Origin of the sequence: uncultured Corynebacterium sp., assembly GCF_902489365.1 — a bacterium.
Lineage (GTDB): Bacteria > Actinomycetota > Actinomycetes > Mycobacteriales > Mycobacteriaceae > Corynebacterium.
This window is the reverse complement of sequence record NZ_CABTZR010000001.1, coordinates 1-57671: the sequence shown is the minus strand read 5'-3', so window position 1 is coordinate 57671 and position 57671 is coordinate 1. Positions and strand designations below refer to the sequence as shown.

The following is a 57671-nucleotide window of genomic DNA, read 5'->3' as shown; positions in this document are numbered from 1 at the left end:
CGATGGCGAAGGCAGTGAGACCAGGTACCAGCGCGCCGAGGATGGCCAGGCCCATCCCGATTATCGCCAGGGCGGCCAGCGGACGCAGCTCGCGCCGGGGAAGCCGGGTGGCGCCCAGGACGGCGAGGGCGGCGACGGCCAGGCCTGCTAGGGCGAAGCCGTGCTCGCGGGAGGTCGGCACCGCTGCGGCATTCCAGATGCCGCCGAAGCCGAGGAGAGAGCCAACCGTGCCCACGTAGGCCTCCGCGCGCGGGGCGAAGGCCGCGGCCTGGGCGGCGGGGTCACCGGGGGTGCCGGGGGCGGTGAGTACACCGCCCATGAAACTGGGAACCAACCACGGCAACCACAGCAAGACTGAGCCGCACGCGAAGAGCCACCTTTTTCGCCCTTCGCGCTCACAGACAACCGCGATGAGGCCCCCGAAGAGCCCGCCGGTAGGCGTCAAGGACGCGGCCCACAGCGCCAGCCACGCCACGCGCGGGCGCGCAGTGAGGCATCCCCATGCGATCACGGGTGCTAACCAGGCGGCTAACGCCAATGACCACTGGCCCTGTAAGAGCCGCTCGATGACGAAAGGATTGGCCACCGCGCACGCCATTGCCGCGGCTGCCGCCCATGGGCTGAATTGTGTGCGCTGGCATGCCCAACGGCCCGCCACCCATGCCGAGGCGCTCGCAGCGGCAAGGATGAAGAACCTGGCCAACCACGCCCCGCCGAGAAGAGCGAGCACGCCGTCTTGCGGAGCATTGCGTGCAGGAAGATCACCGGCGCCGAAGGCGGCGGCGCTGAGGGCCGGGCGGTCAAGCAGCACCATGTCGCGCCACAGGAACTCGCCGGGCAGCACGAAGGGCCAGCACACCGCGAGAACGAGCACCACGCCCCACGCACACAGGGCGGTGCGCACCGCAAGGGAGGCCCAGGACGTAGTCACGGGTGCCTATGCGCTCTGCGCCGCATGGCGGCGCATGAACATCGCGGCAGCCACCGCCAGCAACGCCACGCCGATGGCTTTGCCCAGCCAGCCGACGAGGCTCAGGATCTTGACCGTGTCGATGACCCGGCGGACAGAGTCGAGGCGTTCGGTGCGGGTGGAGTCGGACCAGGAGAGGGGGACGTCGAGAAGCGCACGCTCGTGTGTGTCATCGGCGTCGACCATGGCCTGGGCCTGGCGCGCATCCGTGGCCCAGAAGATGCGCGGGTGCTCCTCCTCGTTGACGATGGTGCCGGTCGTGGGCTCCACCCACACGGTGCGGCTCACGGCGTAGAAAGGCTCGAGGATGACGTGCGATTTCGGCTTGAGGTTGTAGCGCTCCAGGGACTCCGCGGAGTAAAAATCGCCCGCGGGGCCGGAGCGGTGGGCGTCGAAGGCGAAGACCTCCCCGAGCGAGACCGGCGCGACATCCTGGTGAAAGACGTAGGTGGGGATGCTGTCGAGTTTTTCATCGCGCAGAAAATCGATGGGCTCCGTGTCCTGGGTGAGCGGGTCGAAGAAAGGATAGGAACGTTGCTCCGCCCCGGCGGGGAAAAAGTAGCTGATGCCGTCGCGTTCGACCTGGTCCTCCACCTGCAGGTCAAGGGCGGGAAGCTCGATATTCTGCGTCGTGTTCGGGCCCGCCACCGGGTAGGTGGACTCGCGGTTGAGTAGGGATTCCTCGGTGATGTGCGTGACGGTGTCGCCATCCAAGGTGAGCGTGGTGGTGGATTGTGCGCGGGCCACCGAATCCTTCTCCGCAGAGGCAGTCGAGGTGTGGCGGGTGAACTCGACCCCATCCTGTTCCGCACGGACCGTGATGTCGAGGTCCCTGGGCAGCGGGCGGGACTGGTTGTTGTACAGCGGCGGAAGGATGGACCCGAGTAGGAGGAACACCGCTGCGGCAATCGTCACCTGCGCTAGGCGGGAGCGAAGGAACACGTCAGCTCCGATCGGTCGAGGGATTCACTGCAGAAATAGTATCGTAGTAGGCCATGCGCTTTCTCCCTGAGCTCGAAGGCGTGCGTGCGCTGGCAGCGTTGGCGGTCGTGATCACGCACGTGTCCTTCCAGACGGCCACCGGCTGGGCCTGGGCTGAGCGCTTGGATTATGGGGTGGCGGTCTTCTTCGTGCTCAGCGGTTTCTTGCTGTGGCGTCGGCGGCATGCGCACACGGCGGGGCAGTATCTTCTTTCCCGCGTGGCGCGTTTGGCACCGCTGTATGTGGTGTGCGTGGTGGCGGTACTCGCCTTGCTTCCCGACGCTTCCCCCTTAACCCTCCCGCAAGTCATCACCAACCTGACCGGCACGCAGCTCTATATTGCCGATGGTCTGGTTCCCGGGCTAACGCAATTGTGGTCGCTGTGCGTGGAGTTCGCCTTCTATGCGGTGTTGCCGCTGTTGGCGTGGTTGTTGGATAAGCTCTCGGCGCGCCCGCGTGTTGCGCTGATTGCTGGAGCTGGCGTGCTGAGTTTGTTCTGGGGCTTCCTGCCGTTTGTGGCCGGGTATGAATCCGGCGATATCAACACGCAGATTTGGCCGCCGGCGTATTTCTCCTGGTTCGCGGTGGGAATGTTAGCCGCGGAGGCGGAGGCCGCGCGGGTACGCCTGCGCGCCGGGCGCATCGTGCGGCCCGTTTGCTGGGCCGTGGCCGCGGGCTGCGTGTGGCTGGCTAGCCGCGAGTGGTTCGGCCCGCAGGGGCTGGTGCATCCAGAACCCGGCGAGTTCGCGCGGCGCATCGCGGCGGGGGCGGTGTGTGGGGCCTGCATCGTGGTGCCGGTAGCGCTGGCACCGCGGGAAAGCTGGCTGGCCTCCGAGTGGATGCGGGCGCTGGGCCGCTGGTCCTATGGAGTTTTCATGTGGCATGTGGCGGTGCTGGCCATTGCCTTCCCGCTGTTGGGTGTGTCTGCCTTCTCGGGCGCTGCCTGGGATTTCGCGGTGGTGCTGGCTTTTACTGTGGTGGTTAGCTGTGTGCTGTCCGCTGCGACCTACGTGCTTGTCGAGGTCCCCGGCCGTGACCTCATCCGCTCCCTCGCATTTACTCGCGGCCGCATCACGGTTCCACGGTCGCTGCCGCGCCGCGTTGCTGACTCTGCGAGCTCTTCCGCGCCAGGCAGATAGCTCTGCCGGCTCCGCTTCCCATTCCGCTACCGTGGGGTCCGGATCCCTTGCCAGCGCCGCTGGCTTGACTGATTCTGCTTCCTAACTAGCCTCTTTGGCTTCGCCTCCGATTTCGCAGCAGGCATCTGACAAAAGGCATCAGTCAAAAGGCGCCTTGTGCGGAGCACCATACGTAGCGGGTCCGCGTCGAAACCAGCGGTCCAGAAGGCTGCGGCAGTGGGCGGACAAGCTATGTGCAGCGCGGTCGCGGACCTATAAGGCGCGGCGGGGTGGGAGGCACGCGCACGTGATAGCCGCGACGCACAGCAGTTGAACGAGCAGCGAATCGCCGGCGTAGCCCTCCGCGGGCCAAGGTGCGCGGGCGAGCATCGCGCCCGCGGCCAAGGTGAGCGCGCCCGCCAGGTAGTCGGGGCGCAGCGTGGTCCAGCGGGTAATAGCCCACGCCGCGGCAGCGGCGGCCACACCGGGAAGACCCGCAACGAGCGCCATCGTTGCCGCGATGAGTAGTGCCAGAAGGACACGCGCCGAGAGAGACGAGTGGGCAAAACGGGCGGGGGAGGCGGAAGTAGGAGGCGAGGCAGCGGAGGCGGGATGGCGGCGGGGATTGCGGGCCATAACGAGCAGGCACAGCGCGGTGGTCAGCGCGGCGAGCGCGCCGCCGAGGCCCAGGCCCACGCGGTAGGCGCGGTCGGCAACAAAAGACATGTGGAAGATGCCGCTTGCGCCAGCAGGGATGAGGAAAGCTTGCGTGTCGGCATCAATGGAGCGCGGTTCGAGGGGCAGTGGTTCCGAGCTGGAGGCCGACGTCGAGCCCGGGGCTGAGTCTTGCGCCGAACCTGGCGTGGAGCGCAGCTCGCCGCGCAGCCCCTCATTGAAGGCGCGGCCGGTGATGAGAAGGCGGTCGTGGTCGGCGGGCTCGATGGTCTCGCCGGAAGCGAGCGGGGTATAGCCAGAGTCGGTGGAGGGCTCGGCTGCGGCGGCTTCCTGGTTAGAAGAAGTGGCTGAGTCCGCAGAAGATGCGTGTGAGGAGGCGGGGAGGGGATCAGGCAAGGCGGACGCGGTATCGGTCAGCGCTGCCCAGTCGCCGGTAGTGCGCACGAGGTGCTGACCGGCGGGCAGGTTGAGGGTGGAGTTGGGGGCGTAGGGGGAGCCGTCGATAAGCACTGTTTTTTCACCGGAGAGCCGCACGGTCATGTCGCGCGGGGAAGTAAAGGAACGGATGAGGATGTGCTCGTTGTCCTGCTGGAAGAGGAACTGCTCGGCATCGGGCGAGGTATCGGGCACGGTGACGAGGCGCCGCGGGGTGGGCTGGTCCACGATGGAGGCCTCGGCAATCCCGGTGCGGCGTTGCGGCTCGATGCGGATGGTGGAGGCTTTCGCGCCGGGCACGCGGATATCGCGGGCGCGGTAGGCCTCCATGGTGACCGTGACCTGAGAATCGCCGTTGTGGATGGTCACCTCCGTCGTGCCGGTGGTCATCAGCCGCAGCGTGGGCGAGGTCCACGAGGACGCGGCATGCAGCTCCAGCCAGCCGGAATCACCGGGCGCTGGCCACCAGGCGGTGGAGTTCTCGTCGTCAACGGCGGCGGTGAGAGAATGCGCCGGGTTCGCCCCGCCGAAGGCGGAGGCATCTGCGGCAGAGGACGATGCGGTGACGCGGCCATCGTGCTCCACTACCTGGGTCAGCGGGCCAGCGGAGGGATAGTCGCGCAGGCGGTTGCGCACGGTGGAGGGGTCATCAGAGGTCAGCGGCGCGGAAACCGGGCCGCTGAGTGTGCCGTAGTTGCGGTCGCGCAGCGCAGGCGTATCGGTGACGATGTCCGCGTCGGAGGAGACCAGCTCATGCGGGCCGGAAAGGAGCGCGAGCGATTCCCCACCGCCCGCCACCCGCGGCGGATTCGCAGGCGCCAGGTTCATGGAGAGGTCGGGGTCGAAGACGACGACATCGACCTCCCCGAAGGTGTGGACCTCGCCCGGGATATGGTCCGCAGAACCAGAAATCAGGTCGTGGCGCACCGCGACGGCCCCGATTCCAAGACGCTGCAAAACCACGGGTGCTGTGGCAGGGTCGCGCTCGATCTGCGCCATCGCACCGTCCAGGCCACGGATAGCCTCGGGCGGGATGAGAGGGACGGCGTCGCGGACGGCCCAGGGGACGTCGAGAAGCGGCTGCGCCGGCTCATCGCGCGTCCAGCCCCAGTCCTGCCGCGCAAAGGACGCCGGCGGGTAGATGAGTACGCGCGTATCCAGGTTGTTCATGAAAGCGGCGGCCTCATGCCAATAGTCGGGCACCTCCTCGTACGCGCCCTTCGGCAGCAGCCGGCCCGCCCACGCCGGGGCGGTCGCACCGGCAACCACCAGGCACACCAGAAGGCCCGCTGCTTCACGACGCCCCAAGTCCACCGAACGCGGCAGCCTCACCCTGGCAGCAATCGCGGCCACGCCGAGTACCAGTGGGATGCGCACCAGCGGGTCGAACTTATGCACGTTGCGCAGCGCGGCCAGAGGGCCGTCGAGCGCGTCGAGGTACCAGGTGGCATGCGTGCCGAGCACGGCCACCCCCACCAACAGCATGAAGGCCCACTCGCGCGGCAGCCGGGCCAGGCCCATTAGACCCAGGGCGGCCACGGCCACGGTGACAAGCACGAAGACCGGCTCGGTGGCCAGCTCGTTGCCGGCGACGCGTTCGGTATCCACAAACGGCGCCCAACTCGTGGTGCCGCGCAGGATTTCCGCCAGGTTGAGCCAGCGCGTGGTCACGCCGGCGGACTCGATGAATTCCGTAAAAGGCGGGGCATAGCGGCCCAGGATGAGCAGCGGGGTAATCCACCACGCGGATACCGCAGCGCATCCGGCCAACCACACCAGGCCGGCCTTGCCCGCGCGCCGCCACAGCAGAATCACACCCGCCGGCAGGCAAGCAGCGAGTGTGGCCGTGGCGTTGACCGCGCCCATGCACGCCACCGCCACCACCGAGGGCGCGGCATCCCGCCAGCACAGCCGGCCCGGCCGCAGGAAGGGAAGCAGCACCCAGGGCGCGAGCATAACCGGCCAGGTCTCCGAGGAAATCGCGCCCAGCGTGGTCAACGTGCGCGGGGAGAGCGCAAAGAGCACCCCGCCTGCCAGCGCAGCAAAGCTAGGGGCAGCGGGAAGCACCGTGCGGGCCACGCGGAAGAAGCCCACAAAGCCCACCGCCAGGACCAGGAACCACCAGGCACGTTGCGCTATCCAATCCGGAAGTGGGTCCGCCAGCAAGAAGAACAAGCCCTGCGGGAAGAGGTAGCCATAGGCCTGGTTCTGTAGCTGGCCCAGCGTGAAAGTATCGGTATAAGCATGCAGGGCGGCGCCTAAGAAATGAGCCGGGTTGGCCACCAGATCGTGCTTGGTATCAGCAGCGGTCAGCCCCCACGGCTGCACCAGAACCACGAGGGCTAAAAAGAAAAGCCCCCCGATGCGTGCGCGCACGCTTACTCGCGGGAGCCGTACTCCGGCCCGCCCATCACGGCGTCGGAGGCCTTGACGGAATTATCGTTCGGCACGGCATCGGCCTGCGAGAATTGGGCAATGCCCAGGATGGTCACGACTCCCAGCGCCACGCCGACGACCGCGCTGCCCAGGGCCGGGCCCAGGGTGCGCTTGTTGAGGGAATCGCTGTCGAATGCCATGGCGCCAGATTCTAGCAGCTAAAAGCTGCCTTTAGGAGTCGCTTTCTTCCGCGTCGTCCTCATCGTCGTTCTCCGGCGGCACGATGAAGACTGGGAGACCGGCGTTGCGCACGATGTACTCCGCCGTGGAATTCGTCCACAAGGAGCGGAAGCCGGTGAGCGCGCGGGTGCCGGTGACGATAACGTCGATGTCGAGTTCGTGGGCGGCGTCGACAATCGCGCTCTGAATCGTCGTCACTGATTCCACCAGGTGGGCATGGCCGCGCAGGCCGAGGGACTCGGCCTTGGCAATTCCGTGGTGGCAGATGGCGAGGGCCTCTTCATAGGCCGGGTCATCCTCCACGCTGTCCGGTGAGACCGTGGATTGGTGCAGCCCGGTGCGGCTGACCGCGCGGGCGGCCTGGCGTGCGGACGGCTCCCAGGCGGTGAGGATTTCGACGTCGGTGGGGCGCAGGAGCCGCGCGGCGTACTCGAGGGCGCGGTCGGCGCGGTCGGAGCCGTCATAGGCAATGAGCATGGTCTCTCCGTTATTCATGTGACCATCCTAACAACCGCTTGTTTCCCGCGCGGGTGCTTCAGGCACACTGGTGGGCATGAGAAAAGCAATGCCCGCCCTCCTGTTGAGTGCTACCTGTGCGCTGAGCGCGTGTAGTGAGGAGCCTGTGCTTTCCGACGCCCCGCCTAGCGAAACCAGCGCCGCGGCCTCGAGCGCCGCGTCGGGGGACGCGGCAGAACACGATGCCGCGCCCGAGGACGTCCGCGCCCGCGCTGCCGCCAAGCTCATGCCGCCGGCGCTGAACTACGAGGATGCCCGCGTGAAGCTGGAAGCCGGCGTGGGTGGGCTCTTTATCCCGAGCTGGGCCGACCCGGAGCTGCTCAGCGATGGCCCGCGGGGAGTGAACGCTTTGCGCGAGGAGATGGGCCGTGACTTTGAGGTGTCCATCGATTTCGAAGGCGGGCGCGTGCAGCGCTTCTCTGAAATCTTGGGCGACTACCCCTCCCCGCAGGCCATGGCGGAGGGGCATAGCCCGGACGAGGTTGAAGCCTTGGCCACAGAAATCGGGCAGAGCCTGCGCGCCCACGGCGTGACGGTGGACTTCGCCCCGGTGCTCGACGTGGATGGGGGAGACCTGGAAGTCGTCGGTGACCGCGCCTTCTCCACCGCCCCACAGGCCGCCGGCGAATATGGCGCGGCCTTTGCCCGCGGGTTGCAGGCCGCCGGCGTGAAGGCCGTGTTCAAGCACTTCCCGGGCCACGGGCGTGCCTCCGGGGACACACACCTGGGTGAGGCCGTCACCCCGCCGCTGGAAGAACTGTACGGACACGAGTTCGTGCCTTTCCACACGGCAATCCCGCAAGCCCCGGACGCGGCCCTCATGATGGGGCACCTCGTGGTGCCTGGGTTAGGGGACGAGCCCGCCTCCCTTAACCCGCAGGCCTATCAGCTGGCCCGCGAGGAACTGGGTTTCGAGGGCACGATTTACACCGATGACCTGGGGGGAATGGCTTCCATATCGGATAGTTTTAGCGTGCCGGAGGCCGTGGCCGCGGCGCTGGCAGCGGGCGCCGATATGCCGCTGTGGTCTACCGACGATGACATCAACGCGGTCATCGACGCAGCCGCCGACGTGGTGGACCAGCAAGAGGGCGACTAGTAAAAACCAGCTGGCAGCCGTTAATCTCGTACACGTGAAAAAGGCAATCGGACACAGCCAACAGCGACGCAAGGGGCTCCAGGTGGCCCTTGGCGTGCTCGTCGGCCTGATACTCATCGCCGGCATCGCCTATGCGTGGGACGTCATGGCCAACCAGCACAAGGTCCCGCGCGCGACGTCGGTCGGCGGCGTGGACATCTCCCGCATGGAGCGCACCGCCGCGGTGGAGAAGCTGGAGCAGGAACTCGGGGACGTCGCGGCCCAGCCCGTGGATATCCGTGCCGGGGAGAAAAGCTCGCAGCTTATCCCCCAAGACTCCGGCCTAAGCCTGAATTATCAGAAAGCCGTCGACGGCATTCCCGACGCTTCCCTGAACCCCTTCTCGCGCCTGTACAGCTTCATCAAGCCCACCCAGGAAATCCCTGTGGCCGTGGACATCGATGAGAACCAGCTCTCCGGTCAGCTCGAGCGCGTGGGCAACGAGCTGAAGGTCGAGCCGGAGGATGGAAACCTGGAGCTTATCGACGGCTCCCTCAAAGAGACCAAACCCAAGCTCGGCCAGGTGGTGGAAGAGGGAGAGTTGCACGAGGGCGTCGTGAAGCACTGGCTCGACCCCGAAGGCGTAGACGTCGAGCCGATGGTGGTGGAACCACAGATTAATGATGAGGCGATTGAGGCCATGCGCACCGGGGATGCCGCCCGCGCGCTGGATAACCCGCTGACCCTCAAGGGGGAGAACAACACCGCCGGCACCCTGCGCAAGCCGGAGATTTCCCAGTTCGTGTCCATCGCCGCCGAGGACGGCGAGCTGCGCCTCAAGGTGGATAAGAACCGTGCGCGCGAGCTCTTCCAGGAGCGCATGCAAGGCTCCGAGGTGCCCGGCACCAACGCCAAGATTTCCTTCAGCGGCAACGACAAGCAGATCACGCCCTCGGTGGATGGCTCCATCATCGACTGGGAGAAGACCCTCGAGGACTTCGAGGACCGTGTGAGCAGCGAGGACGACCGCGAATGGAATGCCGACTACAAGCCGGACCCCGCGGACTTCACCACGGAGATGGCGGAGAAGGCCACCTTCGATGACACCGTGTCCGAGTTTTCTACCGGCGGTTTCTCTGGGGCCTCCGGCACCAATATCCGGCTGGTAGCCCAGCAAGTCAATGGTGCCGTGGTTAACCCGGGTGAGACCTTCTCCCTCAACGGCTACACCGGCCCGCGCGGCACCGCGCAGGGCTACGTGGAATCCGGCATCATCATCGACGGCCATGCGGGCACGGCCGTGGGCGGTGGCATCTCTCAGTTCGCCACCACCCTGTACAACGCCGCCTACTTCGCCGGCATGGAGGATACCGCGCACACCCCGCACTCCTATTACATTTCGCGCTACCCGGCCGGCCGCGAGGCCACTGTCTATGAAGGCGCGATTGACCTGCAGTTCAAGAACACCTCCAACCATCCGGTGCGCATCGAAACCAGCTTTGGTGACGAGATCACCGTGCGCTTCAAGGGCGTCAAGACTGTCGAGGTTGAGTCCATCAACAACGGACGCTGGGCCAAGACCGAGCCGCAGCGCAAGTCCGTGAGCGAGGACTGCTCGCCGTCCTCCGGCGCGCCGGGTTTTACCACCTCGGATACCCGCGTGATTAAGGACTTGTCCGGCAAGGAAATCTCCCGGGAGACCACCACCACGGTCTACGACCCGCAGCCCATCGTTACCTGCGGTTAAGCCATGACCCGGCCGATGCACACCGCGGTGAAGGACCCGGCGGACGTCGATCAGCTGGCCCAGCACCCAGTGAAGTTTGGTCGCGTCGCCGGCCTTTTCGCAGCCCACCGCGGCACGCTGCTGCTGGTGGTTGCGCTCATCATCGCGACTTCTGGGCTGACCGTGGTGCAGCCTTTCTTGGTGCGCCGCACCGTGGACGAGGCGATTCCTGAGCACGACACCACGCTGCTTCTGTGGCTGGTGGGTGGCATGCTGGCCATCACCGTGGTCTCTCAGGCCATTGGCGTTATCCAGTCCTTTTTATCCGCGCGGGTGGGGCACACCATCATGCACGAGCTGCGCACGCAGGTCTTTGCCAACCTGCAGCGCCAATCGCTGCAGTTCTTTACCAATAACCGCGGCGGTGAGATTCAATCGCGCCTGACTAATGACATCGCAGCGATGCGCGGCATGGTCACCACCACCGCGACGTCCGTGGCCAGCAACCTCACCATGACGGTGGCCACCCTGGTGGCGATGGTGGCGCTTTCGCCCACCCTCTCGCTGTTGTCCCTGGTGGTGCTGCCACCCGCCGTGTGGCTCACCCGCCGCGCCGCCGTGCTGCGCCGCAGCCTCATGGAGAAAAACAGCCGCGCGCAGGCGACATTGCAGCAGACCATTTCGGAGAATCTGTCCGTTTCCGGTATGCGTCTGGCGGCCACGTTGGGTGCTCAGGAGCGCGTCTATGACACGTTTGAGAAAACCTCCCGCTCCCTCATCCGACTGGAGCTCGAATCACAGCTGGCCGGGCGCTGGCGCATGGCGCTGACGCAAATCATTTTCGGGGTCATGCCAGCCCTGATTTACCTGGTGGCCGGCCTGCGTCCGGGGATTACGATTGGCACGCTCATCGCCTTTTCCACCCTGCAGACCCAGATCTTCCGCCCCATCACTGGCCTGCTTAACGTGGGCGCGCAGTGGGTGGCGTCGATGGCGCTGTTCAGCCGCATCTTTGAGTACCTGGACCTGGAGCCCGATCTCACTGAGGCCACCGAGCCCGCCCAGCTTGCCGACGCCTCCCTCACCCTCCACAACGTCTCCTACCGCTACCCCGGCACCGACACCGACGCGCTTTCCGACGTCTCCCTTTCCATCCCCGCCCATACCACCACCGCCCTGGTGGGGCATACCGGTTCCGGCAAGTCCACCGTCGCTGCACTTATGGCGCGCTTGGCTGACCCGACCACCGGCTCCGTGCGCCTGGGCGGAGTCGACCTGCGTGACATTCCGCCGGAGCAGCGCGCGGAGGTTATTGGCGTGGTCTCCCAAGAGACCTACTTGATCCACTGCACGGTGCGGGAGAACCTCCTCTTCGCGCAGCCGGAGGCGAGTGAAGAACAGATGTGGGCGGCCCTGCACTCCGCCCGCGTGGACGAGGTCATCGCCGCGCTTCCCGAGGGACTCGATACTCTCGTAGGCTCGCGCGGCTACCGTTTCTCCGGCGGTGAGCAGCAGCGCCTCTCGCTTGCCCGCACGCTGCTGCGCCGACCGCAGGTGCTCATCCTGGATGAGGCCACCTCGGCCCTGGACAACGAAACGGAGCGCGCTATCCAGGAAGCAGTGCTTGGTGCGGACGCCACCCGCCTGGTCATCGCGCACCGCCTGTCCACCATCCGCGATGCCGACCAGATCGTCGTCCTCGACGCCGGCCGCGTGGCCGAGCGCGGCACCCACGCTGAGCTGCTGGCCCGCGACGGCGCTTATGCGGCGCTCCTTCGTGCCGCGAAAACTACTGGTGATCGTTCTTAGAGAGCCCCGCCAAGAAACCTAGGGATGTTAGCTTTCTATCTGGAGTTTGTTAAAGACCGAGAAAATATATGGCTTCGGGATTGTCCTGAGGTACCTTCTTGCCGCGCCCCAGTGGTTGCCCATGAAGATTCACGTCTACCTGGCGATATTGACAGTGTTAATGGTTGTGCTGGTGGTTGCATGGCGCTCTTGGTAAGCGTTTCGCAGTGAGATAGTTGCCACCAATGTGCCTGGGCAAGGCTGCTAGAGCCCCCGTAAGGGGGCGGTGAGGTCGATATCACTCAAAGTGGAATGGCAGCTACCAATACCGCAGTTTAACTGCGAATATAATTATTATCTGCGCGGGGGGGGGGGCGATTACTTGAGAGGGCTAGCTGGTTTTATGGGAAGCGGGCATTTGTTCGATATCGCATTTCTTCTTCTAGGTATAGGGTCTAGCTATGTAATCCACAGGCTACCGTTACTTAGGCTAGGGGCCCGGGTAGGTGCCTTACCTTCTTGGGGACGTCGCTCTATGTGGGTGAAAGACTCTTAGCGATGGGCCGGGCCATGGTGTGTAAACCGTGTGGAGTGGATTGCGTACAGCTGATGAGGCGCGGTGTCTCATTACACAACTCATGTAAAGGACCTGTTTCCGTGAACAAGATCTCTCGTACCGCTCGTTCGGTCACTTTCGCAGCAGTCGTAGGCCTCTCCCTGGGAATCTCCGCTCCGGGCGCCCTGGCCGAGGAAGCACCTGCCGTTGAGCAGGGTGCCGTGAACAAGGCAAACATCGATTTCAGCAAGAAGGGTTCGATTACCCTCTACAAGAAGAAGGGTGCTGAGTCCGACACCCCCGCGACCGGTGGGGAGATGGGGAACGTACCGGGTGACCCTCTTTCTGGTGTGACTTACAAGATCACCAAGCTTGACTACGACCTGCAGAATGGTGACTGGTCGACCTTCCCGAAGTCGGCTGCAGATGTCAAGGACGAAAACAAGACTAACACGACGTTCGAGCTGACCACCGATGCTGAGGGCAAGGTAGCCTTCACTGATCTTCCGTTGGGCATCTACCTCGTTGAGGAGACCGGCGCTCCGGCTGGCATCGTTTCTGGTGCTCCGTTCATCGTGTCGGTGCCGATGGTTAACGAGGCCTCCGACGCGTGGAACTACGATGTTGTGGCCTACCCGAAGAACACGGAAACCAAGACCGAGAAGACCGTTAAGGATGCGGATAAGAACATCCAGGACGCCTACTCCTACACCATCAATGCGGATGCCCCAACCTGGGGCGAAGGCAAGAAGCTGACTGCTTTCCGTTTCGAGGATCAGCTGGACAAGCGCCTGGACTTCCAGCAGGTTACCGAGGTCAAGGCCGGCGACACCGTTCTTGAGGCCGGCGACTATTCCGTGAACAACCCCGCTGAGAACGGCAACAAGCTTGTCGTGAAGCTGACCGATGCTGGTCTTGCCAAGGTCAAGTCCGGTGACAAAATGTCCCTGACTTTCGAGGTTAAGCGCAAGGAGGTTGGCGACACCACTGAGCTGAAGAACCAGGCTGACGTCATCTTCAACAACCCGAATACCGGTAACGAGGTCACGAACAAGACCAACGAGGTCGTGACCTACCACGGCAAGCTGAAGGTTGTGAAGAAGGATGGCAAGGAGACTGGCAAGGTCCTGGAAGGCGCTGAGTTTGAGCTCTACCAGTGCACCTCGGCAGCTAACTTGGGCGCGAAGCTGACTGTCAAGGAACAGGACAAATGGACCACGGGTACCGATGGCACCATCACCATCGACGGTCTGCACGTCACGGATTTCGAGGACAACAAGGAAGCACCGGCTACGAAGAAGTTCTGTCTGAAGGAGACCAAGGCTCCGGCTGGTTATGTACTGCCGGAGAAGAACGTTACCGAGATTGACTTCACCCGCGAGAATATCGCGAAGACCGGTGAGGGCGACGATGCCATCACCCTCGTATCAGAGATTGAGAACGTCAAGCGCGACACCCCGAACCTGCCGATGACTGGTGGCGCCGGTGTGGGCATCCTGGCAGCTATCGGTGCAGCGATTGTTGCGGCAGGTGCTTGGTTCGCTCGTCGTACCGCGCGTAACTAATAGCCGGGCGTAGTTCCGGTAGCGCAGACTGTCCATGGTGGTCTGCGCTGCGGGTCGGGTAGCCAAGGTAGGCCGCCCGACCCAATGAGGGGACTGGACTAGGCGTAGATTCCGGTCCCTATCTTTATCTTTCGTTGTAATCCCGGTCGCGCTGCGCTAGCGCGTGGGGCATTGTTTTGGGTGGTGCGGGTCGTTGACTTCGGTGGTAGGCCAAGAAACTGGCAGGCGGCACAGGCGCCGTGGAGGCTTAGCTCTTCCGGCGGTAATCGTTGTCGTCGGGTTGTTGGTGATGCTGTACCCAGTGGTCTCGACCGCCTGGAACAACTGGAATGCCTCACGGGTGGCGCAAGAGTATGCGCGACTGGACAAAGAGACACCGGCGCAGGTGCAGGACTCCGTATGGGATGCTGCGCATGCGTACAACGAGGAGCATACGTCGGGTCCGATCTTGGATCCGTGGCTGAACCGTATCGGTGTGGATAATCCCGATTATGAGGCTTACCTGGAACAGTTGGGTGAGACCGAAGCGATGGCCCGCCTCGTGTTCCCAGCAATAGACGTCGATCTGCCGGTGTTTCATGGCACTGCGGACAAAACACTGCAGCGTGGGTTAGGGCACTTGTATGGCTCTGATTTGCCGGTAGGAGGAGCAGGAACTCATTCCGTCATCACCGGGCACACGGGTCTATCAAATTCGACGATGTTTGATCACCTCAATTCGGCCGCTAAGGGCGATGCATTCTATATCCAGGTTGCTGGCCATAAAATGAAGTATGTTGTAGATGACATACAAGTGGTTCTGCCGAGTGAGGTAGATAGTCTGCGGCCAGTCGCCAATAAGGATTACGTCACGTTGATTACGTGCACCCCGTACGGGATCAATACGCATCGCTTGTTGGTGCGTGGCCATCAGGTGGCCTTAGAGCCGGGGGAAGAAACGTTGTTTGAAGGCTCCCATGGCCCGGGCTGGCAGTGGTGGATGTTTGTGCTGCTAGCTGCGGTGATTGTTATTGGTTGTTGGCTAGTTTGGTGGCTGCGGCGCCAGAAGGCGGCTACCGGGGTGCAAGAAGTAATTAATAAGGAAAGTAGCGTGCGGGAGTAAAGCGATGAAGAGGTTGACAAATGCATGGTCGGCCCGAGTGGTTGCCGTCGGAGTAGCGTGTGCGGTTGCGTTCGCAGGGCCGGGCACGGTTGCTGCGGAAGCGGTGCAGGTTGCCGGGCAGCAGTCCACTGGTTCGGAGCGCACTATGGCTACGGATACGGTGACAGTGCGGCTTACACAAGGTAATCCGAATGACGATGGTCATGCGCCTGCGGGAAAGATTCAGGGAGTTACGATTCGTCTGGCCCGGCTTGCCGGCTTGGACCCGACCAACGCTGACGACGCAGCCCGCGTACGGAACGCGAATCTCGACGAGGTTCGTGATTGGCGCACTGATATGCACGCGGAGAAAGTCACCGATGCCAATGGAGAGGTGACGTTTGGTGGTCTTGCCAATGGTTTCTATGTGGTGACGTCGACGGCCCCGGATGACTCCTACCGGGAGATTAGTCCGTTTGTGGTGGTGGTTCCGTTCCACACAGTGGTGGACAATCCGAACCCAGTGCCAGGAGTGATTGTGGCCAAGACCCACAAGCCGGGTGAAACGCCGACGCCGCCGACGACCCCCACGGCCCCGACAACCCCGAATACTCCATCGACAACCTCGAGTACTCCGCGGACAACGCCAAAGTTTCCGCCGGTGTTCCCTCCGTTGATTCCCCCGGTACCACCGACAAAGCCAGGAGAGACTCCGCACGAGCCTGGGACAACGCCACCTAACAACCCGGAATCTGGTACAAACACAACTTCAGATTCCCCGAACCGTTCGCAAGGGAATGGAGGCTCATTGGCAATGACCGGTGCAGAAGTACTCGGTGTGGTGGCCGGAGCGTTGGCATTGATTGCTACCGGTTTCGTGATGATTGCTTTTAGCCGCAGGAAGAATTCAGAAAGCGAGGGACGCTAATGTCCTGGACAGATACTCACTCGGCCGAGCCGGTAGTGTACCGCTGGCGCGTCTTAGCGGCGTTCATTGCTGCACTGGCTCTCATTGTTGGTGTTGCTGCACCGGCTGCTCTGCCCGGCATCATTGGTGCTGTCGCTGAAGCACAAACCACGGCCCTGCGCGCTGAGCTCGATTCTGCAGACCAGCTGAGCCTGACTGCTGGCGACTCCGCAACGTTTGAAGGCCACGTTATTGACGCCGGAACCGTGGAGGACTTGGAGTTCACTGTTGAGACTGCAGGACTAGAGTTCGACGGCTCGGCCTACACACTGACTATCGACGGCGAAGTGATCCCCGTCCGCGAAGGAGACAACCTCGTTGTAAAATCGACCAGCTCTTCAGTGACTTTCCGCATCACTGGCCTTTCTACTGACGTGCCAGCGGGAGCAGCTTTCTCATTGAAGACCCCGGCGGTCGCAGAGGATTCCGAACTGAGCGGGATATCCGTCGATGCGCGTGGAGTAGCCGAGGAGACTACCAGCACGTCATCACCTGAATCCAGCGAAGCCTTAGAAGCCCCTTCGGAGGTGACTGAGCCGCTTGATATTGCTGACGTTGACGCGGCCCCAGCCCGTCTGATGGCGGCGCCGAACATTACCCCGTACGCTGCAGGCGACCGCACCATCACGATGGTAAACGATGGATACGTGCTCAAGGGAAGCCGCTATATCCCGAACTTTAAGATTCCGGCCGGTGAGCTTTTTGGCGGCCAGCTGTCCATTCCGCAAGGCACGGTGGTTACCCTCAAATCCAGCGTTAACAGTTATTTATCGACTAACCCTGATGACCTGACGATCTATTACACCGGTGCCAACGGAGGTTGGTATGAGGCGAAGGTGACCTACAAAAGGATTAGCGCCAAGGAATACCAAGTCATCCTGCCGCAGATTACTATTGGTGGCACCGCACAGATTCAGTTTAAGGGTGTTCACCGCGGGCCAGCCGATACAGTGTTTACAGCTTCCTTCACCGTTCCTGCGAAAGAGGAGTGCCAAGATCCGGTTACAAGCAGACAGCCAAAGCGCGATCTCACCCCAGCTGAATTTGCCGACGGTAACCCTGTCTACGTTGTAACCAGTGAACCTAAGGATCTTCGCCGAGACACTTCCATTCTGAGCCGTCAAGTCAACCAAGGCCGAGACTTTCGCCAGGTGGGAGAGTCCACTCCCTGGGTGTACAATGCTCTAGCCTTTGATTCGAGTGATAACTGGCTCTATGCGGTGAGCCAGAGTCGCGGCCGAAATGGTGATCCTTGCTACCCGGCAGGAAATCTCCTTCAGATCAATCCGGCAACCGGTGAAGTATATAATCTTGGGCCTATTTTAAAGGCCGGAAGTACCGGTACCCCGTTTGAAACGAGCGGCGACCGGGATGTCCTCAACGCTGGCGTGTACACCAGCGAGGGATTCTTTGTGGCCAACACGTCCACTTCTGGTAGCCGTCACCTTTATAAGGTCGACGTCGACAAAGTCACGGCTCAACGCGTGCTAGGAAGCCAGAAGTCCTACTCGGAGGACTGGGCGGTGCTCCCGCAGGCCCAGAAGTATATGTGGGGTTTCCAGAGTAAGGCTCAGGCAGGCGACAAGCTTATCCTTGAACGCATTGACACACAGACCGGCGACATCAGGACCTGGGATCTCACCGGCATCAAGACCTTCGATGGGCGCACGATCTCGAACCCCTCTGCTTCTTGGGGCAAGGCGTGGACCTACTCCAATGGAAACCTGGGCTTTGGCTCGGGTAGTGCGAATGCGAATCAGCTGGGCTTTGAGCTAAAGATCACCAACCCAGATGATGATAGCCCGAAGTTCGAGCTGGTCAACATAATGAACAACCTGCCTGCTTCATTTAACACGGACGCGGCCTCCGACCTAGTTCCGCCACCGCCAGGGCTGCAATCAAACATTGCGGTGAAGAAGCAACGCTCGGAGACCAAGGTGGTAAACGGCGAGGTGCGTACTTTCTGGACCATCTCCGTGGAAAACACCACGGATAACACCAGTTCGGGCGGCACATTCTGGGAATACCTACCAACGGATACTCACTATGGAGTGAACGCTTCCGGTCCCACTGCGAAATTCGAGGGATTTGGAGCAGGATCTACCGAGGTCAACGGTCAAAAGCCCGGGCCTGATCAGATTGCGCCGGGAACTGGTATTTATGCAGGCATGATTGTCCCATCCGGAGCGGACGGTGAGTCCCGATACATGATGGGCTATGTTGGTACTCTTCCAGGGCACGCGAAGGTAGAGTATGTCGTCTCTGCGCCGGTGCGAACAGATGAATACGGGAACCTCAAGACGGTATGTAGTCCGAACAAGGTTGCTTTCCAGGCTACGGACGGGGAGTCTAGCCCGGCTGAAGATGACAACGTCGCTACTGAAGCCTGTTTCAATAAGGTTGCCGTCGACAGCACACCGCAACCTGTTCCTGGTGCAGCGAATGAATATACCGCGAAGTACAACGTCGTAGTTGAGGCACCGGACGCACCTGGCTTCGACACCAACGACGTGATCTACGGCAAGCTCACGGACACCCCGAGGTTTGTTGGTGCTGCCACGGTTACTGGGGCCACTGTGATCTTCAAGGACGAGTTCAACAAGACCAGCCAGCCGCGTGCGTACCAAGGTGCCGGCCCCTTTGAGCTCAACAAGAATGACACTCCGAAGATCATTAAACCCAAGGGTGTTGACGGAAGCACTGGGCAGCACGTCTACGAGGTAACGGTGCGCTTCAAGCTGGATCGTTCAAAACTGGACAGCACCTCTGTACCCGCCGGCTACCCGAGCCAACCTTCAGGAAACACCCGCTGCTACACCAAGGGTGGCCTGTACGAGCCTAAATTTGGCCTCATGAATGAGGCAGAAATGGGCGGCTGGAAGGATACTGACTGTATCCCGCTGGGGACCAAGGAAACGATGGACGTCCTGCTCGAAAAGGCGAGCTATAACCCGGACAACCCGGACGAGATCCAAACCGACGGTTTGCTTGGCGGCGCGCAGTTCACCGTCCACCGCAGTGATGCTAACGGCAACCTGAAGCTAAACGCGGATGGCAGCGTCAACGTTGATGCTAACCCCGTGGTGAAGCAGTCCACGACCACCACCACAGGCCGCGTCAAGCTCGAAGGCTTGGATGCCCCTGGCGTTTATTACCTCATCGAGACGAAGGCGCCGAACGGCTATAACCTGCTGCCCGCGCCGATCAAGTTCTCGACGGAGTGGGATCAGAATGGCAATGCAGTCATCAAGGTGCTCTCTGGAGGTCCCGTGATCACAGGCAATAGGTGCGCTGAGCCCGATACCGGTACCAATTGCGTGAAGAAGCTCGGGGTCCTTCAGGTCGCCGACATCACCAAGGGCACGCTGCCCAAGACCGGTGGTGAGGGCGTAGGCCTGTGGGCGCTCACCGGAGTCACTATTATCGCGGCTGGGTGCCTTGCTTTGCGACGTCGCCGGGTATAGAACAAGCGTTAGCGGTTTCTGTTAGAAAAGGCCCGCTCTTCCAATAACAAAAGGAAGGGCGGGCCTTATTGCATGCTCATTGTCGGTTAGGAGTCCTGCGGGTCGTCGTCAATCACGGTGTCCTTGGCATTGCTGACATATTTGCGCCACCAGTAGATGAGAAGAAGCACGATGATGGCAGCGGCAGCCAGAATGGCCCACATCCACCACTGCCAGTGAATACCAGAGCTGTTGAATGCGGCCTCGTCTTCCGGATCCATTGGCACTCGGTGGCCGGTGACGAGCAAGCGGTGGGTATTTACACCGTAGGGGGTGCAGGTAATGAGCGTAACGAGGTCCTGGCCTGGCTCACGGTGGAGCGAGCTGGTGTCCGCAGGCTCGACGACCCGAATATCGTGCACCTCGTACTTGAGCTTCTCGCCGCCGGCGGCGATGTAGAAAGCATCGCCCTTCTTGACCTTGGTGAGGTTGTCCCACAGCGTGGCATTCTGTAGACCCGTGTGAGCAGAGAGCGCTGCGTGCCTGCCCTCGCCGTTCCCCACGCCACCGACAGGTAGGTCCGTGCCGTAGAGGTGGCCAGCGCCGCGGGAGAGTGCTCTTTCTGAGGTGCCGTGATAAATGGGCAGATCGGAATCAATAGAGGGGATGACGATGCGACCCATGGCATCGGTCTCTGACAACACAGACAGGTATTGGCGGTAGCGCTGGTACTCGGGAGAGTTCTCGTCATCGGTGGTGGTCCAAGCGTCTTCCACACTGATTTGGCCCAGCTGGGCGTTGTAGGCCTGTGCCTCCTCCCAGGCGGTGTGCAGTACTTCTGGCGGGGCTTGCTTCTCCAGCTTGGCGTATTCCTCGGCGGCGCGGGATTGGGTGTGGTTGTTCCACTGCGTGGCCACGACGGGGTAGAGCAAGACACCGAGACCGACGAGGATCAGAATTAACGCAATGATGGCGTTGGGGTTGACGCCCTTCTTCTTGGGTGCGTCGCTGATTTCCGCTGGTTCGTGCTTGCCCATTGTGTCCTGCCTGTGGGGTTTGTTACCGCACGCCCTGGTATTGACGTGGGGGTAATTTTTGAATCTCAGGCTAGGGACGATGTAGCTCTGAGAGAAAACGTGTCTGTCTAGTCGCCGATAACGAAGCACAGGGCTTCATACCGATTCAGAGTGGCCTCGTCGATGGCTAAAATTTGATCAACCGCGCGCTGTTCGCGGAGCTCATCGATTGTGCGGGGCGCAAGATCTTGAAGTACATGCTCACGTTCAGCGCGAAGCTCCGCTGTGGTTTTGGGCGTGAAGATAGGGGCTGTCATGGTCCATCCTGTAGGTATGAAATTAGTCCATGAACTGGGAAAATACGTGGAGCCGACGACGGGAATCGAACCCGCGCCAGCAGCTTGGGAAGCTGCAGTTCTACCATTAAACTACGTCGGCGCAATGCAGAATGTGCATCGTCGTAAAGCTTAGCACCGCCGCCGCCCGAGGCCATAAAAGGCCCAGTGGGGAGGTAGACTATCAACCGTGCTTCTTTCTGATCGTGATATCCGTGCCGCCATCGCCGCTGATGCTCCCGAGCGTTTGAGCATCGAGCCTTTCGACGCCGAGATGGTCCAGCCTTCCTCCATCGATGTGCGCTTGGACAAGTTCTTCCGTGTGTTTAATAACTCGCGCTACACGCATATTGACCCCAAACAGGAAATGCCGGACCTCACCAGCGAAGTGGAGGTGGCCGAGGGCGATGCCTTCGTCCTGCACCCCGGCGAGTTCGTGCTGGGCGCCACGCTGGAGAAGTTCACTTTGCCGGCCAACCTCGCAGGGCGTTTGGAGGGCAAGTCCTCCTTGGGGCGCTTGGGACTGCTGACGCACTCCACGGCGGGATTCATTGATCCGGGTTTCTCCGGACACATCACTCTCGAGCTGTCCAACACCGCGAACCTGCCCATTACCCTGTGGCCGGGGATGAAGGTGGGCCAGCTGGCCATCTTCCAGATGTCCTCGCCGGCCGAAGCCCCGTACGGTTCCGGTGCGTTGGGCTCGAAGTACCAGGGCCAGCGCGGACCGACGCCGTCAAAGTCCTATCTGAACTTCCGCTAAACATTTTGCCCCTCGTCGGGCAGGCCGGTGCTGTAACGCCTAAAATAGCCGGTTATGCGTATGACTGTTATTGGTACCGGCTACCTAGGTGCGACACACGCCGCCTGTATGGCGGAGCTCGGCCACGAGGTACTCGGCGTAGATGTTGATGAACACAAGATTGAAGCTCTGAAGGGCGGCCGCGTGCCGTTCTATGAGCCTGGCCTGCCGGAGGTACTCGAGCGCAACATCGAGGCCGGCCGCCTAGACTTTTCCACCAGCTATGATGACGCCGCGGAATTCGCCAACGTGCACTTCCTCGGCGTCGGCACCCCGCAGGCCCACGGTTCCTATGCCGCGGATCTCACCTACGTGGAGTCCGTCATCACGGAGCTCGTGCCGCGTCTCAAGGGCGAACACATCATCTTCGGTAAGTCCACCGTCCCGGTAGGCACCGCGGCGCGGCTGCAGGAGATGGCCGATGAACTGGCCCCTGAGGGCACCAGCGTGGAAATCGCCTGGAACCCGGAGTTCCTCCGCGAGGGCTACGCCGTCAAGGACACCATCACCCCGGACCGCATCGTCCTCGGCGTCGGCGAGGCAGGGCTCGCCGACGGTGTAAGTAACGCCGAAGAGGTCGCCCGCGAGGTCTATGCGCAGCCGCTGGCGCAGAATACCCCGTTCATCGTGACGGATCTGCAGACCGCCGAGCTGGTCAAGGTCTCCGCCAATGCCTTTTTGGCCACCAAGATCTCCTTCATCAATGCAGTGTCGGAAATCTGCGAGATTGCAGGGGCGGACGTGGTCAAGCTTGCCGACGCCATCGGCTACGATGAGCGCATCGGCCGCAAGTTCCTCGGCGCGGGCCTGGGCTTCGGCGGCGGCTGCCTGCCCAAGGATATCCGCGCCTTCATGGCGCGCGCCGGCGAGCTCGGCGCGGACCAGGCGCTAACCTTCCTCCGTGAGGTCGACGCCATCAACATGCGCCGCCGCGACCGCGTCGTGGACCTGGCAAAGCAGACCTTCGATGGCTCCCTTTTGGGCCACCGCGTTACCGTGCTGGGCTGCGCTTTCAAGCCCAACTCCGATGACGTCCGCGATTCGCCAGCGCTCTCCGTGGCCGGTTCGCTCTCCCTGGCCGGTGCCGCTGTCACGGTCTATGACCCGCAAGGTATGGAGAACGCCAAGAAAGTGTTCCCGACGCTGAACTATGCGGCGTCGGCAAGCGCGGCACTCAAAGACACCGAGCTGGTCATCCTCGCCACCGAGTGGCAGGAATTCCGCGACCTCGACCCGGCGGAGGCCGGCGAGCTCGTGGCCCGCCGCCACATCATTGACGGCCGCAACGTGCTCAGCGTCGATGCTTGGCGCGGGGCCGGCTGGACCGTCGAGGCGCTTGGTCGCGTCCTTCCGGCACAGTAAACGCAGCAATCGCGGTGGTCAGCGGCACCGCTAGTGTCAGCGCCATCGCGCCCAGCAGGGAACGCAGAACCTCTGTGGCGACGAGGTCACTGGAGAGGATCTGCAGGGCTGGGCGCTGCGCCGCCGTGATGAGCATGAGCAGCGGCAGGGCCGCGCCGGTATAGGTCAGCACGATGGTGTACACCATGGAGGCGATATGGTCGCGGCCCACTTTCATCGCTGAGGTAAAGAGCGTGCCGGGCCCGGCTGTGGGGTCGGCGGCGTGGAGCTCGCGCACGGTGGAGGCCTGCGCCACCGCGATATCGTTGAGGCTGCCGAGCGCACCGATGATGAACCCGCACAGCAGCACACCTACGACGGAAACCCCCGGCATGTAGAGCAGCAGCTTGAGGTTATCCTCCGAGCTTGAACCCGTCAGTGCCGTGCTGCTTATCGACGCCCACCCCAACGCCCCCGACAACGCCAGCGCCACCAATGCGCCTCCCAGGGCGGAGGCGGATTTCCAGTTCACGCCGTGCACGAGAGGAACGGCGAGGAAAAGGATGGCCGCGCAGGTAACGAGCGCCAGCGGCAGTGCCGAATGGCCCTCGATGAGGGAGGGGATGAGGTAAAAGAACACAATGGCCAAACTGATTCCTAGGCCCACCAGCGCGCGTAGCCCGTGCCAGGCGGCGAAGCCGACAATGACAAGGGCCGCGATAATAGCCCACAACGCAAGGTTTCCACTGCGCTGAAAATCAGCGAAGGCATAGGTGCCGTCGCTGGAAACTGTCAGAATTACCTCGTCACCGGGGTGGAGGGTCGGGTCACTGGCCACGCCATAGAATACGAGCTGCGTCTTGCGGCCTGCGTCTGCGCCGGAGGTCAGGTCAATGAGGGCGCGGGAGCAGGAGGTGTCGTCGCCCTCGGCGGGGATGAGCGGGGCCTCATCGAAGGCGCGGCCCGTGTGGGGATCGGAGCACAGGTGGTTATCCATGGTCTCCACGGTGCCTTCGACTTGTGGATGATTGAGGGCGTAGGTCGTGGAAAAGTCCGGGCTGGTGTGCTCAGTGAGCGCGCTGGTGGGGCGGAGGATGAATAGTCCCGCCAGGGTTGCGAGGGCCGTGATGGCAAGAAATCCTAGGAGCCCCGTGCGCCACGGGCTGAGGTTAGTCATGCCTACTATTGTGAATGAGTTTCATAATAAAGAAAAGTATTGCTGACACGGTCAACAAGTTATCCACAGGCTGACGGCGGTGCCGTTGTGTGAGGCGGATGGGGCGTTTAGCGTGGCTGGCATGAACCTCGTGGAAGCGCATCTTCGCAGCCAGGCGGCGGGCATCGAGCTCGTCGCCGGCGTTGCGGGGCTGAGCTTCGAGCAGCTGCGGGTGTGGGGTCCGGAGTCTGTGGCGCGTTCCTTGCTGGCGCTTTTCGACGTTTACTTTGCCCCCACCTCCTTCACCCGCAAACAAGCGCGTGCCGTTTCGGCCGCCCGCGCCAATGGGCACGACTTGCCCACGCTGCTGCTCATTGAACGCTTCGCAGGAAGGCTGAAGAAGCAGCGTGAGGCGTGGGATTTGCGCATTGAATTGTGCGGCATCGTGGGAGATGAAAAGGCCGTGGCCCGCTATGCGCGCAAGCGCATTCGTGAGCTCAACCCGCCGCCCGCGCCGAAGCCGGGCGTGACAATTCGCCGCGGCAAGGAGCTGTCGAAGCTCACGCTCACGGCCCCGGCCGCGCTCATCGAGGACCTGCGCCCCAACATCGATGAGGACGATCCAGTCGGCTCGTTCACCGCTGCGTTTCGCGAAGGCCGCCTCGCCCGCCCCGTGGCCCAGACCCTCGCCGTCATGGAGCTTCCCGAATACGCCACAATCTTGGGCCGCTTGGGCGACCCGTCCACCCCGCGCCCCGACTCCGCCGCAACTCCGGTTTCCAGCCAGCCTGGAGCAGCATCAGATACCCCCGCTGCTGATGCCGGACACGATGCACGTGCTGGCATCAGCGATGAGACATCCGCTACCAGCGCGGCGCCCGACCTTGGGGATATCGTGATTCAGCTCTCCAACGGTGCCAAGATCACGGGTAAAGAGCTCATCGAGCGGGAGCTCGCAGAAGAAGGCCTCGTCATGCTCGTCGACCGCGTCAAAGGCCCCGTGGAACTCCACCGCACCCAGCGCGTTGCCTCGGAGAAGCAGCGCATCATGGCTTGCGGCGAGCAACCCACCTGTGCCTGGGGCCGTTGCTTGTGTGGGGCTGATTATTGCCAGATACACCACATCAAGGAATGGAGAAACGGCGGCGAGACAAACCCCGAAAACCTCACCCCGCTGTGCAAGTATCACAACGCCATCAATGGTCTCCCGGGCCGTGGCCGTATCGTGCGCGAAAACGGCAAGATCAAATGGGTGCCAGCCGGCCCCCGCGATCCGCGTGAGCCGGCCCATCCGCACCGAGCACCGCGAGCCCAGCGCATCCGCGAGCATCGCGACGACACCGCAAGCCATGACAGTGCTCAGCCAAGCGCCCGCACTGCAGAGTCCGCCACGCCGCCAGCACGTTCCGAGCCGGGAAGCCCCGCCCCGCCCGACCGCTAACGCTCGAGGCAAAGGGAGCGCGAACGCTTTCGCGCCGAGCGCGCCTCGTTACGCCTGCCCGATCGTGGGAAGCAGTGCTACTGGCGGTAGCTCACCAGGAAGTTGCCGAGCCGCTCAATCGCGTTCTCTAGCTGCGAGGCCCACGGCAGCGTAACCACACGGAAGTGATCCGGCGTGGGCCAGTTAAAGCCGGTGCCTTGCACCATGAGGATTTTCTCGGCGCGCAGGATGTCGAGCATGAGCTTCGAGTCATCGTGAATCTCATAGACCTCTGGGTCCAAGCGCGGGAAGCAATACAGCGCGCCCATCGGCTTCACTACGGATACGCCAGGGATCTCGTTGAGCTTCTCGTAGGCAATATTGCGCTGCTTGAGCAAGCGCCCGCCCTGGCCGGTGAGCTCATAAATGGACTGACGCCCACCAAGTGCGACCTGAATCGCGTGTTGTGCCGGCACATTCGGGCACAGGCGCATGCCCGCCAGCAAATCCAGGCCCTCGATGAAACCGCGGGCATGGGACTTCGGGCCCGTCAAGACCATCCAGCCGGCGCGGTAGCCGGCCACGCGGTAGGCCTTCGACAGGCCATTAAACGTGATCGTCAGCAAGTCCGGCGCCAGCGAGGCAATCGAAATGTGCTTCGCGCCGTCATAAAGAATGCGGTCATAAATCTCATCCGCCAGAATCAGCAGATTATACTCGCGCGCTACATCCACGATTTTCTGCAGGGTCTCACGCGAGTACACGGCACCCGTCGGGTTATTCGGATTAATGACCACAATGGCCTTGGTCTTCTCCGTTACTTTTGCGCGAATATCCTCAATGGACGGATTCCAATCATCCTCCTCATCGCACAGATAGTGCACGGGCGTGCCACCCGCCAGCGACGTCGCCGCCGTCCACAGCGGGTAGTCAGGGGCGGGGATGAGAACCTCGTCGCCGTCGTCAAGCAGCGCCTGCGTCACCATCGAGATCAGCTCGGAGACGCCGTTGCCCAAGTACACGTCATTGACATCGAAGCTGGGGAAATCCTCCAGCTCATAGCGGGTCACAATCGCGCGCCGCGCCGGGATAATACCTTTCGACGTGGAGTAGCCCTGGGAGGTCGGCAGCGCCGCAATCATGTCGCGCATAATCACGTCCGGCGCATCGAAACCAAACACCGCCGGGTTGCCGGTGTTGAGCTTCAGAATGCTGTGCCCGTCGAGCTCCATGCGCTCGGCTTCCGTGGAAACCTCGCCGCGAATATCGTAGGCAACGCCTTGTAGTTTGGTGGATTGATCAAAAATCCGGTTGTGTGTCATGCCGGATATGTTACTTCTGGTTCCACTCTTCCAGCTTGCGTTTGGCCAGATTCATCGCATCGCCGGTGATTTCACTTGCTTGGCGACGCCTCTCCGCCCACTGCGCCTGCTCCAACGCCCGCATCTGTGCGCGTTCTTCAGCGCCGGCGGCCTTGAGCTCGCGCATGCGCTGGCGCTCAATCTGCCGCGCGGAGGGCTGGTGCCAGGACGCGGGGCCCACCTTGGCCACGTACAGCATGATCCACAACGCGGGGATGAGGAAAAGCAAACCCGTTCCGGTCAGCGCGGCGGTGACGCCGGACAGGGCAGCAAAGGATGCAATCGAGCCGAATAAAAGCCCCAGTGAGCCCACCATGGCCGTGGCCAATCGGGGCTTCCGGGTTGACTGGTAGGCGCGCGCGACGTCGCCCTGGGAGTAAATCTTCAGCTCGCTGCTGGCCTTGGTGGGGATATCCATGAAGACTTCTGCCAGCTCGCGGCGAGTCGTCGCCTCCATGATCGCGTCGGTGCGCTCTTCAAACTCGTCCATCGATAGGCGGCCCTCACCCAAGGCCTGGGCGAGGTCGTTGACGGCGTCGGTCCGTTCGGCGTCGGAAAGCCGCATACTGAAGGGATTAGTCACGCCCTATATTCTATCAGTCCTTTTCTTCCGTCTTTTCGCGCACGAGACCGGAGAGGAACGGGAAGATAGCCACGGTGAGCGCGCCACCGGCGATGAAGATGGAGGCTGTTTCACTATCGACGATGCCGGAATCCACCGCTAGCGTCATGACCGCCACGATGATGGGCAGGCCGGTCGCCGCGTAGAGAGCCACTTGGAGGCGCTCGCGGGTGGTTTCGACGTCGGAGCCAGTTTGGTGGAGGTTTTCGCGCAGGAACACCGGCAGGCCGCGGGTAACCAGGATGAGCAGCGGGATTCCGAGGACCTTGAGGGGCTCATCCATGATGACTTTCCAGTCAATAGCCATGCCGGAAACCACGAAGAAGACGGGGATGAGCATGGAATAAAACACCACGTCGAGGCGGTTCTCCAAGCCCTTATGAAACTCATCGGGCACGATGCGGTTCAAGATGATGCCCGCCGCGAAGGCGCCCAGCACGATATCGAGCTCAAAGACGGCGGTGACCGCCATGAGGATAGCCAGAATCAAAATGATGAGGCGCATGATGGTCTGGTTCGTTGAGCCCGCCCCGGAAATGAAGGCGTCCTTGAACCACGGCATGAGCGTCGTAATAGCAAAGGGCATGATGGCCACTGCCACCGCGATTGCGATGAAGGCCAGAAGAATCAGCATCGTTGTCCACGTGGAGCGCGTTCCCAGAAGGAGCGCCATCGCGGTAATTGGCGCGACCTCACCGATCGCGCCGTGGATGACTACGGAATCGCCCACGCGCGTGCCAAGGAGCTTCTCCTGTTTGAGCATCGGCGTGATGGTACCCAGGGCGGTGGAGGTTAAAGCGATGGCCATGACGATGGCGCCGGGGATGTCGTCCATGAGGAAGTAGGCACCAACACCACACGCGACCATGCAGATAAGCCACGTGGAGAAACCCGTCGCGGCTTCCTTAGACTTCAGGGAGGCGAGATCGATTTCGAAACCGGCGAGGAGGAACAGCGCGCCGACGCCGAGTTCTTTCAGCATGCCGATGCCGGGGTCTTCGTGCGCCAAGCCCAACATCGAGGGGCCGATGAGCATGCCGAAGAAAATAAGCAGTGCCACGGCCGGCATCTTCTTGCCGAGGATATGGGATACCAACGGCGCCAGCAGCGCTGCTGCCATGATCCATGCGAAGGACACCAGCGAGTCGGTGTAATTGTTGTCGCCCGAGGCGAGGACGTAGGTCACGTCAGATTGCATGGAGTAGAGCGTACCTGTGCGAAACCAGGCACGCCTAGCTCACGCGGCGCTGCTGTGGCTGACGTCGCACTAGTCCTCGCTTTCCGACGCCCCTTTCTCCGGCGCGCGTGGCGCATCCGGAGCCTTCGGCACGGAGCCCGCATTTGGTGCGCTCGGTGCTGGTGGCGCCGCCGGAGCCTTCGGTACCGAAGGACTAGATGAAGCATCCGTGGATGCGTGCGGTGCCGCGGGCGCCGCCGGAGCTGCGGGTGCTTGCGGTGTGTTTGGCGTTGTTGCAGCCTTGGGCGCCGCCGGGGGATCTGCTGGCGCCGCCGGTGCACCGGGAACGTTTGGCGTTGTTGCAGCCTTGGGCGCCGCCGGGGGATCTGCTGGCGCCGCCGGTGCACCGGGAGCGCTTGGCGTTGTTGCAGCCTTGGGTGCCGCCAGTGCGGTTGGTACAGCGGCCGCGTTTGGTGTGCCTGGTGCCGCAGGAGCGCTGGGCGTAGGCGGCGCTGAAGGGGCAGCTGGTGCCTGCGGTACAGCGGCTGCGTTCGGTGCCGGAGTGTTTGCAGATGGAGTCGCGGGTGCGTCTGGCACGGACGCTGCCGTAGGTGCTGTGGGAGCACTCGGCGCCGTAGGAGCGGTTGGAGCTCCTGCGACATGCGGCGCAGCTGGGGCCTGCGGTGCGCTGGGTGCAGTCGGCGTTGATGGCGCCTGCGGTGCACTGGGAGCCGTTGGCGCAGCCGGGGTAGATGGCGCGGCGGGTGCTTGCGGTGCAGTCGGCGCGGCAGGAGGCGTTGGCGTTGCGACCGCGTTTGGCGTACTCGGCGCTGTCGCTTCTGACTGCGCAACCTGGCTGGAAGGCTGTTCCGGAGCGGGCTTTTCTGGGACAGGCTCGCGGCGGGGAGTATCGAGGAAGGCCTTCTCGCGCGCGGTGGGAAGGTCGCCGGAGGGGGCAATGGCGTCGCGAAGCATGAGCGCCACATCGCTGACCTGTGTCTGCGGCGCGATGGACTTCACACCACCCGTCAGCATGACATTGCAGAACGGGCAGCCCGTCGCAATCTGCTCGGCCCCGGTCGCCACGGCCTGCTCTGAGCGGAACTCGTTCACCCGCTTGCCCAGGTTTTCTTCCATGAACATGCGCGCGCCACCGGCGCCGCAGCAGAAGGCCTCGTCGCGGTTATGGTCCATCTCCGCCAGTGTTGCACCGGTCGCCTCGACGAGCTCACGCGGTGGGTCGAAAACTTTATTGTGGCGCCCCAGGAAGCACGGGTCGTGGTACGTAACGGGGCGGCGGTTCTCCGGCGACCGCGGCACCGGCACGAGCAGCTTCTCCCGCACCAAACGGTTGAGCAGCTGCGTATGGTGCAGCACATCGAAGTGGCCGTCGAAATCGGGATACTCGTTGCGGATCGTGTTGAAGCAGTGTGGGCACGTGGTGATGATCTTGCGCTGACCCTTCGGGACGCCGGCAAAGGCGTCGTTAAGCGTGGCTACATTCTGCTCCGCCATCACCTGGAACAGGAACTCATTGCCGGCACGGCGCGCCGGGTCGCCGGTACAGGTCTCGCCCGTGGCCAGCACACCGAACTTCACGCCCGCAGTGTGCAGCATGTCCACCACCGCGCGCGTCGTGGCGCGGCCCTTGTCGTCGTAGGCACCCGCGCAACCGACCCAGAACAGGTACTCCAGGTCCGAAAAATCCTCCGCATCCTCGCCGATGATCGGCACCTCGATGCCGTCGGCGCGCGCCTCATCGATCCACGCGCGCCGCTCCGAGGCGTTGCGCCCCCACGGGTTGCCCTTCGTCTCCATGTTCTTAAACAGCCCCGTCAGCTCCGACGGGAAATCAGATTCCGCCAGCACCTTGAACCGGCGCAGGTCCGCCACGTGGTCGATGTGTTCGATATCCACCGGGCACTGGTCCACGCAAGCACCGCAGTTGGTGCAGGACCACAGAACGTCATCATCAATCGTGCCCGCCATCGCCAGCACGTTGAGCCCCTCGTGCGGGTTGTAATTATCCAGCGCGCCCTGGCGCAGGTCCATCATGAGCTTCTTCGGGCTCAGCGGCTTCTCGGTGTTCCACGCGGGGCACAGGTCCTGGCAGCGGCCGCATTCGGTGCAGGAGGAGGCGTCGAGAAGCATCTTCCAGCTCCCCGGTTCGAGGTCCTCCAAGTCCGGCGTGGGGAGAGCGCCCAGCGCCTTCTCGCCGTCGGCGTTGCGTTGGAAGAAGATGTTGAAAAACGCCAGGAAACGGTGCCACATCACGCCCCACTGGAAATAGCGCGCGATGCACGCGATAAACACCAGGCCCGTGAGCAGCTTCACCAGGGCAAAGAATTGCACCATGCTTGCCGACGCCGGCAGCACCCCCGCCACACGCATCGTCAAGAAATCAGCCCACGGGGACCCACCGCCGTACGTGGTGATGGCGGCGGCCTTGACGGCGAGCATGCCCAGGCCTTCGAGGAGCACGATGGCCTCCACCAGGCGCGCGGGGAAGACCTGCGAATTGTAGAAGCGGCTGCCGCGGTCGGTGTGGCCGAGTTTGAGGCGCACGCCGATGAGGAAACAGATACCGAGCACGGTGCCGATGGCGAGGACCTCTTCGATGAAGTGGTACACCGGCCAGTCGCCGAGCCACGGCCAGCCCTTATCGGGCGCGAAGGTTTGAATATAGGCCTCGAACCACACGATGGCGCCGAAGAGGAAGCCCACCATGACGAGCCAGTGCGCGGCATTGATTAGTGGCCGGCCTTTGAAGTGGGTATGGCCGAAGACTTCGATGAGCACGCGGCCAAGGCGCGCCATGGGGCGGTCGGTACGGTTCAGCTGCGTGGGACCGCCGGAGCGGATAAACCGAAACAGCGCCGTGAGGCGGTAGATGAAGTACAGCCACACCGGGATCGATGCGGCGATGGCAACCCAGCCGAACATGCGCGCTCCTTTAATTGCTGCTGTGCGTGCCTCCTACCTTAAATCCCCCGGCCCCAAATCAGTGAGTCAGCATTCAGCTATCATCTTGAGGGCTAAGAATTCAGGAGGCGTTGTGGGCAGAATCAATGTTCCGAAGGCCGCGGTGGGCCTCGTTGCGGGCTTCGCAGCATTCGGAGTGGCCGGAGTTGCGGTTGCGCAGGGCGGTCTGACGGCGAATCTGGCGCTGTCGGGTACGTTCTTCAACGTCAACATTCGTCACTTGGAAGGTGACGGCTTTTCCTTGTTTGTGGACAGCGACAAGAAGGGCGAGGAGGACGTGCCCACCGCCCGCCTCAAAATGGAGCACGCGGTGGCCTCGGACTTGTGTCTGTATGTCACCACTGACCTGCCTGCGGTGGGGGAGTCCACGCTCGCGCTTAAGGCTAAAGGCGATAACAGCGTGGAGGCCACTGGTCTCCTCGTCGGTGCGTCGAATATCGAGGGCTCGCTGGTCATGCAGGACGCGAACGTGGGCATCGACGCCAGCCAGCTGTCCCAGTCCGCCGACCCGGGGACGTGGGGCCTCTATGCCAAGCAGGTTTCGCTGACTGCCGACGACGTGCGCGCCACCTCCATCGGCGCGAAGACGCTATCTGCAAAGAACGTGGGCGTCTCTGTGCGGCGGGGGCACGATAATGTCTGCTGATCACGCTAGGGATTCCGACGCAGCACTGCATGGAGCAGAAGCGCCGGATTCTCTCGATGTTGACCAGGCTGTAGCTCCCGCGGCAGCCACAGGCGGGGCGTGGGGGCGGTTTAAGGCGTGGCGCGCCGGGCGGCCGTTTATTCCGGGGCTGCTGCTCATTCTTTCGGGCATCGTCATCGCTATGCCGGCCTACTTCACGGTGCAGATCTCGGACCTGCTCGTTATGATTTCTACCGTGTCGGGTGTGTCCACGCTGCTTATCGGGGCGTTGCTGGTCATGTTTGGCCTTGGCGCGTGGTTTCGCCCGGGAACCGCGACCTACCTCGGCGTGCTGGGCATCATCGTGGCGGTCATCGCGCTTCCCACCTCCAACTTGGGAGGCTTTCTTATCGGCTCAGTGCTCGGCATCATCGGCGGCGCGCTGACCTTGGCCTGGGAGCCTAGCGATGCGTAAACGCCGCCCTTCGCGCTCACGGAAAGCAGTGATCGCTATTGTCGCAGTCCTCGCGGTGAGCGCGAGGGGCGTAAGCGCGCAAGTTGCGCCCGCACAACCTTATTTCTCTACCGTGACGGCTGATGAGGTGACGCTGACGGGGAACGTGAAAGCCTCGCTGGGTACGATGCCCACCCGCGATGGGGAGGTGCGTGTGCTGGAGCTGACCGGGGACCGCCTCGTCGTGCGCGATTTGGCTATCACGCTGCCGGGCAACGCCGGCGATGGGCTGCTCACCACCGACGACGCCTTGACCGAAGTGGAGGGTTCAGTGCGTATCGTGGCGACCTCCGTGACTGCCACGCCCGCTGTCGAGGGCGTGGACACCGTTCCTGTCACGGCGGATCTCACTGGCGGCGATATCAACGCTGTCCTCGATCAGCTCGGTATACCCCAGCCGAATCCTGTCCCAGACGCTGAGCTTCCCGACGCTCTCATGGAACACCTTTCCCTCACTGACGTCACCCTCGAGCTGGCGAACCTCACGGGCGACTCGTTCTCGGCCCCGATAATGTCCGTGACGGTCGACTAGCGCTAGTCCTCGCGGAACTGAGACTGGTGGAGGCGCCAGTAGGCGCCGTGGGCGTCGAGAAGCTCGGCGTGGGTGCCCTGTTCGACGATGCGGCCTTCTTCCATGACGATGATGAGGTCGGCGTCGCGAATCGTGGACAGGCGGTGCGCGATGATGAAGGAGGTGCGGTCCGCGCGCAGGGCGTTCATGGCTTGCTGAACGAGCACCTCGGTGCGGGTATCCACGGATGAGGTGGCTTCATCGAGGATGAGCAGCGCTGGCTGCGCCAGGAAAGCGCGGGCGATGGTGATGAGCTGGCGCTCGCCGGCGGAAATCGCGCCGCCATCCTGGTCAATCTTGGTGTCATAGCCATCGGGGAGGGAGTGGACGAAGCGGTCCACGTAGGTGGCCTTCGCGGCGGCGATGACTTCCTCGTCGGTGGCGTCGAGGCGGCCGTAGCGGATGTTGTCCATGATGGTGCCCTCAAAGACCACGGCGTCCTGCAGCACCATGCCCACCTGGGAGCGCAGCTCGCGGCGCGAGATCTCCGCGGTGTCGACGCCGTCGAGCCGGATGGAGCCCGAGTCGATGTCGTAGAAGCGCATGATGAGGTTGACCAGCGTGGTCTTGCCAGCGCCCGTGGGGCCGACGATGGCCGCGGTCTGGCCGGGCTCCACGCGCAGGTTGAGGTCCTGGATGAGCGGCTTGTCGGGGTTGTAGGAGAAGTCGACGTCGTCGAACTCCACGAGCCCCTTCGCACGCCCACCCAAGCGGGAGGTGGACTCCTCGGCGGGCTCTTCCTCGGCGTCGAGGAATTCGAAGACGCGCTCTGCCGAGGCCACGCCCGACTGCACCTGCTGCATCATGCCGCCGAGCTGGCCCAGCGGCTGGTTGAACTCGCGCGAGTACTGGATGAAGGCCTGCGCCCCGCCCAACGTCAGCGAGCCAGAGGCCACCTTCAACGCACCCAGCACCGCGATGACCACGTAGGACAGGTAGGAGATGAACTGCATGATCGGCATCATCATGCCTGCCAGGAACTGAGCCAGCGAGGCGGAGCGGAACAGCTCCTCGTTGCGCTTATCAAAATCCTCCGTCATAGAATCGATGCGCCCGAAGACAGTCGCCAGATCGTGGCCGGAGAAGGCTTCCTCGACCTGTCCGTTGAGGTCACCGGTGGCTTTCCACTGCGCCTTGAACTGCTTCTGCGCGCGCGAGCCAATCACCGCGATGACCACCGCGGTCAGCGGCAGCGCCAGCAGCGCCACGAGCGCTAGCTGCCAGGACACGGTGAACATCATGACCGTGATGCCCACGACCATGAGCAGGTTATAAAACAGCTGCGAAATGGCCTGCTGCAAGGCGGACTGGATGTTATCGGCGTCGTTGGTGGTGCGCGAGAGGAGATCGCCGCGCGACTGCGTATCGAAGTAATTGAGCGGCAGCGCATTGAGCTTGGCCTCGATGCTCTCGCGCAGGTCGAAGACGATCTTCATGACCATGGAGTTGAGCAAGTAGCCTTGCCACCACTGGAAGAGCGAGGACACCACGTACATCGCAATCACGATGCCAATAATCGTGCCCAACGTGGAGAAGTCGATGCCGAAGCCCGGGTTCAAGTCCATGGCTGAGGCCATGTCGGCGAATTTATCCTGCCCGCCCGCGCGCAGCGCCTCGATGGCCTGTTCCTTGCTCATCCCAGCGGGCAGCTGGCGGGAAATGACGCCGGAGAAAATGACGTCGGTGGCCTTGCCCATCACCTTCGGCGCGGCCACGGCGAGGAACACACAGATGATGTTCATCGCCGCAATCGCAAACAGCTGCACCTTAAACGGCGCGAGCAGACCAAAGAGGCGCTTGGCGGAGGGCCAGAAGTTCTTGGCCTTGCGCGGGGCGTTCTCGCCGGTCTTCTCCTCGAACTCGGCTGTGGTGTCATTATTCAAGGTAGCGTTATCCTGCTCAGCCATTTATGCCACCTCCGAGGTCTTCTGGGATTCCACAATCTCGCGGTACGTCTCCGAGGTCTCAAGCAGCTCCTCGTGCGTGCCGCGGGCCACGACGCGCCCGGCGTCCATGACCAGAATCTGATCCGCGTCCACAATCGAGCTCACGCGCTGCGCCACGATGATGGTCGTCGCCTCCGCGGTGTACTCGCGCATTCCGGAGCGCACCGCGGCATCCGTCAGCACGTCGAGCGCGGAGAAGGAATCATCAAACAGGTACACCAGTGGTCGCGCAACGAGCATGCGCGCGATGGACAGGCGCTGGCGCTGGCCACCGGAGACGTTGGTGCCGCCCTGCGCGATGTGCATGTCGAGGTCCTCAACAAAGTCAGCTTGCGCCACGCGCAGCGCGTTCCACAGCTCCTCATCGGTGGCCTCCGGCGCACCCAGGCGCAGGTTGGAGGCCACGGTGCCGCTAAACAGGTAGGGCTTCTGCGGCACGAGGCCTACACGCTTGACGACGTCCTTCCGCGCCATGTCGGCGATATCGGTGCCGTCGAGAAGCACGCGTCCCTTCGTCGGGAGGTAGAGGCGCGGGATGAGGGAGAGCGCGGTGGTCTTGCCGGAACCCGTCGCGCCGATAAGCGCGGTGGTGGTGCCGGGGGTGGCGGTGAAGGAGACGTCGTGAAGCACGGGCGCTTCGGCGCCGGCGTACTGGAAGGAGACGTTGTCGAACTCGACCACGCCTGCGGAGCGCTCCGGGGTGCGGGGCTGGTCCGGCTCGGTGATGGAGGGCTCGTGCTCGAGGACATCGGTGATGCGGCGCGCGCAGATGACCGCGCGCGGGAGGATCATCGCCATGAAGGTGCCCATCATGACCGCGGCGAGGATTTGCAGCAGGTACTGCAGGAAAGCGGTCAGTGAGCCGACCTCCACGAGGCCTTCGTCCACGCGGTGGCCGCCGAACCAGAGGACCGCGCCGGTGGCCACGTTGAGAATGACGGTGATGATGGGGAACATGAGGATGAACAGCTGGCCGACCTTGAGGGAGAGATTGGTCAGGTCGCGGTTGGCGGTGCGGAAGCGCTCGGATTCGTGCTCCTCGCGGGTGAAGGCGCGGACGACGCGGATGCCGGCGATTTGTTCGCGCAGGGTGCCGTTCATGACGTCGAGCTTGCCTTGCCAGGCGCGGAAGAGCGGCATGAGTCGGACGATGATGAGGGAGATGGCGGCGAGCAGTACGATGACGGACACCGCGACGAGCCAGGACATCCCGGCGTCTTCGCGGATGGCCATGATGACGCCGCCGATGGACATGATCGGCGCGGTGACCATGAAGTTGAGCATCATCATGTAGACCATCTGGATCTGTTGGACGTCGTTGGTGCCGCGGGTGATGAGGGTGGCGGTGCCGAAGTTGTTCATGTCCTCGGCGGAGTAGCGGGTGACGCGGCGGAAGATGTCGGAGCGCATGTCGCGGCCCAGGCCCATGGCGGTGCGGGAGCCGAACCAGATGGCGGCGATGGCGGCGAGGACTTGGACGAAGGCCACGATGAGCATGATGCCGCCGGTGCGCCAGATATAGTCGATGTCTACTTGAGCCACGCCTCTGTCGATGATCTTCGCGTTGAGCGAAGGCAGGTAGAGCGTTGCCGCGGTGGATAGCGCCTGGAGGAGCAGCACCGCGATGACGTAGCCGGTGTACGGCTTGGAGCGGGATAGAAGGATGCGAACGAGTTCCATGTGTCAGCGTTTCGTGCGTGTTGGCGGCCGCGCTGGGCCACTGGAGAGCATTGACCGCGCAAGTCTATCCGTTATGGTTGCGCGGGCGCTAGCCCGCGCTAGAAGCAGACCGGGGCGCGCTGGGCCCGAGTAGTGACGGTTGCCCAATCTTCCACGCTGTCGGTGGGGTGGCAGAGGCCCTCCCACGTCGTGATGGCCACGCCACGTGCCATGAGCTCTAGCAAAACCAAGTGGCGGTCGCCGGAGGCGGCGAGTTGGTTGAGGTCCGCGTGGCTTATATCCGCATCGGGGCCGAAGCCCACGCGGACGTTGCCGATAAGTCGCAGGCGCGGCGTCGTCCCCTTCGGGCAGGGTGCGACAGCGGATTCAGCACCGGACAGTCCCGCGAAACGGCGCAGCAAACCAAACGGCGCGGGGCGCTCGCAGTAGAGGTCCACGCACAACCCGGCTTTGATGAGTCGCTCGGCGGTGGAGAGTGCGGCGGGGCCGTCCCCGACAATGGCGACACGCTGCATGGGAACCCCTTCAGCTCGGAAGAAATAGACTGTCTAGTCTGTAAATCTAGTCCGCTCGGTTCATTCTGGCCAATTTTTATTCTTCCGAGTACCCAAGCTCACAGCCCTCGCACCCCGCTACTGGGCTGCGCGCAAGCCCAGCTGCCTTTAATGTGAGGTGTCATGACCGAACCAACTAACCTGCTGGACCGCGGCGACTACCGCGACCCCAGCATTAGCCCCGAAGGCACCCGCGACACCGCACCGCTCGAGCCTGCCGTGGCCCAGCGCAACCAGGAACTCGTCGAGGAGTGGGCCGATAAGCTCCACGACGCCCCCGCTGAGACCATCACCGAATGGGCCGCCGAGCACGCGCCGGGCCGGCTTGCCGTCACGATGTCCATGGAAAACACCGTGCTCGCCGAGCTTGCGCACCAAGCGCACCTCGACGCCGACCTGCTCTTTATCGACACCGGCTGGCACTTTCCGGAGACGTTGGAGGTAGCGGGGGACGTCGCCAAGCGCTATGCGGACCTGCCGCTCGTGCGCGTCCTGCCTATCCTGAGCCCCGAGGAGCAGGACAAGATTTACGGTCCGCGCCTGTACGCGCGCGACGTTGCGGCGTATAACCGCATGCGCAAGGTGGAGCCGCTCAACATGGCCATGGACCCGTACGTCGGGTGGGTCACCGGCCTGCGCCGCACCGATTCCGAGCACCGCGCCACCGCGCCGGCGCTGAGCCTAGACCGCACGGGCCGGCTGAAGATTTCCCCGATTATTACGTGGGACCTCGATGACACCGACGCCTACATCAAGGAACACGACCTCATCATCCACCCCCTCACCCTGCAGGGCTACCGCTCCATCGGCTGCGCGCCGTTGACCTTCCCGGTAGGCGAGGGCGAGGATGCGCGCTCCGGGCGCGTTTTCGCTGACGGCAAGACAGAATGCGGGTTGCACGAATAATGACTCTTTCACCACACCTTAAAGACTTAGAGAACGAATCCCTCCACATCCTGCGCGAAGTCGCCGGGCAATTCGACAAGGTAGGCCTGCTCTTTTCCGGCGGCAAGGACTCCGTCGTCGTCTTCGAGCTCGCCCGCCGCGCCTTTGCGCCCGCTACCGTGCCCTTCGAGCTCATCCACGTGGATACCGGCCACAACTTCCCGGAGGTCATCGACTTCCGCGATCAGCTCGTCGCCGAGACCGGCGCGCGCCTGCACGTCGCCCATGTCCAGGACTGGATCGACCGCGGCGACCTCCAGGAGCGCCCCGACGGAACCCGCAACCCGCTGCAGTCCGTGCCGCTCGTGGAGACCATCGCGGAGCGCGGCTACGACGCGGTCCTGGGCGGCGCGCGCCGCGACGAGGAACGCGCCCGCGCCAAGGAGCGCATCTTCTCCATCCGCGATTCCTTCGGCGGCTGGGACCCGCGCCGCCAGCGCCCGGAGCTGTGGGACCTTTACAACGGCGGCAAGATGGCCGGCGAAAACGTGCGCGTGTTCCCCATTTCCAACTGGACCGAGTCTGACATTTGGGAATACATCGGCGCCCGCAACCTGGAGCTGCCGTCCATCTACTATTCCCACCAGCGCGAGGTGTTCAAGCGCAACGGCATGTGGCTGACCCCGGGCGAATGGGGCGGCCCGCGCGAGGATGAGCCGCTGGAGACCCGCACCGTGCGCTACCGCACCGTGGGCGATATGTCCTGCACCGGCGCTGTGGAATCCACCGCCGCCTCTCCCGATGAGGTGCTCGCGGAAATCTCTATCTCCACCCTGTCGGAGCGCGGTGCCACCCGCGCCGATGACAAACTGTCCGAGTCCGCCATGGAGGACCGTAAGAAGGAAGGCTACTTCTGATGACTCTCGCACCGAATGTTGGCGCGCTCAAGCAGCGCGATACCCTGCGCCTGTGCACCGCCGGTTCCGTCGATGACGGCAAGTCCACCTTCGTGGGCCGCCTGCTTTATGACACCAAGTCCGTGCTTGCGGACCAGGTGGAGTCCATGGAGCGTTCTTCTGCCGACCGCGGCTTCGACGGCATGGACCTCTCGCTGCTTGTCGACGGCCTTCGTGCCGAACGCGAGCAGGGCATCGCCATCGACGTGGCCTACCGCTACTTCGCCACCGATAAGCGCACCTTCATCCTCGCCGATACACCGGGCCACGTGCAGTACACGCGCAACACGGTGACCGGCATGTCCACGTCCCAAGCGGTAGTGCTGCTTGTCGACGCCCGCAATGGCGTCGTCGAACAAACCCGCCGCCACCTCAACGTGGCAGCACTCTTGGGCGTGCGCCACGTGATTCTGGGTGTGAACAAGATCGACCTGGTGGACTTCGACGAGGCCACGTTCCGCGCGATTGAGGCGGAGTTCAACGAGGTCGCCGCGCGCCTGGGCATTACGGATTCGGCGGTCATCCCGATTTCTGCGCTCAAGGGCGATAACGTGGTGGAACGCTCCACCAACATGGACTGGTACGAGGGCCCGACGGTCCTCGACACGCTGGAGACCGTCCCCGTGGCGACCGGCCGCGCCGACGACTTGGACTTCCGTTTCCCCATTCAGTACGTCATCCGCGAGCACGCCACCGATTACCGCGGCTATGCCGGGCGCGTGAAGGCCGGGCACGTGGCGGTGGGGGATGAGGTGACGCTGCCGGGCGGGCGCACCTCGACGGTCACCGCGATCGATACCACCGATGGTCCGCTTGGCTCGGATGAGGCGGCGCGCGCTGGGGATTCCGTGGTCCTGCGTCTGGCCGACGAGATCGACTTGGCCCGCGGTGACCTCATCGCTGGCACGCAGCGCCCGGAGGAGGTGCGCGAGTTCGCCGCCACCGCGGTGGTCCTAACGGATAAGGAGCTGCGCGCAGGGCAGATGGTGAAGCTGCGTTATGGCACCGCGCTGGTCAAGGCGCGCGTGGCATCGGTTGATCGGGTGCTGGATTTGGATGGCGTGGCGGATGTTGAGGCGCCGGAATCAGCAGCCCTCAACGACATCGCTTTCATCACCATCCAGACCCAAGCGGAGCTTCCCGTGGAGGACTACGCCGCCCGCGGCGCGGTGGGCAATTTCCTGCTCATCGATCAGTCGAGCGGCAACACGCTGGCCGCAGGTTTTGTGGGCCAGCGGCTGCGCTAACGGTTGCGTTGCGGCGGCCGAACCGCCGCGCTAGCCCACCGGTGGGACGTCACCAGACATGATCACCTTCTGCTGGTCCTCGTCCCAGCGGAAGCCGGCATGCGTCTCTCCAGTGCGCCCCGCATTGGATTCGCCCTCGCGCGGCCAGTGGTAGGTCACGGCGATTTCGTTGCTGCTGACCTGCTCGACGGTGGGGAAGAAGCCATAGGGCTCAGCGGTGGCGGTGCCCAAATACTCGCCCTTGTGGAAGAGCATGATGTGATAGGGCGAGGAGGACGTTCCGCGCTCGATGCTGATGGTCTGCCAGCTCAGCTCCGCGCAGGGATCGAACTGCGAGAAATCCACCAGCGTCCAGTTATTGTCATTCCACGGTGGAATCGTGCCAATGCCTGATTCATAGGCCGCGTGGGCGTCGATATCCTGGCAGGATTCCGCTTCGTCTGTAGGGGACTCGGCGGGCAACGTCGGCGAGACACCCGCGGCCGGTGACGATGAAGCAGGGCCCTCGGAGTCCTCTGCGCTTTCCGAAGTGTTGTCGGCCGCGCTGTTCTGCACGGAGTTGAACGTCGGTGAGTCCGCAGTATCCTGCGCCCCGTCGTCCTGGGAGCAGGCAGCCAGCGGGAAGCAGATAACGGCAGCACCCAGGAGGGCGACGGCGGACCTAAGCATTGATGTTCCTTCCTTAAATAGTGCGCCTCATCTACGGCGCACGATTGGCTCTATCTTATCTAGCCCATCGGCGGAACATCGCCGCTCATGATGACTTTGTGCTGGGCCTCGTCCCAACGGAAGCCAGCGTGTGTCTCGCCCGTCGGTGCGGCATTGGCATCGCCTTCTTGTGGCCAGTGGTAGGTCACGGAAATCTCGTTGCCATTGACCCGCTCCACGCTGGGGAAGAAGCCATAGGGCTCAGCGGTGGCGGTCCCGAGGTACTGGCCGTAGTGGAAGAGCATGATGTGGTGCGGCGAGGAAGCCGTTGCGCCCTCGATGGAAATGGTCTGCCAGCTTAAGCTCGCGCAGGGATCGAAGTGGGAGGAATCAACCAGCGCCCAGTTGTGGCCATTCCACTGCGGAATCTGGGCGATGTTGTCGTTGAAAGCCGCCTGGGCGTTTCCTGCCTCGCAGACTGCGGGGCTGGCCTGGGCTTCTTCAGGGGTGCTGCACGCGATAAGGGGGAAGCAGAGCAGTGCGGCTGCGGCGAATACTCGTGGGGTGAACATGGTGTTCTCCTTTCTGAGGTCTCGGTGTGGTTCCAGACCCTACAAGCGGCCACAACGCTCAGAACAGAGTTGTGGAGAGCATTCCTCGGGCCAGCGGGTAGTCTCGCAGGCATGGAGAATCTTTCTGGTCGTACCTTGTTCGTCGCCGCCGTGGACGCTGAAGCCGCGCATGTACCGGAAGGAGCACCGCTGCTTATCACGGGTATTGGCACGGTACCCGCCGCCATCGAGCTGACGTCGGTCTTGGCCTCAGCGCAGCAGCTGCCGGAGCGCGTCATCAACATTGGTACTGCGGGCGCGCTTCGCGACGATCTTGCTGGCGTCTTCGAGATCTCCCACGTTCGCAAGCACGACTTCCACCTGGAGGTGCTCAGCGATGTTTCTCGTTATCTTCTCCCCGAGGTCATCGAGCTAGAGACCTCCGGAAAGCTGCCCACTGAGACTCTGGCGACGGGCGATTCCTTCATCTCGGATACCCCTATCCGCACGCGCCTTGCCCAAGATTCCGCGCTGTGCGATATGGAGGGCTACGCTATCGCCGCGGTGTGCCGAAAGTTCGGTGTGCCGTGCACGTTGCTCAAGCAGGTATCGGATACCGCGAATGAGGAATCCTATGGCTCGTGGGCCTCGGTGCTCGATCGCGCCGCGGAGGAGCTGGCCGTCGCCTTCGGTACGGTAACTGCGGACTAGGCCCTCGATACGACAACTGCCCTAGCCGCCAAAGTTATGCCCCGTCATTGAAGCGGGAGCACTGGTTTTGGCAGATAGGGCAGTTATACGGCCAGGGAGAGCCATGAAAGCTGCGCTGCAGCTTTGGCTAGCGGGCGCTACTGGCTTCCAGGTTCTCGTAGAGCTCCATGACGGTGTCGTGGCCCTCTGACGTGGAAATCTTGATGTTCTTGGCTTCGATTTCGCCGGCGCGCAGGCTGGCCATCTCCTGGTGGTAGCGGAAGACCACGGCAATCGTGGCAGCCACCGGCACGGCCAGGAAAGCGCCAATGATCCCCGCCAGGGCGGAACCCACGGTCACGGAGAGCAGCACCATTGCTGCGTGCAGGCCCATGGCCTTGGACTGCAGCATTGGCTGGAGCACATTGCCCTCCACCTGCTGGACGATGATGATGAGGGCGAGTGCCAAGAGAGCCTTGGTCAGACCATCGGAGACCAACGCGATGATGACGGCCAAAGCACCCGCAGTGACAGCACCAATGACCGGGATGAAGCTGGCGAAGAAGGTCACCACGCCGATGACGAGAGCCAGCGGAACCTGGAGGACCCAGAGGCCGAGGCCGATAAGGATGGCGTCGACAGCTGCGACGGCTGCTTGTGCCTGAATGAAGCCAGACAATGTATTCCACACGCGAGTCAGTAGCTCAGTGGCGTGCCAGCCCGCGGAGTAGCCGGAGTAGGTGCGCAGCCATGGCAGGAACTTGTCGCCGTCCTTGAGGATGAAGAAGGCTACGAAGAGCATGATGGCGAGCGCCATGGCGATGGAGCTGGCCATCGATACGCCGGAAATCACCCCGGTGGCAATGTTGGAAGCTTGGCCCTTGATGAAGGTCATGGCGTCATCGAGTACTTCCTGCACCTTCGCCGCATCAATCTCAAAGGGCAGGTCCTTGGCCATATCGACGAGCTTGTTCAAGCCGCTCTCAGCTTGGCTGACCAGGGATGCACCCTGAGAGGAGACCACCGGGGCCATCGCCGCGAACACGCCGCCAATGATGGCCAAAAAGCCCAGCAGCGTGGTGATAGCGGCCAGCGCACGGGGGAACTTATGCGCACGCAACCAGTTGGTCACGGGGAAGAGCACCGTGCACACCAAAATGGCCAGGATGACCGGCAGTAGGCCCACCCAGATGAACTTCAGCAGGTAGCCGGCCAAGCCGACACCTGCCACCACGATGATGAAGATCAAGCACACTTTGGCCAGGGAGATGGCGTCGCGCCCGAGGACGCGGGACTTGTCATCAGTTTTCGAGACAGGCAGGGCAGCTTCTTCATTGATGGGCTTCGCAGCAGCGGACGCCGCCGCGTCAGAGGCAGTGGAGGGCTGGGGGTCGGTGCCCGAGCGGGCACCGTCGCCATTGTTGTTTGTCATGCGCTACATCTTCTCATATGAGCGCAGAAAACGAGCTATGCGCGGATGCTGCTTACCTGGCGAATGATGCCGAAGCGGTGCATCGTCACCGAGACTGCCTGCTCAAGGAGGAAGGGCAGAAGCTCGCGGCGGCCATCGGCCAACACGGGCTGATCCAAGACCACGGAGTTGGATTCCACCGCGGCCTCAAAGAGGCCCGGCTCCACAGAGCCAACGACGCGCACGCGGCCCGACTCCAGGCGAGCGACCTCGCGGGCAAAGGTTTCTGCCTCCACGGCATCGACATCAAAGCCCAGCTCGCGCAGCTCCGCGGCCTTTACCGGCGCGGCGCTGAAGCGCACCGGGGAGCCGGTGCGGGTGGCGGCGAGGGCGAGGCGGGAGACGTCGCGAAGCGCGGCGTCGGCGCCAATGCGCACCTGCAGCGGGGTGAGCACCGGGCGGTAGCGGAAGACGTTGGCCTCGCAGACCAGGCCGGCGCGGTCGTGCTTGCGGCCGAACTCCTGCTGCCACGCCAGCTCGTCGAGCTCCGCCGCGCGCCACAGCCAAGCGGTGTCCTCCTCCGAAAGATCCAGCTTGCCGAAGGCGCGAAGCTGGGCCGCCACCGGCTGGGAGATGTCGACGTCGAAGGGGCGCAGCGGGCCCTCGGACCAGGTGCCAAATTGTGCCACGTAGTTCGGGCCGCCGGCCTTGGCGCCCGGGCCCATGACGGACTGCTTCCAGCCGCCGAAGGACTGGCGCTGCACAATCGCGCCCGTGATGCCGCGGTTGACGTAGGCGTTGCCCACCTCGACGCGCTCGAGCCAGTAGTCAATCTCGTCGTTATCCAGCGTATGGATTCCGCCGGTCAGGCCGTAGCCGGTGGAGTTCTGCCACTCGATGGCCTCCTCCAGGGTCTCCGCGTGCATGATGCCAAGCACCGGGCCGAAGCACTCGTTGACGTGGAACCAGGAGCCCGGGCGCACGTTATCGCGGATACCCGGCGACCACAGGGTGCCTTCCTCGTTGAGCTTCTCCGGCTTCACCAGCCACTTTTCACCCGGCTCCAGTTGGGTGAGGCCGCGCAGCAGCTTCTCACCCGGGGCTTCGGCCAGGCCGTTCATCGTCGTGGTGATTTCGTAGCCGGGGCCGGGGATGAGGGTCTTGACGGCGTCGACAAGCTGGGAGCGCAGGCGCTGCGACTCGCCGGCCGCACCGACGAAGATGACCAGGGAGGACGCGGAGCACTTCTGGCCGGAGTGGCCGAAGGCGGAGAGGTAGAGGTCCTGGATGGCCAGGTCGGGGTCCGCGGACGGGGTGATGATGAGCGCGTTCTTGCCGGAGGTCTCCGCCATGATGTTGAGCTCTGGCTTCCAGGAGCGGAAGAGCTTGCCGGTATCGGAGGCACCGGTGAGGATCACGGCGTCGACGTCGGCGTGGGAGATCAGCGCGCGGCCGGCGTCGCCCTCGTCGGTGAAGACGAGCTGGACCAGATCCGGGTCGAGGCCCTGCGCCTCCAGACCGGCGCGGAAGGCTTCCACGACGAGCTTCGCGCAGTGTACGACCTGTGGCGCGGGCTTGATGATGACGGCCGAACCTGCGGCGAGTGCCGCCGCGATACCGCCGGTGGGGATGGCCACCGGGAAGTTCCATGGCGGGGTCACCACGGTCACGCGGTGGGGCGTGAACTCGGCGGAGTAGCGCTCCAGCAGGCGCGCGGACTGTGCGTAGTAGGTACAGAAGTCGATGGCCTCGGAGATTTCCGGGTCAGTCTGCGTGACGGTCTTGTTGGCCTCGTAGGCGGCGACGGAGATGAACTCGCCGCGGCGGTTGGCCAGCTCATCGGCCACGGCCTCAAGCGCGCGGGCGCGGTCCTCGGCAGGGCGGGCACCCCACTCGGCGCCGAGCTCAGCGGCGCGGGACACGTGCTTGTCGACGACCCCAGTCTCCGTCACTTCCTCCACCCCGTGCTCACCCGGGTCGGTGGCCAGGGCCTTGAGCGCCCACTCGCGGTTGGCTTCTAGGGCCGGGTCGGTGTCCGGCTCGTTGGCGAAGCGTCCGGTGCGCGGTGCCTGACGGCCGGCTGCCTGCTCGGCCTCCTCCAGACGGTTCTGGGTGCGGCGCGGGCCGGCGAAGGTATCCCAGCGCTGCGCGACGGCCTCGCGGAAGACCTCCTCCTGGTCCTTCAGTGCCTGCTCCTCCGGGGCGAAGAGGGCGTAGAGGAAGTTCTGCGGAGCGGAGTTCTCCTCCAAGCGGCGAACCAGGTAGGAGACAGCGACGTCGAAGTCCTCCATGTGCACGACCGGGGTGTAGAGGATCTGGCGGCCCTCGAAGGCCTCGCGGACCGCGGTCTGCTGGGCCGGGGACATGCCCTGGAGCATCTCGGAATCCATCATGCGCATCACGCCGCGCTTGGTGCCCAGCTTGTAGGCAAACGCCGCGGTGTAGAGGTTGTGCGTGGCCACGCCGATGCGCACGCAGTCGGCGAATTCGGGGCGCAGGATGTAGTCGAGCAGGCGGTAATAGTTGGCGTCCACCTCATCCTTGGTGGCATAGGGAGCTGCCGGCCAGCCGTGGATCTCTCCCTGGACGTGCTCCATGGAAAGGTTCGCGCCCTTGACGATGCGAATCTTGATGTGGGAGCCGCCCTCGGCCACGCGCTGCTTGGCGAACTCGGCGAGGTGTGCCAGGGCGTCGAAGGTATCTGGCAGGTAGGCCTGCAGCACGATGCCGGCCTCGAGGTTGATGAACTCCGGCTCGCTGAGCAGCTCGGTGAACAGGCGCACCGTGAGGTGGAGGTCGTGGTATTCCTCCATGTCCAGGTTGATGAAGACCTTGTCGGGGCGGCGCGCGGCGGCCTCGTACAGCGGGCGCAGGCGCTCCTTGAGACGGACCAGGGAGCCCTCGATATCCCACGGGTTGAGCTGGGCCACCATGGAGGAGGCCTTGACGGACACGTAGGTCACGCGCGGGTTCTGGATGAGCTTCAAGGTGCGGTCAGCGCGGGAGCGGGCTTCCTTATCACCGAGCACGGCCTCTCCGAGCAGGTTGAGGTTGAGCTGCTCGCCGGATTCTGCGGCCTTGTCCAGGGTCTTGTTGAGGGCTTCGCCCTCGGCATCGAGGACCAAGTGTCCCACCATCTGGCGCATGCGCATGCGCGCCAGCGGCATGACCAGGTTCGGCAGGATCGGTCCGAAGAAACCACCCAGGCCCACCAGCGATCCGTTGATGAGGCCGAGGAAGGAAGCATCGTAGGTGGTGGTGACGGACTTCAGCGCGTGGGCCGCGACCTTATCGTCTTCTGGGCGCATGACGCGGTCGACGAAGTCCATGGTGAAGGCCACTCCGTCCGGGTTGCGCAATAAGTCGGCGAGTTGTTCTGTGGCCGGGTCCTGCTCATCGGCGGTGGAGGCGAGCCAGGAGTGGGCCTGGGCCGCGGCGGCGTCGATCAGCGCGGCGTCGATGTCGGTGGATTCGGGAACGGGGGTGTGAGCATCGTTAGTCATGGATTACAACCTTTATGGGTCTCAAGGCACACTGGTGCGGCCTTGCGGAAAGCGGAAATTGCAGACTTTCTAGTCCAACACGGGCGCATACTCTGCGCCGTGCCGTTCAGTCTGTGTGAAAAGAGGTGCTTATTTAACGCTGGCGTACACAACCGGTGGCCGGTCGGAAGAACGACGCTGCCTAATGAAGTGAGTATTCATGTGCGACCACCCTTCTTGTGTGTGGGGAGCAGCCAGGCAATGGCCTGGCCTGAGTAGCGAGAAATCGGTGACCTTGATATGGTCCGCCGCACAGAAATCGTAGACGTGTAACCCATCTCGCTTACATGAAAGCTAGCCCCTTAAGTTGGGGTGAGTCAATCCCACAGGTGTTGTTTTGAGGGGAGGGTGCTACCCCCGTGTTAGTGGCTGAGATAGTCCGCGAGATCTGACGCGATTTTCTGTGCGCCCAGAGGCCCCAAGCCGAGTGCCCACGTATCGTCGCTGACCTCGATGGCATGGCCGTCTTTGACCGCAGGTAGCTGTTGGAACGCCGCGGTAGAAACGGCGGTGTCTTGGCCGGTGGTGGAGGGATCTCCGTAGCTGCAGTAGAAGATGTAGTCGGCGTCCGCTTGGTCAATGTTCTCCGGCGAGATTTCCGCAGCGAGCTCTTCGATGTCCTGGTTGGCGGGGCGGGCGAGGCCGGCGTCATCAAGCACCGTTCCAATGAGTGAAAGGCGCCCGTAGAGGCGTACCTTGCCCGGCATGAAGCGCAGAATGGTGACGGTGGTGTCTTCGCTAGCTGGCCCGTCCTCAATGACCTTCTTTACTTCTTCGATCTTCTTGTCATAGTCGGCCATGACTTGTTCGGTGCGCTCCTCTTCTCCGAGGGCTTCGCCGATGAGTCGGAAGTTTTCTTTCCAGGTGTATCCAGGACGGATCGAGAAAACGGTAGGTGCGATGGAATTGAGCTGGTCATAGTGCTTATCCATGCGCAGCTGCGAGCCGATGATGAGGTCGGGGTTGAGCGAAGCAATCTTTTCCATATTGACTTCGTTGATCGTGCCTACCGTTTCGATGTCACTTGCTTTGTCGGCCATGTAATCCGGGACGGGATTCTGGCCCTTGGACGTGGTCATGCCGACTGGCTTCATGCCGAGTGCTAGGACGGAATCGAGTTCGCCGCTTTCTAGAACAACCACCCGTTGTGGCTTTTCTTTGAGTTCGGTCGTTCCGCGTGCATGCGTGACCGTGCGTGGGAATTGACCAGGGGCTGCATCGCTGCCAAAGCTTTGGCTTTTCTCTCTCGCCCCGGCAAAGCCTTCGCCTCCGGTGGCCACGGAGTCATTTCCCGAGGCTGAATTGGAGTTTCCTGATTCTTTCCCGGACGGTGAGGACGCAGGGTTAGAAGCGTCAGCGTTTGAGTTGGTGTTTTCGAGGCTGGCGCAGCCGGTGAGCGCTAGCGCTGCGGTAAGACCAACAGCAGTGAGGCGGAGGAGAGGGGTGCGGGGTGCGATTTTCTTTCGAATGTTCATAAAAGGTAGCCTAACCTAAATTAGGTCGAGCTAAGGAAACGTGAGCATATGAAGGTATTTGGGTGGTGTCGGTGATTGAGCAGGGGTTGCGCGCCGGAAAGAGAAATACCCGGCGTCTTGGTTGGGTAGTAGTTGCTGGCCTTGCCATTCTCTGTATCGGCGTGGCGCTGTCACTGGCGTTGGGCGCGCGTAGCATTCCCTTCAGCGACGTGTTGGCCGCCCTTCGGGGACAGCCTGGTATAGCTTCCTCGATCGTGTGGGAGAGGCGTCTTCCCCGTACACTCGTTGCTGTTTGCGCAGGCTGTGCTTTGGCCCTCGCTGGTGCAGTTCTGCAGATCATGACGCGCAACCCTTTGGCAGATACCGGAGTTTTCGGGATTAACGTAGGCGCCAGCTTGGCCGCCGCCATTGCTCTGGGCTGGTGGGGGTGGCAATCACCTTTTGCGTTTTCGCTCGCAGCCATCATCGGTGCGGCAGTGACCATGCTGCTGGTCACCGCGGTCGGGCGTGGCAGAGCGGGCGATGTTGATCCGCTGAGACTGATTCTTGCAGGCGTAGCCATCGGGGCGGTATGTGAGGGCCTGTCCTCCGCGCTGATCCTGATAGATCCTCACGCCTTTGCAAGAATCCGTGCTTGGGTGACGGGCTCCGTTGACGTTGCTTCGTGGACGCCAGTGGTGATTGCCTTCGGCGGACTGGTGGTAGGCGTGGTGCTACTGATTGTCTTTGCTCGCCACTTGCCGCCCCTTGCTCTGGGGGATGACGTTGCGGCGAGTCTCGGCATTAACCTCAAACTGACTCGTTTGGGGCTTGTCGCGGCGGTAACGGTGTTGGCTGCTACCGCCACCGCAGCGGCGGGGGTGATTGTGTTCGTTGGACTAGTTATCCCGCATGTTGTCAGGCTGTGCGGGATATACGAAGAGCGGGCACAGCTTGTCGCCGCTGCCGTGGTGGGGCCTTTGTTTTTATTGGGTGCCGATATTGTGGGCCGCTACCTCACTGCTGCTGAGTTGCCGGCTGGCGTCACGGTGTCGCTCATTGGTGCCCCAGTATTGATTGCGCTGTCCCATCGCGCTGGAAGGAGGCTGTGATTGTGAGCGTGAGAAGTGTTTTGTCCTTTGCAGGCATTGTGATCGTCGCGCTGGCTATTGCTGCCTATTCGCTCTTCTCGCCTGGTGCCGGGCAGGATAGCGCAGCGTTGTGGTCCGTGGCTACGAATCCCAATAGCACTGACTTTGCGGCCACCGTCGTGTGGCAATGGCGTGCTCCGCGGGTGGTTGCCGCGATTGTCGTAGGAATGTGTTTGGGCATAGCGGGCGCCATCTTTCAGATCCTCACCCACAATCCGCTGGGGTCACCCGACATTATCGGGTTTAATACCGGTGCCTATACCGGTGTCATCGCGGTCTCCTTGGCGAGCTTTAGCTCCGCATTCAACATTGCGCTAGGCGCGTTGGTGGGTGGGACTATCACTGCGTTACTCATCATGGGGCTTTCATTTGCCGGAAGGCTCACGGGAGCAAGGCTGGTTGTGGTGGGGATTGGAGTGACGTTCTTCCTTTCAGCAATAAACAAGTGGTTGATTCTTAGTGGTGAGTTGGAGCAGTCCCTAGGTGCGGCGACTTGGGCTGCTGGAACATTGAATGCTGTGTCCTGGGCGCGAGTTATTCCATTGGGGGTGCTGGGAGGCGCGGCGTGCGTCGCTGGGTTGCTGCTGCGTGGCTGGTGTGACGCGCTTGCCCTGGGGGATAGCACGGCGAGTGCGTTGGGGTTGAACGTGAGTCGTGCACGTGTGGTGATGGTTCTGGTTGGCACAGTTCTTGTCGCTGTATCGACGGCGATAGCGGGCCCAATCTCATTTATTGCCCTCGCGGCCCCACATATGGCTCGGTTGCTCTCGCGTCCAGACAGGACGCCGGTGTTGCTCTCTGGAGTCCTCGGTGCACTTTTCTTGCTCGCTGCCGATTTAGCAGGGCAGCGGCTGTTTTTCCCAATTACTCTGCCTGCCGGTCTTATTACGGTTTGCGCCGGTGGCATCTACCTGGCGGGTTTGCTGCTGTGGCAATCCCGATCTGCCGGAATGAAAGGTCAGTAAAGTGAACCAACTAAAAGTATGTGACGGTGCGCCGAGCGTGCGGGCTGAGGGGGTGAGCATGTCCTATGGGAGGACTGCCCCGTTAATTCTCGACTCGGTGGATGTGTCTTTTCCGGCCGGGAAATTTTCTGCCATTATCGGCCCCAATGGTTGTGGAAAATCCACTTTGGTGAAGGTGTTGGCGCGGTTGGAAATGCCGAACGCGGGCGCGGTGTGCATTGGCGAAGAAGATGCAGCCGCATTCTCTCGGCGTAGCTACGCTCGGCGCGTCGCCGTGATGTCGCAGCAATCCATAGCTCCCGAAGGGATCAATGTCAGGGAACTGGTTGCGCGCGGGCGATTCGCCCACCAAGGATTTATGGGGTGGAGGAGCCAGGAGGACGAGCGTGCCGTTAGTCGTGCGCTAGCAAAGGTGGGCCTTGAACAACTGGAGACGGCCGAGGTAGCGGCGTTGTCTGGCGGTCAGCGTCAGCGTGCTTGGTTGGCCATGGCCCTCGCCCAGGAAACGCCTGTGCTCTTCTTGGATGAGCCAACGAGCGCGCTTGACATTGGATACCAGCATTCCTTCATGCGGCTGATGCGGCAGCTGGCAGGAAGCAAAACCCTTATTGCGGTCATTCATGATTTGGCGCATGTATTGCGCTATGCGGATCACGTCGTGGCGATGAAAGATGGAACGGTGCGGGACGCGGGCGTGCCGCGCGAGGTCATCACCCCTGCCCTTATTGAGGAACTCTATGGGCTGTCAGTCCGCGTTGTAGATGTGGACGGTGAGCCGGCAATCGTCCCTGTAGGGTGAGTCTCCGCCAAACCGGGTTTGTTTTCCCAGCGTGTTGGCGATAAATAAAAAAGTTGAGTCGATCGGGAACAACTTTGAGTTTGCCTGCGTTGTGTAGGTTGAGTGACCGGCGCTCAGGTTTGGATGACTTTGAGTGTCGCTTCTGTTAGAGTCGCTGACTGGACGCGGCAGAAGTTGAGTCGCGCACTATCAACTTAAAACAAACCCCAACACGCAAGGAGAAAAGATTATGGGACGCGCAGTAGGAATTGACCTTGGTACCACCAACTCGGTTGTATCCGTGCTGGAAGGTGGCGAGGCAACCGTTATCGCTAACTCGGAGGGTTCCCGCACCACCCCGTCCGTCGTGGCTTTTGCCAAGAACGGCGAAATCCTCGTCGGTCAGTCCGCCAAGAACCAGGCGGTCACCAACGTTGACCGCACCATTCGCTCCGTCAAGCGCCACATCGGCACTGACTGGACCATCGATATCGATGACAAGAAGTACACCCCGCAGGAGATTTCCGCCCGCACGCTCATGAAGCTGAAGCGTGACGCCGAGGCTTACCTGGGCGAGGACGTAACCGATGCCGTCATTACCGTCCCGGCATACTTCGAGGATTCCCAGCGCCAGGCCACCAAGGAGGCCGGCCAGATTGCAGGCCTGAACGTCCTGCGTATCGTTAACGAGCCGACCGCCGCTGCACTGGCCTACGGTCTGGAGAAGGGCGAGCAGGAGCAGACCATCCTGGTCTTCGACCTTGGTGGCGGTACCTTCGACGTCTCCCTGCTGGAGATAGGTGACGGCGTGGTTGAGGTTATGGCTACCGCTGGTGACAACCAGCTCGGTGGTGACGACTGGGACCAGCGCATCGTCGACTGGCTCGTGGATAAGTTCAAGGCTTCCCAGGGCGTTGACCTGACCAAGGACAAGCGCGCCGTCCAGCGCCTGCGTGAGGCTGCGGAGAAGGCCAAGATTGAGCTGTCCTCCTCCCAGTCCGCCAACATCAACCTGCCGTACATCACGGTGGATGCGGAGAAGAACCCGCTCTTCCTGGATGAGACCCTGTCCCGCACCGAGTTCCAGAAGATCACCCAGGACCTGCTGGACCGCACCAAGGAGCCGTTCAACCAGGTCATCAAGGATGCTGGCCTGTCCCTGTCCCAGGTTGACCACGTGGTCCTCGTCGGTGGTTCCACCCGTATGCCGGCCGTGTCCGACCTGGTCAAGGAGATGACCGGCAAGGACCCGAACAAGGGCGTTAACCCGGATGAGGTCGTGGCAGTCGGCGCTGCTCTCCAGGCTGGCGTGCTGCGCGGTGAGGTCAAGGACGTGCTGCTTCTCGACGTCACCCCGCTCTCCCTCGGCATCGAGACCAAGGGTGGCGTGATGACCAAGCTCATCGAGCGCAACACCACCATCCCGACCAAGAAGTCCGAGACCTTCACCACGGCTGATGACAACCAGCCTTCCGTGCAGATTCAGGTCTACCAGGGCGAGCGCGAGATGGCCTCCGCCAACAAGTTGCTCGGCTCCTTCGAGCTCGGCGGCATTGCCCCGGCACCGCGCGGTGTACCGCAGATTGAGGTCACCTTCGACATCGACGCCAACGGTATCGTCTCCGTTTCCGCTAAGGACAAGGCCACCGGCAAGGAAAACACCATCAAGATTCAGGATGGTTCCGGCCTGTCCCAGGAAGAGATTGACCGCATGGTCAAGGATGCCGAGGCACACGCCGAGGAGGACAAGAAGCGCCGCGAGGAGCAGGAGACCCGCAACCAGGCGGAGTCCACTTCCTACCAGACCCGCAAGTTCATGGATGAGAACTCCGACAAGCTGCCGGAGGATCTGAAGAACCGCGTGACCGAGGCTGCCGATGCCGTCGATGAGGCGCTGAAGGGCGATGACATTGAGGCGATTAAGTCGGCCGTCGAGAAGCTCGGCACCGAGTCCCAGGAGCTGGGTAAGGCCCTGTACGAGGCGCAGGCTGCTGAGGCAGGCGCCGAGGGTGCCGCTGCTGGTGACGCCGCTGGTGACCCGAACGTCGTCGACGCCGAGGTTGTCGACGAGGACGACGAGAACAAGGAGAAGTAAACCATGACCTCCCCTCAGGACCCGGGCAACCCGGCCAATACCGACCCTGAGGCAACCTCCGCTGAGGCTGCGGAGGCTGCCGCCGCCGAGGCCGCTTCTGCCGACGGCGCCGTGGATGAGGCTGCTGAGGCACAGGCTAATGCTGCCACCGCGGGCACCGCTGAGGCAGAGGCTGCGGTTGAGGATGCCGCCCGCGACATCACCGATGAAGCGGCCGCCGGTGAGGACGCCAGCGCTGAGAACTCCCTGGAGGCTCAGCTGGCTGAGCGCACCGAGGATCTGCAGCGTCTCAACGCGGAGTACACCAACTACCGCCGTCGCACTGAGCGTGACCGTCAGGCCGTGATTGAGACCACCAAGGCCAAGGTCTTGGCAGACTTCCTGCCAATCCTTGATGACATGGAGCTCGCGCGCCAGCACGGTGACCTCAACGAGGGGCCGCTCAAGGCCATCGCGGACAAGCTCACGGGAGTGCTGACCAAAAACCAGCTGACCCCGTTCGGCGCCGAGGGCGATGCCTTCGACCCCGAGGTGCACGAAGCAGTCCAGGACCTCTCGACTGGTGACGAGCAGGTCATCGGCACGGTTCTGCGCCGCGGCTACACGGTGGGGGAGCGCGTCGTGCGCACCGCCATGGTGATTATCGCCGACCCCGCCGAGTCAGCCGATGCCGCTGACAGTCCGGATACCCCGGATAACGCAGAATAGGTATCGCAGGTGGCGTCAGGGCTCAATGTTCCTTGGCGCCACTCTTCTTTTCACTAGTTAGTTAGCATTTTTACTTAGCAAAAAATCTTAAAACCCAACCGTTTATCGATTCTCCTGAAAGGAGGAGATGCCCAGTGAACGCTAAGCCAGAATGGGCAGACAAGGATTATTACGCGGACCTGGGGGTCTCCTCATCCGCTACTGCTGAAGAAATTAAGCACGCGTACCGCAAGCTGGCCCGCCAGAACCACCCCGACGCCAACCCGGATAACCCCGCGGCGGCGGAGAAATTCAAGCAGGTGGCTGAGGCCTATGATGTGCTGTCTGATAAAGCTACCCGCAAGGAGTATGACCAGTTCAAGGCCATGATGCGCGGCGGTGGCTTTGGGCGGAGAGGAGGCGCCGGGTTTCCCGGCGGGTTTCGATCCACGCACATGGGTGGACCGGGTGCGCAAGACTTCGACCTCTCGGACATCTTCGGAGGATCCGCTCGAGGAGCGTCTCAAGGCGGCGGTCTGGGGGATATCTTCGGTGGCGTTTTCAACCGCGGCGGTGGTGCTGGCCACACAGCTCGGCCGTCGCGGGGGGCCGACGTCGAAACGCACATAACCCTCGACTTCCGCGAGGCGGCTAAGGGTACCACCATCCCGCTGCAGCTCAGCGGCGAAGCCCCCTGCACCACGTGTCACGGTTCCGGGTCCAAGACCGGCAAGCTGTCGACGTGCTCGACGTGTGATGGCACCGGGTTCACCTCGGAACAGCGCGGCTCTTTCGGTTTCTCGGCGCCGTGTACCGACTGTGGGGGCACTGGCCAGCGCGCGGAGGATCCGTGCGCGGATTGCTCTGGCACCGGAACGGTACACCGCACCCGCTCGATTACGGTGCGTATCCCTGCCGGAGTTATCGATGGCCAAAAGGTGCGCCTGGCTGGCCAGGGCGAAGCGGGGCCGAACGGCACCCCGTCCGGCGATCTCTTCGTGGCGGTTACGGTGAAGCCCGACAAGGTTTTCACCCGGGAAGGCGATGACCTACACGTCACCGTCCCCGTCTCCTTTGCGGAGCTGGCCTTGGGTGACACCATTACGGTGCCAACCCTCGATTCGCCCGTGCGCGTCAAGGTACCGGCGGGAACGCCCGACGGGCGCACGCTGCGCGTCAAGGGCCGCGGCGTGGCCAAGCGTGGTGGCAAGGCCGGCGACCTCATGGTGACCGTGCAGGTCACCGTGCCCTCCACATTGGATGCTGCGGCCTCCTCGGCGCTGCGCAGCTACGCGCAGGCGGAGAAGGACTCCGGCTTCGATCCGCGTTCCGGCTGGGCCGGCAACACGGTGACGCGCTAGTAGGAGGTGTGAGATGAGCAAGGACGACACAAATCGAACCGATGCGGCCCAGCCCAAGGCGATGTACGTCATCTCTGTAGCCGCGGAACTATCCGGCATGCACGCTCAAACCCTGCGCACGTATGACCGGATGGGGCTGGTCTCCCCAGCCCGCACCTCCGGGGGTGGGCGCCGCTATTCCGAGAGCGACATCGAGCTCTTGCGCAAGATTCAGACGCTCTCGCAAGATGATGGTGTGAACCTAGCCGGCATCAAATCCATCATCGAGCTGACTGCGGAGCGTGACCGTCTTGCCGCCGAGCGCGATGAGCTGCAGGCGGAGGTCGAGCGCCTGCGCAGCCAAGCGCGACCATCGCGCGGTGAGCTGGTTCACGTACCGCGTTCTACCTCCGTGGTGATGTGGACGCCGCGGCGCAACCGCCGCCGCGGCAGCTAGGCACTTCCCCCCTCCTGTGAGGGGGTTCTTTCGTTTTAGAGCCAGCCTGCTCTGCCCGGCCTAAGACCGCGTGCTCTTCGCTTAAAAGATTAAGAAGTGCCGTTGTTGCCAAAGATCGTGCCCAAAATTGCGGCAGGCCTTCGAACTTTGTCAGATAGGCACCTTTGGGCAGTAGGTTTGGGGCCGTTTGGGAATAGGTGCCCTGAAGAAAAGCTTTCCTCATTAAAAACGTGAATTTGGCAATACTTATAGCTACACTCGCGTCCAGCGTTGTGTCGACCGTCACGTGTAGATGCGTTTGTGCGGGCGGCCACCGTGACGGTACTGAATCCACGAGAAAGGCACTAGGCTTATGACTTTGTACGCAAACCCAGGCACCCCTGATGCCATCGTCAACTTCCGCGAGCGCTATGACAACTACATCGGCGGCGAGTGGGTACCGCCGGTCGACGGCGAGTACATGGACAACATCACCCCGGTGACCGGTGAGGTCTTCTGCCAGGTTGCCCGCGGCAAGGAGGCGGATATCAACCTGGCCATTGACGCTGCGGAGAAGGCTTTCGAGACCTTCGGCAAGACCACCCCGGCAGAGCGCGCGCTTCTGCTGCACCGCATCGCCGACCGCATCGAGGAGAACTTGGAAAAGATCGCCGTCGCGGAGACCTGGGAGAACGGCAAGGCCGTGCGCGAGACCCTCGCCGCCGACATCCCGCTGGCGGTCGACCACTTCCGCTACTTCGCCGGCGCCATCCGTGCGCAGGAGGGCCGCCTGTCGCAGATTGACCAGGACACTGTGGCTTACCACTTCCACGAGCCGCTGGGCGTTGTGGGCCAGATTATCCCGTGGAACTTCCCGCTGCTCATGGCGGCGTGGAAGATCGCGCCGGCACTGGCTGCGGGCAACACCATCGTGATGAAGCCCGCCGAGCAGACCCCGGCCTCCATCCTGCTGCTCATTGAGATTATTGAGGACCTCCTGCCGAAGGGCGTGCTCAACATCGTCAATGGCGTCGGCGAAGAGGCAGGCGTGGCGCTGTCTACCTCAGATCGCATCGCCAAAATTGCCTTCACCGGCTCCACCCCGGTGGGCAAGATCATCAACAAGGCCGCCGCAGATAAGGTCATTCCCGTCACGCTGGAGCTCGGCGGCAAGTCACCGTCCATCTTCTTCGCGGACATCATGGACAAGGACGATGC

Annotated in this window: 46 protein-coding genes and 1 tRNA gene (1 of these 47 running past the window's edge); 26 read left to right on the top strand and 21 right to left on the bottom strand. The window is 62.7% G+C overall.

The features are described from left to right. On the bottom strand, positions 1-931 hold the 5' portion of the coding sequence (locus RDN59_RS00235; protein WP_308606032.1) for a hypothetical protein. It extends 572 nt beyond the left edge of the window; the window shows 931 of its 1503 coding nt (coding positions 1-931); the start codon lies at positions 929-931; the stop codon falls past the left edge of the window. Positions 932-937: 6 nt separating this feature from the next. Beyond that, entirely contained in the window at positions 938-1912 is a 975-nt protein-coding gene (locus RDN59_RS00230; RefSeq protein ID WP_308606031.1) for a DUF3068 domain-containing protein, read from the bottom strand. Between the two features lie 53 nt (positions 1913-1965). Between RDN59_RS00230 and RDN59_RS00225 the strand changes: the two genes are divergently transcribed. Continuing rightward, positions 1966-3090 carry an acyltransferase gene (locus RDN59_RS00225; RefSeq protein ID WP_308606030.1) on the top strand — a complete coding sequence of 375 codons (1125 nt, stop codon included), beginning with the start codon at positions 1966-1968 and terminating at the stop codon, positions 3088-3090. 252 nt (positions 3091-3342) lie between these two features. On the opposite strand, the gene RDN59_RS00220 is transcribed toward RDN59_RS00225, so the two are convergent. The 3 genes from RDN59_RS00220 to RDN59_RS00210 are packed head-to-tail and all read right to left on the bottom strand — an operon-like array spanning position 3343 to position 7290. Further along, positions 3343-6555, bottom strand: a complete 3213-nt coding sequence (locus RDN59_RS00220; protein ID WP_308606029.1) for an alpha-(1->3)-arabinofuranosyltransferase family protein — start codon at positions 6553-6555, stop codon at positions 3343-3345. A 2-nt stretch (positions 6556-6557) separates the two neighbouring features. Next, the gene (locus RDN59_RS00215) at positions 6558-6755 is read right to left on the bottom strand and encodes a DUF2613 domain-containing protein (RefSeq protein ID WP_010188604.1); all 198 of its coding nucleotides are present in this window, start codon (positions 6753-6755) and stop codon (positions 6558-6560) included. Positions 6756-6786: 31 nt separating this feature from the next. Next, the gene (locus RDN59_RS00210; RefSeq protein ID WP_070624331.1) at positions 6787-7290 is read right to left on the bottom strand and encodes a universal stress protein; all 504 of its coding nucleotides are present in this window, start codon (positions 7288-7290) and stop codon (positions 6787-6789) included. Positions 7291-7348: 58 nt separating this feature from the next. On the opposite strand from RDN59_RS00210, the gene RDN59_RS00205 reads away from it, so the two are divergent. The 7 genes from RDN59_RS00205 (at position 7349) to RDN59_RS00175 (ending at position 19536) form a co-directional block, all read left to right on the top strand. Then, positions 7349-8410, top strand: a complete 1062-nt coding sequence (locus tag RDN59_RS00205; RefSeq protein ID WP_308606028.1) for a glycoside hydrolase family 3 N-terminal domain-containing protein — start codon at positions 7349-7351, stop codon at positions 8408-8410. 34 nt (positions 8411-8444) lie between these two features. Then, on the top strand, positions 8445-10136 hold the full coding sequence (locus RDN59_RS00200) for a VanW family protein (RefSeq protein ID WP_308606027.1): 1692 nt from the start codon (positions 8445-8447) through the stop codon (positions 10134-10136). Between the two features lie 3 nt (positions 10137-10139). Beyond that, a complete protein-coding gene (locus RDN59_RS00195) occupies positions 10140-11924 on the top strand; it encodes an ABC transporter ATP-binding protein (RefSeq protein ID WP_308606026.1) in 1785 nt (594 codons plus the stop codon). Between the two features lie 636 nt (positions 11925-12560). Beyond that, a complete protein-coding gene (locus tag RDN59_RS00190; RefSeq protein ID WP_046647569.1) occupies positions 12561-14024 on the top strand; it encodes a SpaH/EbpB family LPXTG-anchored major pilin in 1464 nt (487 codons plus the stop codon). 163 nt (positions 14025-14187) lie between these two features. Continuing rightward, positions 14188-15126, top strand: coding sequence for a class C sortase (locus RDN59_RS00185; protein ID WP_052750529.1), 939 nt, complete (start codon positions 14188-14190; stop codon positions 15124-15126). Positions 15127-15130: 4 nt separating this feature from the next. Further along, a complete protein-coding gene (locus tag RDN59_RS00180) occupies positions 15131-16033 on the top strand; it encodes a hypothetical protein (RefSeq protein ID WP_082254423.1) in 903 nt (300 codons plus the stop codon). Next, positions 16033-19536, top strand: coding sequence for a SpaA isopeptide-forming pilin-related protein (locus tag RDN59_RS00175; protein WP_308606020.1), 3504 nt, complete (start codon positions 16033-16035; stop codon positions 19534-19536). The genes RDN59_RS00180 and RDN59_RS00175 overlap by 1 nt, the downstream gene beginning before the upstream one ends. An 86-nt stretch (positions 19537-19622) precedes the next feature. Here the strand turns inward: RDN59_RS00175 and RDN59_RS00170 are convergent, their stop codons facing one another. From RDN59_RS00170 to RDN59_RS00160, 3 genes are all read right to left on the bottom strand, one after another. After that, positions 19623-20552, bottom strand: coding sequence for a class C sortase (locus tag RDN59_RS00170; RefSeq protein ID WP_070624245.1), 930 nt, complete (start codon positions 20550-20552; stop codon positions 19623-19625). 107 nt (positions 20553-20659) lie between these two features. Beyond that, on the bottom strand, positions 20660-20848 hold the full coding sequence (locus RDN59_RS00165) for a hypothetical protein (protein WP_070448130.1): 189 nt from the start codon (positions 20846-20848) through the stop codon (positions 20660-20662). A gap of 47 nt (positions 20849-20895) precedes the next feature. Beyond that, positions 20896-20969, bottom strand: a tRNA-Gly gene (locus tag RDN59_RS00160). Positions 20970-21056: 87 nt separating this feature from the next. Here RDN59_RS00160 and dcd point away from each other — a divergent pair. Both dcd and RDN59_RS00150 read left to right on the top strand, forming a co-directional pair. Next, the gene (gene dcd, locus RDN59_RS00155) at positions 21057-21629 is read left to right on the top strand and encodes a dCTP deaminase (protein ID WP_193629463.1); all 573 of its coding nucleotides are present in this window, start codon (positions 21057-21059) and stop codon (positions 21627-21629) included. A gap of 54 nt (positions 21630-21683) precedes the next feature. Then, the gene (locus tag RDN59_RS00150; protein ID WP_308606019.1) at positions 21684-23030 is read left to right on the top strand and encodes a UDP-glucose/GDP-mannose dehydrogenase family protein; all 1347 of its coding nucleotides are present in this window, start codon (positions 21684-21686) and stop codon (positions 23028-23030) included. Here the strand turns inward: RDN59_RS00150 and RDN59_RS00145 are convergent. Continuing rightward, positions 22960-24186, bottom strand: coding sequence for a YibE/F family protein (locus RDN59_RS00145; RefSeq protein WP_308606018.1), 1227 nt, complete (start codon positions 24184-24186; stop codon positions 22960-22962). The genes RDN59_RS00150 and RDN59_RS00145 overlap by 71 nt on opposite strands. Before the next feature lie 121 nt (positions 24187-24307). Between RDN59_RS00145 and RDN59_RS00140 the strand changes: the two genes are divergently transcribed. Next, complete coding sequence (locus RDN59_RS00140; RefSeq protein WP_308606017.1) at positions 24308-25606, top strand: HNH endonuclease signature motif containing protein; 1299 nt, start codon at positions 24308-24310, stop codon at positions 25604-25606. A gap of 77 nt (positions 25607-25683) precedes the next feature. On the opposite strand, the gene RDN59_RS00135 is transcribed toward RDN59_RS00140, so the two are convergent. The 4 genes from RDN59_RS00135 to RDN59_RS00120 form a co-directional block, all read right to left on the bottom strand. Further along, positions 25684-26907 carry a pyridoxal phosphate-dependent aminotransferase gene (locus RDN59_RS00135; RefSeq protein ID WP_308606016.1) on the bottom strand — a complete coding sequence of 408 codons (1224 nt, stop codon included), beginning with the start codon at positions 26905-26907 and terminating at the stop codon, positions 25684-25686. Between the two features lie 10 nt (positions 26908-26917). After that, positions 26918-27529: a DUF1707 domain-containing protein gene (locus RDN59_RS00130; RefSeq protein ID WP_308606015.1), complete on the bottom strand. Its 612-nt coding sequence runs from the start codon at positions 27527-27529 to the stop codon at positions 26918-26920. A 13-nt stretch (positions 27530-27542) separates the two neighbouring features. Then, a complete protein-coding gene (locus RDN59_RS00125; protein WP_308606014.1) occupies positions 27543-28766 on the bottom strand; it encodes a cation:proton antiporter in 1224 nt (407 codons plus the stop codon). Between the two features lie 69 nt (positions 28767-28835). Next, positions 28836-31688 (bottom strand): (Fe-S)-binding protein, encoded by a 2853-nt coding sequence (locus RDN59_RS00120; RefSeq protein WP_308606013.1) that lies wholly within the window; start codon positions 31686-31688, stop codon positions 28836-28838. A 112-nt stretch (positions 31689-31800) separates the two neighbouring features. Here RDN59_RS00120 and RDN59_RS00115 point away from each other — a divergent pair, with 112 nt between their 5' ends. The 3 genes from RDN59_RS00115 (at position 31801) to RDN59_RS00105 (ending at position 33398) form a co-directional block, all read left to right on the top strand. Beyond that, positions 31801-32373, top strand: a complete 573-nt coding sequence (locus tag RDN59_RS00115; RefSeq protein ID WP_308606012.1) for a DUF6230 family protein — start codon at positions 31801-31803, stop codon at positions 32371-32373. Further along, a complete protein-coding gene (locus RDN59_RS00110) occupies positions 32363-32827 on the top strand; it encodes a DUF6114 domain-containing protein (protein WP_308606010.1) in 465 nt (154 codons plus the stop codon). The genes RDN59_RS00115 and RDN59_RS00110 overlap by 11 nt, the downstream gene beginning before the upstream one ends. A gap of 112 nt (positions 32828-32939) precedes the next feature. Beyond that, complete coding sequence (locus RDN59_RS00105; RefSeq protein ID WP_308606009.1) at positions 32940-33398, top strand: hypothetical protein; 459 nt, start codon at positions 32940-32942, stop codon at positions 33396-33398. Positions 33399-33400: 2 nt separating this feature from the next. Here the strand turns inward: RDN59_RS00105 and RDN59_RS00100 are convergent, their stop codons facing one another. From RDN59_RS00100 to RDN59_RS00090, 3 genes are all read right to left on the bottom strand, one after another. Further along, positions 33401-35344 (bottom strand): ABC transporter ATP-binding protein, encoded by a 1944-nt coding sequence (locus RDN59_RS00100; protein WP_308606008.1) that lies wholly within the window; start codon positions 35342-35344, stop codon positions 33401-33403. Continuing rightward, positions 35345-37063, bottom strand: coding sequence for an ABC transporter ATP-binding protein (locus RDN59_RS00095; RefSeq protein WP_308606007.1), 1719 nt, complete (start codon positions 37061-37063; stop codon positions 35345-35347). Positions 37064-37161: 98 nt separating this feature from the next. Continuing rightward, complete coding sequence (locus RDN59_RS00090) at positions 37162-37578, bottom strand: methylenetetrahydrofolate--tRNA-(uracil-5-)-methyltransferase (RefSeq protein ID WP_308606006.1); 417 nt, start codon at positions 37576-37578, stop codon at positions 37162-37164. Between the two features lie 162 nt (positions 37579-37740). On the opposite strand from RDN59_RS00090, the gene RDN59_RS00085 reads away from it, so the two are divergent. Genes RDN59_RS00085 through RDN59_RS00075 form a run of 3 tightly spaced genes read left to right on the top strand, consistent with a single transcriptional unit; the run spans position 37741 to position 40705 of the window. Next, complete coding sequence (locus RDN59_RS00085; protein ID WP_308606005.1) at positions 37741-38523, top strand: phosphoadenylyl-sulfate reductase; 783 nt, start codon at positions 37741-37743, stop codon at positions 38521-38523. Beyond that, positions 38523-39419 (top strand): sulfate adenylyltransferase subunit CysD, encoded by an 897-nt coding sequence (gene cysD, locus RDN59_RS00080; protein WP_308606003.1) that lies wholly within the window; start codon positions 38523-38525, stop codon positions 39417-39419. The genes RDN59_RS00085 and cysD overlap by 1 nt, the downstream gene beginning before the upstream one ends. Continuing rightward, positions 39419-40705: a GTP-binding protein gene (locus tag RDN59_RS00075; protein ID WP_308606002.1), complete on the top strand. Its 1287-nt coding sequence runs from the start codon at positions 39419-39421 to the stop codon at positions 40703-40705. The genes cysD and RDN59_RS00075 overlap by 1 nt, the downstream gene beginning before the upstream one ends. A gap of 30 nt (positions 40706-40735) precedes the next feature. Here RDN59_RS00075 and RDN59_RS00070 read toward each other — a convergent pair whose 3' ends face one another. Both RDN59_RS00070 and RDN59_RS00065 read right to left on the bottom strand, forming a co-directional pair. Further along, positions 40736-41374 carry an LppP/LprE family lipoprotein gene (locus RDN59_RS00070; RefSeq protein WP_308606001.1) on the bottom strand — a complete coding sequence of 213 codons (639 nt, stop codon included), beginning with the start codon at positions 41372-41374 and terminating at the stop codon, positions 40736-40738. A 59-nt stretch (positions 41375-41433) separates the two neighbouring features. Continuing rightward, positions 41434-41925, bottom strand: a complete 492-nt coding sequence (locus RDN59_RS00065) for an LppP/LprE family lipoprotein (RefSeq protein ID WP_308606000.1) — start codon at positions 41923-41925, stop codon at positions 41434-41436. Positions 41926-42036: 111 nt separating this feature from the next. Here RDN59_RS00065 and RDN59_RS00060 point away from each other — a divergent pair, with 111 nt between their 5' ends. Beyond that, positions 42037-42615 carry a nucleosidase gene (locus RDN59_RS00060; protein ID WP_308605999.1) on the top strand — a complete coding sequence of 193 codons (579 nt, stop codon included), beginning with the start codon at positions 42037-42039 and terminating at the stop codon, positions 42613-42615. A gap of 127 nt (positions 42616-42742) precedes the next feature. Here the strand turns inward: RDN59_RS00060 and RDN59_RS00055 are convergent, their stop codons facing one another. The 3 genes from RDN59_RS00055 to RDN59_RS00045 all read right to left on the bottom strand — a co-directional run bounded on the left by RDN59_RS00055 (position 42743) and on the right by RDN59_RS00045 (position 49022). Next, positions 42743-44026 carry an AI-2E family transporter gene (locus RDN59_RS00055; RefSeq protein ID WP_308605998.1) on the bottom strand — a complete coding sequence of 428 codons (1284 nt, stop codon included), beginning with the start codon at positions 44024-44026 and terminating at the stop codon, positions 42743-42745. Positions 44027-44061: 35 nt separating this feature from the next. Next, complete coding sequence (locus RDN59_RS00050) at positions 44062-47508, bottom strand: bifunctional proline dehydrogenase/L-glutamate gamma-semialdehyde dehydrogenase (RefSeq protein WP_308605996.1); 3447 nt, start codon at positions 47506-47508, stop codon at positions 44062-44064. Between the two features lie 401 nt (positions 47509-47909). Beyond that, positions 47910-49022 (bottom strand): iron-siderophore ABC transporter substrate-binding protein, encoded by a 1113-nt coding sequence (locus RDN59_RS00045; RefSeq protein ID WP_308605995.1) that lies wholly within the window; start codon positions 49020-49022, stop codon positions 47910-47912. Between the two features lie 161 nt (positions 49023-49183). Here RDN59_RS00045 and RDN59_RS00040 point away from each other — a divergent pair, with 161 nt between their 5' ends. From RDN59_RS00040 to RDN59_RS00005, 8 genes are all read left to right on the top strand, one after another. After that, on the top strand, positions 49184-50113 hold the full coding sequence (locus RDN59_RS00040; RefSeq protein ID WP_232755653.1) for an iron ABC transporter permease: 930 nt from the start codon (positions 49184-49186) through the stop codon (positions 50111-50113). A 2-nt stretch (positions 50114-50115) separates the two neighbouring features. Continuing rightward, entirely contained in the window at positions 50116-51117 is a 1002-nt protein-coding gene (locus RDN59_RS00035; protein WP_168162993.1) for an iron chelate uptake ABC transporter family permease subunit, read from the top strand. A 58-nt stretch (positions 51118-51175) separates the two neighbouring features. Next, a complete protein-coding gene (locus RDN59_RS00030) occupies positions 51176-51916 on the top strand; it encodes an ABC transporter ATP-binding protein (protein ID WP_209167872.1) in 741 nt (246 codons plus the stop codon). 229 nt (positions 51917-52145) lie between these two features. After that, a complete protein-coding gene (gene dnaK, locus RDN59_RS00025) occupies positions 52146-53990 on the top strand; it encodes a molecular chaperone DnaK (RefSeq protein WP_154762732.1) in 1845 nt (614 codons plus the stop codon). Between the two features lie 3 nt (positions 53991-53993). Next, the gene (grpE, locus tag RDN59_RS00020; RefSeq protein WP_308605994.1) at positions 53994-54698 is read left to right on the top strand and encodes a nucleotide exchange factor GrpE; all 705 of its coding nucleotides are present in this window, start codon (positions 53994-53996) and stop codon (positions 54696-54698) included. 134 nt (positions 54699-54832) lie between these two features. Then, the gene (gene dnaJ, locus RDN59_RS00015) at positions 54833-56038 is read left to right on the top strand and encodes a molecular chaperone DnaJ (protein WP_308605993.1); all 1206 of its coding nucleotides are present in this window, start codon (positions 54833-54835) and stop codon (positions 56036-56038) included. Between the two features lie 13 nt (positions 56039-56051). Next, positions 56052-56474 carry a heat shock protein transcriptional repressor HspR gene (locus tag RDN59_RS00010; RefSeq protein WP_308605992.1) on the top strand — a complete coding sequence of 141 codons (423 nt, stop codon included), beginning with the start codon at positions 56052-56054 and terminating at the stop codon, positions 56472-56474. A gap of 352 nt (positions 56475-56826) precedes the next feature. Next, a partial coding sequence (locus tag RDN59_RS00005; protein WP_308605991.1) for an aldehyde dehydrogenase family protein occupies positions 56827-57671 on the top strand: 845 nt, incomplete at its 3' end.

Bases quoted from the DNA above. Each gene is read 5' to 3' on its own strand.
- RDN59_RS00225 (WP_308606030.1), top strand. From the start codon at position 1,966: ATGCGCTTTCTCCCTGAGCTCGAAGGCGTGCGTGCGCTGGCAGCGTTG.
- RDN59_RS00215 (WP_010188604.1), bottom strand. From the start codon at position 6,755: ATGGCATTCGACAGCGATTCCCTCAACAAGCGCACCCTGGGCCCGGCC.
- RDN59_RS00210 (WP_070624331.1), bottom strand. From the start codon at position 7,290: ATGAATAACGGAGAGACCATGCTCATTGCCTATGACGGCTCCGACCGC.
- RDN59_RS00205 (WP_308606028.1), top strand. From the start codon at position 7,349: ATGAGAAAAGCAATGCCCGCCCTCCTGTTGAGTGCTACCTGTGCGCTG.
- RDN59_RS00195 (WP_308606026.1), top strand. From the start codon at position 10,140: ATGACCCGGCCGATGCACACCGCGGTGAAGGACCCGGCGGACGTCGAT.
- RDN59_RS00180 (WP_082254423.1), top strand. From the start codon at position 15,131: ATGAAGAGGTTGACAAATGCATGGTCGGCCCGAGTGGTTGCCGTCGGA.
- RDN59_RS00175 (WP_308606020.1), top strand. From the start codon at position 16,033: ATGTCCTGGACAGATACTCACTCGGCCGAGCCGGTAGTGTACCGCTGG.
- RDN59_RS00170 (WP_070624245.1), bottom strand. From the start codon at position 20,552: ATGGGCAAGCACGAACCAGCGGAAATCAGCGACGCACCCAAGAAGAAG.
- RDN59_RS00165 (WP_070448130.1), bottom strand. From the start codon at position 20,848: ATGACAGCCCCTATCTTCACGCCCAAAACCACAGCGGAGCTTCGCGCT.
- RDN59_RS00150 (WP_308606019.1), top strand. From the start codon at position 21,684: ATGCGTATGACTGTTATTGGTACCGGCTACCTAGGTGCGACACACGCC.
- RDN59_RS00145 (WP_308606018.1), bottom strand. From the start codon at position 24,186: ATGACTAACCTCAGCCCGTGGCGCACGGGGCTCCTAGGATTTCTTGCC.
- RDN59_RS00140 (WP_308606017.1), top strand. From the start codon at position 24,308: ATGAACCTCGTGGAAGCGCATCTTCGCAGCCAGGCGGCGGGCATCGAG.
- RDN59_RS00135 (WP_308606016.1), bottom strand. From the start codon at position 26,907: ATGACACACAACCGGATTTTTGATCAATCCACCAAACTACAAGGCGTT.
- RDN59_RS00125 (WP_308606014.1), bottom strand. From the start codon at position 28,766: ATGCAATCTGACGTGACCTACGTCCTCGCCTCGGGCGACAACAATTAC.
- RDN59_RS00120 (WP_308606013.1), bottom strand. From the start codon at position 31,688: ATGTTCGGCTGGGTTGCCATCGCCGCATCGATCCCGGTGTGGCTGTAC.
- RDN59_RS00110 (WP_308606010.1), top strand. From the start codon at position 32,363: ATGTCTGCTGATCACGCTAGGGATTCCGACGCAGCACTGCATGGAGCA.
- RDN59_RS00100 (WP_308606008.1), bottom strand. From the start codon at position 35,344: ATGGCTGAGCAGGATAACGCTACCTTGAATAATGACACCACAGCCGAG.
- RDN59_RS00095 (WP_308606007.1), bottom strand. From the start codon at position 37,063: ATGGAACTCGTTCGCATCCTTCTATCCCGCTCCAAGCCGTACACCGGC.
- RDN59_RS00090 (WP_308606006.1), bottom strand. From the start codon at position 37,578: ATGCAGCGTGTCGCCATTGTCGGGGACGGCCCCGCCGCACTCTCCACC.
- RDN59_RS00085 (WP_308606005.1), top strand. From the start codon at position 37,741: ATGACCGAACCAACTAACCTGCTGGACCGCGGCGACTACCGCGACCCC.
- cysD (WP_308606003.1), top strand. From the start codon at position 38,523: ATGACTCTTTCACCACACCTTAAAGACTTAGAGAACGAATCCCTCCAC.
- RDN59_RS00075 (WP_308606002.1), top strand. From the start codon at position 39,419: ATGACTCTCGCACCGAATGTTGGCGCGCTCAAGCAGCGCGATACCCTG.
- RDN59_RS00070 (WP_308606001.1), bottom strand. From the start codon at position 41,374: ATGCTTAGGTCCGCCGTCGCCCTCCTGGGTGCTGCCGTTATCTGCTTC.
- RDN59_RS00065 (WP_308606000.1), bottom strand. From the start codon at position 41,925: ATGTTCACCCCACGAGTATTCGCCGCAGCCGCACTGCTCTGCTTCCCC.
- RDN59_RS00060 (WP_308605999.1), top strand. From the start codon at position 42,037: ATGGAGAATCTTTCTGGTCGTACCTTGTTCGTCGCCGCCGTGGACGCT.
- RDN59_RS00055 (WP_308605998.1), bottom strand. From the start codon at position 44,026: ATGACAAACAACAATGGCGACGGTGCCCGCTCGGGCACCGACCCCCAG.
- RDN59_RS00050 (WP_308605996.1), bottom strand. From the start codon at position 47,508: ATGACTAACGATGCTCACACCCCCGTTCCCGAATCCACCGACATCGAC.
- RDN59_RS00045 (WP_308605995.1), bottom strand. From the start codon at position 49,022: ATGAACATTCGAAAGAAAATCGCACCCCGCACCCCTCTCCTCCGCCTC.
- RDN59_RS00030 (WP_209167872.1), top strand. From the start codon at position 51,176: ATGTCCTATGGGAGGACTGCCCCGTTAATTCTCGACTCGGTGGATGTG.
- dnaK (WP_154762732.1), top strand. From the start codon at position 52,146: ATGGGACGCGCAGTAGGAATTGACCTTGGTACCACCAACTCGGTTGTA.
- grpE (WP_308605994.1), top strand. From the start codon at position 53,994: ATGACCTCCCCTCAGGACCCGGGCAACCCGGCCAATACCGACCCTGAG.
- RDN59_RS00010 (WP_308605992.1), top strand. From the start codon at position 56,052: ATGAGCAAGGACGACACAAATCGAACCGATGCGGCCCAGCCCAAGGCG.